We start from the raw sequence: 57671 nt of genomic DNA on the forward strand, positions 1-57671 counted from the left end.
TCGAATGATTCTAAAATCAATGCATAATCGTGATGTACTAGCATATTCTGTCCTTAATTAATCGTAATATTTACGTATATATCATATACATTATAAATATAAAAAGAGAAAAAGGGAGAGATCAAGCTTGTTTAGCAAACCTTTCAAATCCATTTATATGTTTTTGCTGGTGGTGATCGTGATATCTGGATGTTCGTCCCAGTCCTCATCGGGAGGGGACTCTAACTCCGAAGCTGTCAGCGGAAATACTACTACTCAAGAGCTCATATACGCTTCAGCGAAGGATATTGGAGATATGAATCCTCACCTGTACACCGGTTCCATGCCCGCACAGGGAATGGTATATGAATCACTCGTTGAGAACACCAAGGACGGAATCAAGCCCTTACTTGCTGAATCATGGGAGATTTCAGAGGATGGCAAAACGTATACCTTTCATTTAAGAGATGACGTTGTATTTCATGATGGGGAGCCATTCAATGCAGAGGCAGTCAAGCTTAACGTAGAAGCCGTTCAGAGAAATGCGGAGAAGCATTCCTGGATTAAGCTATCGACACAGCTCGTTAGCTGCAATGTCATTGACGAATATACCGTTGAATTTGTGCTTAGTGAGGCATATTATCCGGCCCTCATTGAATTATCGATGACCAGACCTTTCGTATTTATATCACCAAATGATTTTATGAGTGGAGAGACGAAGGACGGGGTATCTGGCTATCATGGAACAGGTCCATATGCTCTAACAGAGCACAAGAAGGAAGAGTATGCCGTATTCACTGCAAATGAAGAGTACTGGGGCGAGGTACCTCAGGTTAAGACTATCACCTCGAAAGTGCTTCCGGCAGGAGAGACCACTTATCTTGCCATGCTTAAGGGAGAAGTCAACTTCGCATTTACGGATGATCGGGGAGCCGACAGCATGGATGTTGAGGCGATGAATCAATTAGTGGATACCGGTGACTATCAGCTGGTACGCAGTGAACCGGTCAATACCAAAATGATCGTAGCGAACAGCAGTAAAACAGGAAGTCCGGCAGGCGAAACGGCCGTGCGGGAAGCCATATGGTATGCAATAGACCGGGAAACGATTGCCAGAGATATTTTTAGCGGTACGGAGTCACCTGCCAGTACCTTGTTCTCATCCAATGTGGAATATGCGGACGTAGAGCTGAAGGAACGCGGCTATGACCTGGCTAAGGCAAATGAAATTCTGGACGGCGCAGGCTGGGAACTGAACGAGAGCGATGTGAGAACGAAGAACGGAAAGCCGTTATCGATTGGTCTGTACTATGATGTGAATTCATCCACTCAAAAGATGCAGGCTGAATTCATTCAGAGCACACTCGGGGAAATCGGTATCCAGCTGGAGATTATAGGGGAAGAATCAACATCCATTGCAAGCCGAAGATCATCGGGTGATTATGAGCTGCTATTTAATCAGACCTGGGGGCTTGCCTATGATCCCCAGAGCACTGTCTCTGCCTTTACTTCCGAAGCATCGTATTTATATACAACGCAAGGCATTGCACAAGCAGATGAGCTCTATTCCAAAATTAATGAAGTCATGATTACAACGGACGAAGAAGCACGCAAATCATTGTACGCGGATATCCTGACCGTCGTTCATGATGAAGCGGTGTTCATACCGATTACTAATGGCAGTGTAACAGTAGTCGCTCCGTCTGAATTAACAGGAATTTCATTTAAACAGTCTCAGTTTGAGCTGCCTTTCGATCAGATGCAATTCGAATAAGGAAGGAGATTGCAAGTGGGAAGTTATGTCGTTAAGAGGTTGTTAATATCTGTACCGCTTCTGCTCATTATTTCATTTGTTACATTTATATTCATTAACTTGTCTCCTGTAGGACCGGCTGAGGCCGTCCTCCAGGCACAAGGCGTTCCCGTCATTACAGAGGAATTAATCCTTCAGACTGAACAAGAGCTTGGCATGGATCAGCCGCTGTTCATCCAATTCTTCCATTGGTTAACTGCCGTCCTCCAGCTGGATTTCGGGCATTCCTTTGTTGACGGGGAACCAGTAAGCGCCTTAATCGGCCCTGCATTTATGAATACACTGAAGCTGACGCTTGTCTCGTCTGTTGCTATCATCATATTGTCGATTCTGCTCGGGATTATATGTGCGCTCAATGAAGGGAAGCTGCTAGACCAATCTATTAGAGGGGTCTCATTCGTGCTGACTTCGTTGCCCTCTTACTGGCTGGCCGCGCTTCTCATTTTTTATTTCTCGGTAGAACTGGATCTCTTGCCGACCAGCGGGATGGGCAGTTATCAGCATTATATTCTGCCTGTACTCGTGATCTCGGTAACCTATGCAGGGATTTATTTTCGAAATGTCCGAAGCTCCATGCTCAACAATCTTCATGAGGATTATATACTGTATGCGCGTGCCAGCGGCATTAGGGAGAGAAAGGTTATTATGCATTTACTGAGAAATTCGCTCCAGGTCGCTGTATCCATATTTTGTTTGGCTGTTCCCGTCATTCTAGGCAGTACAGTCGTCATCGAAAATGTATTCGCTTGGCCAGGACTGGGTTCGCTAAGCGTCAAATCGATTCTCAGCCGGGACTTTCCCGTCATTCAAGCCTTTGTCCTTATACTGGCGGTATCCTTCGTGTTGTTCAATACGATCGCTGACATTGTTAATGCAATGCTTAATCCAAAGCTAAGGAATGATCTGTAAATGAGAGTTTGGAGAAATCTGAGAAGAGACAAGCTGGCCTTTACAAGTATCCTTATCTTGGTTTCAACCATATTGATCGGTATTTTCGCGCCTTGGTTTGCTCCACATGATCCGCTCAAAGTGAATATGGCGCTTCGTTACAATACACCTTCATGGGAATATCTCTTAGGGAATGATCATCTCGGAAGATGCATTCTTTCCCGGTTAATATATGGGATTCGTCCAAGCGTGCTATGGGTGATTGCCGCACTCGCAGTATCTCTGATTTTTGGTGGAGCGATGGGCTTCCTGGCAGGTTATTTTAGAGGGAAAGTAGATGGTCTCATCATGAGGTTATGTGATGTCCTGCTCTCGTTCCCCGGATATGTAATGACCCTGGCGATCATTGGGGTGTTTGGTGTGGGACTGGAGAACATTCTCATTGCATTTATCGTGATGAAGTGGGCTTGGTTTGCCAGGATGATCAGAACGGCTGTCATGCAATACACAGAATCCAATTATATCCGGTTCTCAAAAGCAGCAGGTACGAGCAGTTCACGTATCATATTCAAGCATTTGCTGCCTCTGACTCTATCGGATATTGCCGTGCTTGCGAGCAGCTCATTAGGTTCGATGATTCTGCAAATCTCGGGTTTCTCCTTCTTGGGCCTCGGTATTCAAGCTCCGAGTCCTGAATGGGGCATGATGCTGAACGAAGCGAGAGAAGTGATGTTTACGAGACCCGAGCTTATGCTGGCCCCAGGTATCGCTATTATACTGGTAGTTACAAGCTTCAATTTCTTGTCGGATGCCCTTCAGAAAGCGATGGATCCTAAGCTGGCAGGAATGAAATTCAAGCATCCAAAGGCTCGCAGAAATATCTTCATGAAATTCAAAGGTGAAGAGGCGGTGAGGTAAATGGGGATTGTCCTTGAAGTAGAAGATTTGAACATATGGAACACCCAGACCGGACAAAAAATCGTTCACGATGTATCTTTTCAGCTAAGAAACGGCAGCTGTCTTGCAGTCGTTGGCGAAAGCGGAAGCGGCAAAACGCTCACCTGCAGATCGATTATGAGGCTAAATAAGGGCTGGCTTGGTCAAGAGGGAACGATCATTTTCAAGGGTAAGCACCTGAACAAATTATCCGAGAAGGAAATGAGAAAAAAAAGAGGGAAAGAGCTGTGCATGATTCTGCAAAATGGAATGAGCGCGTTCGATCCTTCCAGTGTGATCGGTGTTCATCTGCAAGAGACGCTGTCAGAGCATTATGGCTGGAATAAGAAAGAGATCGTCAGGCGCATGTCTGCGGCGATGGAGCAAGTGATGCTCAAGAATCCAACAGACGTAATGAATAAATATCCGCACCAGCTGTCAGGTGGCATGCTGCAGCGAGTGATGATTGCACTCGCCTTGGTTCTGGAGCCGGATCTTATTATTGCGGATGAACCTACGACAGCGCTCGACAGTATCGCGCAATATGAAGTCCTCGAGCAATTTGCGAGACTCAGGGCGCAGCTCGGCTGCTCCATGCTGTTTATTTCACACGATCTGGCTGCAGTGAAGAAGCTGGCTGATGAGGTGATGGTCATGAAGGATGGAAGGGTGGTCGAGCGAGGCTCTGTTCAGAAGATCTTTTACGGGCCTGAGCATGATTATACAAAATATCTGGTATCCAGCAGAATGACACTAAGCAATCATTTTAAAAGATTGATGGGGGCGAACACCATTGCTGAAGGTGGATCGAGTTGAGAAATCATATAAAAAAGGTGGATTATTCTCTGCGAGAAAGCAGCAGATCTTAAAGAATGTAAGCTTTGACTGTGCGGATGGAGAATGCCTTGGTATTATCGGTGAGAGTGGAAGCGGAAAGTCCACCTTGGGACGTCTAATATTAGGAATTGAGAAGCCTGACAGCGGAACCGTGACATGGAATGGGCAAAATGTGCTGGACCGAAAAGTACGCGCCGGCAGCATCAGTGCGGTATTTCAGGATTACACCTCCTCGATCAACCCTTTTTTCACGGTAGAAGAGGCCATTAGAGAACCATTAAGAGGTACGGGTGTACAGGATGAGGATGCGCTTATTGAGCAGCTGTTAACTCAAGTTGGACTAAATGCTTCCTTCCGAAAGATGTATCCCCATGAGTTATCTGGCGGTCAGGCTCAGAGGGTATGTATCGCAAGAGCATTATCTACATTTCCAAAATGTATCGTGCTGGATGAAGCCATCAGCTCACTAGATGTATCGATTCAGGTACAGATCCTGGAGCTCCTGCAGCAATTAAAGTCGATCTATCATATGAGCTATGTATTCATCACACATGACATTCAGGCAGCCGCTTATCTATGTGACCGAGTGATCATCTTCAAGGATGGGCAAGTCGAGGAAATGGTAACGGTGGATCAGCTGAAGGAAGTGCGTACACCGTACGCCAGAACGTTATTGCGATCATTAATTACGCTATAAGTTCGTTCAATAGTTGCAGTAGTATACAAGCAAGGAGGAGCATTCAGAACATGAAGGGAGCACTGTCTTGGCCTTTTCTTCGATTATATATTCTGGTACTGCTATATTTTAGTGCCAACGCCATACTTAATGTCATCATACCGCTGCAGGGAGACGAGCTTGGAGCCAGCAACACGACTATCGGGCTAGTGATGGGTGCCTACTTGTTTACGACGATGCTTTTCCGTCCGTGGGCCGGTTCGATGATTGCGAGGTTTGGTCCTATTAAGATCCTAAGAGTTATTTTGGTTACAAATGGGATCGCACTCATACTGTATGCCGTGACTGATTTTAACGGATATGTCGTAGCCCGTATACTGCAGGGGATATCCACGGCCTTTTTCTCAATGGCGCTGCAGATCGGTATTATTGACTCACTCCCTGAAAAGGAACGTTCTCAAGGAATCTCTCTTTATTCGTTGTTCTCTTATATTCCCGGGATTGTGGGCCCTCTGTTCGCACTGATGCTGTGGCAGACAGGTGACAGTCGATACTTTGGAGCGGTGATGATATCTATTGCCATTCTGACGGCTGTTGTCGGTTATACGGCTCGAATGACACAGCAGGATACGGCTACAGCTACAGCGAAGCCTCAAGTGAAGGAGCCAGGAGCTCGTATGCTCGGGTCTTTTCATCATTTATTTACAAACCCGCATTTATTTAAATGCAGTGTCCTGATGCTGGTCGCTTCCGTCGTATTCGGATCCTTTGCAACCTTCATTCCGCTCTATTCAGCTCAAATTACATATGGAAATGCTGCTGTATTTCTCATGATCCAAGCGGCTACCGTGGTCGTATCTCGACTCGTGCTGAGAAAGAAGATTCCATCCGACGGAAAGTGGCATCCGATGTTTGTCGCAGGCACCCTCTTGCTGCTGACGTTAGCTGCATTATTCGTGAGTCTGTCGGCAACAACCGGTCCTGTGTTGTTCTATATAAGTGCATTATTTATCGGAATCGCTCAGGCCATTCTATATCCGACACTGACGACCTATTTGACCTTCGTACTGCCTGAAGCGCATCGGAACATGTTGATCGGATTGTTCATCGCGACTGCCGATCTGGGTGTCTCGCTTGGCGGGGTGCTGATGGGACCTGTTGTGGATATGTCCTCCTATTCACTCATGTATTTGATATGTGCCGTATTAGGAGCAGGCTTGATCGTTATTGCATCGACACGAAGATTACGGACTGCATAGTCAAGACGAAGAAGAAGTCGCCATTCGGCGGCTTTTTTGTATATGATAAGAATGTCAAAATTCAGTCTAAAGAAGGAGGGGATCTGCAAATGAAGTTCGAGATCGTAAGATTTAAGGAATCGGATCTAGAGGAGATCGTTAATTTATTTTACGATACGGTTCATTCTGTTAATTCAAAAGATTACTCGGAGGAGCAATTACATGCTTGGGCGCCAATAGATGAGAAGGACTCCAAGTTGTTGTCATGGAAAGAATCGATGAGCAGAAATATAACCCTTGTTGCCAAAATGCATGATCAAGTGGTTGGTTTTTGTGATTTGACGATTGACGGGCACTTAGATCGATTGTTTGTTCATAAAGAGTATCAGGGGATGGGAATCGCCTCCTCTTTAATTAAAAGACTAGAAGTAGAGGCGATGAAGCTGAACCTTTCGGCAATAGATACTGACGCTAGTATTACGGCAAAGCCATTTTTCGAACGTCAAGGCTATGTAGTCGTCAGTGAACAAACCGTGGAACGTAAGGGCGTGCAATTAACAAACTTTAAAATGATTAAACAATTAAGGTAAAATGATCGGAGCATTTCGGCTTGAAGTCGGAACATGTATCTGCTTTTTCAATTCTTCCCCGATTATCATTGACCTCTTGATGTTCAAAATATTAGAGCCGTGCAGGCTTCTTGAGTCCTCATTGTAATTCTGAGTCAGGTTAAATGTGCACGAGAAGTAAGAGTAATATAAATTTAATGTTGAGTCCATATTCTAGAGCCTTGATCAATTCATAATTATTAAAGCTGCATCCCTTTCAAAGTAAAAACGAAAAACCAAAAAAGGAAGTACAAAATTCCGAATATGTATCCCATAATAAATTACCTCCAAATATCACGATTTCTATCTCATGAATATTTTGGACCAAATGAATTCATAATATCCTTGGTTTGAACAATGCTTCGATCCAAATAATCACGAGATACACTCGACAATATGAGGAGGATATGAAAATGCAATTCCAACCCAATCACCAGAATATGCAGACAGGTGCAGTACCGCCGCAAATGAACCATGGTGGCCATGAGATGTTCGATGTTCATGAAGTATTAGGAGGAGCTGTCACTGCGCTAAATACTTATACGTTGCTTAGTCAGCATGTTCAGGACCCGGAACTGAAGGACATTATGCAGCGCCAAAAGCAGTTTATGGCAGATGAGTACAACACCACGTTAGAGTGCTTCAAGTCAGGACAAGATCCGTCCAAACCGACGCAAAGCTACAAAATGCATCAAGGGAATGATTTTACTTACGGAGTACAACCGGGTCAACCGAACAAGCCAATTCAATCTGCTGCAGAGATCAATGATGAAGTCATTTCATGTAGCATGTTAAATGTAGTGAAATCCGGTGCAACGGCGAAAACGATGGCCGCATTAGAATCAACAAATCCGGTGGTGCGCCGTGTACTCGCGGACTCTCTTCCTAACTGTATTGAGATGGCTTATGAAATTTCGCTATATCAAAATAAGCATGGCTACTACCAAGTACCACAGCTTACACAGCAGGATATGACACATATGCAAAATGGATATGCTCCAGCACAAATCCAGCCACCAATGGGTGGAACAACTTCAATTCATTAATACAAGGAAGCATCGGTTCTTAGTTGAATCGATGCTTTTTACTTAAGTCATATCATAAATTCTTTGAATAGGATGAATGTCTAGCGCACACCTCAATCAAACTTGGAAGGCGGCACGTAATAATACTTCTTAAATGCCTTAGAGAAGCTGTATGGGTCTGGATACCCGAGCAAGCCAGCAATTTGCTGGATCGTATACTGCTTGCTGTACAGCAGCTCACGGGCACGATTCATTTTTAGCTGATAGATATAGAGCCCCGGCGTTATTCCCAATGCCTGTTTAAAATAGGAAATGAAGTACTTCTCCGACATGCCAGCCATCACCGCAAGTTCACGTGCACGGAGCGGCTGATGCAAGTGTCCTTGAATGTAATCAAGCACAGGCTGAATGGATTGTAGACTCATGTTTCTTTTGCGATCCGAAGCATGGTCAGCGAATTGGCCTACATATTCTCCTCTTTCATAACATTTCATGATCTTAGCGATTAAGATCGTAAGACATCCTTTTAAATGAATTCCTGACATCGAAGAGCCAAGCAGATGTTCTTCATATGCCTTCAAGAATAAGCTGATTTCCTCTGTGACAAGGGAGCTTGTCATAACACCTGCCAGTGGAAACTGGTCTAAGATCCGAAGCTGATCCCCCAAACCGAAGTCAAAATGTGTATATAGAAACCTGCAATCGTCTTTAAGATTCGAAGCGGTATAAGCTACCTTTGGATCAAACAGAATGAGATCTCCTGCTGAGGCCATATGCAGTTGATCGTTCGTGCGGATTTCAATCTGCCCCTCATGGAGGTACCATAAGTCATAATCGTGATGCTGCTTGGTCTCGATCCAACCACTCAAATGATGAACTTCTCTGCAGGAATTAATTCGAAGCACGACATGCTCTGATAGATCTCTGAATATATTCAAGCTATTCATTTCAAGAGTCTCCCATACTTTTAGACATACCATCTTCCTCTCAATATATCATACGCGGACAACGGATTTAATGATCATACTAAATGACATGTTTAGCATACTCTGAGGCATTCAGAAATCTAATTCTCCATCCTACAATATAGATAATGAATGGAGGAGATGATCATTAGTATTCAACATCCAAAAGTCGTTGTGCTCGGAGCAGGAAGCTTGTTTTTTGGAAGGCAGGCCATCTGGCAAATGGTTCATTCTGAACATCTGAACAAAGGTACACTAGCCTTGGTTGATACGAATGAGGAACGCTTGAACAAGCTGGTTCAGCTCGCCAAAATGGTTGTCCAGGCAAATAAGGCAGATCTGAAAATTGAGGGCTCCATTGACCGGAGGCAGGTGCTTAAGGACGCAGACTTCGTCGTGCTCAGCTTTGCAGAAGATACCGTAAAATACCGGGGCCTGGACTGCGCGATCTCCGAGAAATATGGGATACGGATGTGCTCAGGAGACACCATAGGACCGGGCGGTATATTCCGGGCCATGCGTGAGCTGCCTGTCATTATGGAATGTGCGAGAGACATTGAAGAGCTCTGCCCAGAAGCATGGGTGATCAATTACATTAATCCTTCTACCGTCCATGGCATTGCGTTAACAAGGTATGCGCCAAAGCTTAAGAGCTTTGCTCTATGCGATTCGCATCATATGCCTCACAAGAAGATCATTTATGCCGAGAGAGCAGGCATTATTAACAATAGAAGCGAGTATACAGCAGAGATCGACAATAAATTCGATCTGCGCATAGCTGGTGTAAACCACTTTACATGGCTGCTAAAGGCAGAATATGAAGGACGAAATGTACTGCCTGCTATTGCGGAATCATTGAAGCGATCGGCAGAGACAGAGACCGTTGGAGGAGACACAGGTGCCAAGGCGCTGTTTAATGACGCAATTAGTTACCAATTATACGATATTTTTGGATATGTTCCGACCTGTACCGCCCACACGAAGGAATATGTCCCTTACTATCAAGGTCTCGGAAAATTGAAGGATGCCATACCTCCACTATCCATTTGGGAAACAGAAGACCGCTACAAGCGACATGAGGAAATGTGGGAGCAGGTAGACCACTTCATAAGCGGTAAAATACCGATTGAGCAGTATATGACTTCATTTGGTCCTGACCATGCAACTGATATTATTGAAAATATGGTTGGTGGATTAGGAAAGCCATTCTACATTAACACACTCAACATGGGTGCGGTAACGAATATGAATGATGATGCTTTTCTAGAATTGTTGTGTGAAGTCGATATGAATGGAGTAAAGCCCCTTCCGGTAGGTGAGATGCCTCGAGGCATTCGCGGCATGCAGGAGCTCGTCCTGGATACCCATGAATTGACCGCTGAAGCTGTCATTGAAGGCAGCAGGGAGAAGCTTAGAAGAGCCATGCTTACGGATCCTTTGGTGAATTCGATTGCTGATGCTGACCAGATCATTATTGAACTGCTTGAGCTTGAAAAAGAGATGATTCCAGAGCATTGGTATACCCAAAGTTATGTATAATCTATCTTATGAAAATATGGGAACTAGCCGCTGAACACAGCGGCTTTTTTCTTTGTTAAACCATTTAGCTTACGAAAGAAAATGAGCACATAATGTACATGACTTCAGTCCATGTATCCGCAGGAAGGTTTGATTAAAATATCCACCAATTTAGGTTTGTATGCGCTATAATGACCTAGTGATCATTCTCTCAATTCATTACTTACATACTTGGAGGGCACCATGGATTCAAATTCAATTCGCCAATTGACTGGCAACGCGAAGGGCTGTCTCATCTATGAACCGCTGTTTCTGATTCCGTACAGCATGTTTGTGACGTATAGCTCGATCTTCATGTACGAGCTGGGGGTAACGGAGGCAGGAATCGGCTGGATTACTTCCATTGGACTGCTCGTCCAGGTACTCTCTTCCTTCCTTAGCGGATACCTTACAGACCGGATGGGACGTAAGCGTGCCTTGCTCTATTTTGATGTGCTCAGCTGGAGTGTCGCAACACTGCTGTGGGCGGTTTCCCAAAACTTCTGGTTTTTCGTTATCGCTGCAATCGTGAATGGTTTTCAAAAGGTTCCTCATACCGCTTTTTACTGTCTGCTAGTAGAGGATACAGCTCCTAAACAAAGAACGTACGTATTTACTCTGCTGCAGCTAATTAGTGTGGTGGGGGGATTGTTCGCTCCGATAGGAGGATTGCTGGTCTATCATTTCTCGCTGGTGCCGGGGGTTCGGATCATGTTCGTTCTGGCCTTCATCATGATGACCATTCAGTTTATCGGACGCCATTATGCGACGAAAGAGACAGAGATCGGCTACCGTAAAATGAAGGAATCGAAGTCGATGAGCATCAGAGAAGGAATGTCTGACTACTTGTCCGTGATGAAAATAATGCTTCGCAGCCCTATGCTGCTGCTTATATTTGGCGTCTACATTCTATTTAACTTTCAAACGACAGTAAAGACGACCTATGTTTCTATCTTCATGGTTGAATATTTGCAGCTAGGGAGCGGCCTGATCTCTATCTTCCCTGCGTTCTCCTCAATCATCATGCTCATGTTCATGCGGTGGATCATGCCAAGCATCAACGAATCTCAGGTGAATCGCATCATGGTATGGGGATTTGTGATTTCTGTATTATCCAATGTCATCCTCGTTGTCGCACCAAAAGGGGACCTTATTATACTCAGTATTAGCACCATCGTTGCGGCGATTGGCACGATGATGACTTATCCATATTTGGAGACCGCTGTGGCGAATGCAATTGATGATGATAACCGTGCCAAAATATTTGCTCTGCTCCAGGTGCTCATCCTGATCGTCATATCACCTTCCGGGGTCATTGGCGGCTGGACATACGGAATTGATCCGCGAATCCCATTCCTGCTAGTGGCCGGAGCGTTCGTAATCAGTATCCCGCTGATGATGGTTTATACGAAGAAACAACATCAGGTTCAGCTTGCTTCAGGCTCAAATTCAATGACGAATGACAGCTTTTAGCTCATCTTCAAGAGTAACTATTTGCAACATCGGCCGCTACCAAGCGGCCTTTTTTAGGTTCATTTATTGACATGCCTGCTGCAGCAAAGAGATCGCAACGCCTGAATTGATTGGCAATTTCTAGAGAGCCGTTCGCCCTGAGCAGCAGGAAGCAATGAAGGTAATGTTAGTCAACACACCACTAGGGAGAGAAGGGGATTCCAGCGAGATTGCATCTGCGGTTAGTTTCTTATGCAGCAGCGACGCATCCTACATTACCGGCACAGATTTGCTTGTAGATGGAGGAACGACAGCGAATATGAGCAGAATCGAAAGAGGATCGATGTTTGTATCTTTCTCGACTTAATTACCTATTATTTACATATTTGCGTGGTAAAATAAGGGAGTATGAATGAGATCCGTTATTAGGGAGGAACAAGAATGCGTGTAATAGAGTTTGATTATCCAGTGAAACAAGTTACCTGCAAAACAGTTGGAGAACGTAAACTGAGCCTGTACATATTTGAGCCTGAACATTCCAATGCTTCAGCTAAGAACAGAACGGTCATCCTGTTTTTTAATGGGGGAAGCTTCAAAAAGGGACCTTTGTCCCCGGCTCAATTTCAGAATCAAGCAAGGTATTTGGCTTCTCAAGGAGTCGTATCCGTCTGTGTTGATTATCGAAATGGTCATGATGAAGGTTTTACTCCGATCCAAGCGATCAGCGATGCAAAGACCGCAGTAGGATGGGTCAGAAGCAATGCAACGAAACTCGGCATAGATCCAAATCGGGTCGTCATGTGCGGCGCTTCCGCAGGTGGATATACTGCTGTATCATCCATTATGTTTGATGAGTTCAATGATGATAACAGTACGAATTATATCCCGAACGCACTGATTGTGTTCGCTGCCGGCATGGATGGAGTGGATATTATGGACCGATTATTTCCTCACTTGGCGGAGAGAGCGACTGATATGTCTCCCGTTCATCATATTAAGAAATGCCTGCCGCTTACCCTCTGGATGTGTGGAACTTCGGATGAACTTTACGAGCAAAATCTAATCTTCGTCGAGCAAATGAATAAGGCTGGAAATAACATTACTTTTCTTACCTATGAAGGCATGGGGCATGGATTCTTTAATTATGGATGGCATGACAACAATCCCTACAACGATACGACATTAAAAATACAGCAGTTCTTGGCATCTTTGTAACCGACTCTTGAGGCTCATAAACCTTAATGGTTGCTTCACTAAACGTTCATGCTAATTTAATCAAATGCCTGATTAGCGAAAATTTTCAATGTTTATACATTAAGGAGGGTAGATTCATCTTCCAATAAGTTATGAAATTGATTCTAGATGTGAAGGAATTGTGCCCTGTGCAGAGAATTTAAAAAATGGAAGAAATATTCCATTGCAAGCCGCGAAAAGTACAAATTTTTGAAGGAGGTTTTCATTTTGGCAGAGAACAAAGACAAGCATGCATCAAACGAGCAAGATGTACAGCGTGAGACACTAACGACAAGACAAGGTCATCCAGTAAGGGATAATCAGAACATTCGTACAATCGGTAATCGTGGACCAGCCACACTTGAAAACTATCATTTCATTGAAAAAATTTCTCATTTTGACCGGGAAGAGGTACCTGAGCGTGTCGTGCATGCCAGAGGAACCGGAGCATTTGGATATTTCGAAACATACGGAAAAGTGGGAGATGAGCCAGTAGAGAAATACACTCGTGCCAAAGTATTCTCAGGCGCGGGTAAGAAAACGCCTCTGATGGTTAGATTCTCCACGGTCGCAGGGGCGAAGGACTCTCCAGAGACCGCGCGCGATCCCCGCGGATTTGCAGTTAAAATGTACACGGAAGACGGCAACTGGGATCTCGTGGGCAACAATCTAAAAATCTTCTTTATCCGGGATGCCATGAAATTCCCTGATATGATTCACGCTTTTAAGGCGGACCCTGCTTCTAACGTATCTCATCCTCAGCGGATGTTTGACTTTGTATCACGCTCGCCTGAAGCGACGCATATGATTACATTCCTGTTCTCTCCATGGGGTATACCGGCTACATATCGCCATATGCAAGGCTCAGGGGTTAATACTTATAAGTGGGTCAATGAGAAAGGCGAGGCCGTGCTTGTAAAATATCACTGGGAGCCGAAACAAGGTATTCGTAACCTCACCCAGGAGGAAGCAGACTCTATACAAGCGAAGAACGTCGGACATGCGACTCAGGATTTGTATGAAGCCATTGAACGAGGCGATTATCCAGAATGGGAGCTGTTCGTACAGATTATGGAGGATGACTATCATCCTGAGCTGGATTTTGATCCGTTGGATGATACGAAGCTGTGGCCAGAAGATAAATTCCCATGGCTTCCGGTAGGTCGTATGGTGCTGGATCGTAATCCGGTTGATTTTCACGCGGAGATTGAACAAGCGGCATTCGGTACCGGTGTGCTGGTGGACGGAATGGATTTCTCAGACGATAAAATGCTGCAAGGCCGCACATTCTCCTACTCGGATACGCAGCGGTATCGCGTAGGGGCGAACTATCTTAAGCTTCCGGTAAACGCACCGAAAACGGAGGTTCGCACGAACCAGCATCGGGGTCAGATGGATATTCGAGATCCGAAGGAATCCGGAGACAACCCGCATATCAACTACGAGCCGTCCATGATTGGCGGGTATCAGGAAGCAAGCAGGGAAGGTCATCCTCAACACCGACCTACCTATAATGCAGCAGCCATGAGCGAACCCATTGACCGCCCTAATAACTATGGTCAGGCAGGGGATACCTATCGCAGCTTTGAGGATTGGGAACGTGATGAATTGATCAAGAACCTGTCTGATGCTCTTGCTGTATGTGACCCTAGAATTCAAACGGCGATGATTGAACATTTCACACAGGCGGATGAAGACTATGGCCGCCGCGTGAGCGAAGGAATTGAGAAGAAGGTAGAAGAACTGCGTAAGATGGAACAGGAAGGCAAGCTTCCTGGCCGTGAATCGGGTTCTTCTAAATATGGCCAGGGCTCTCTGGCAGCGAACAAAGCAACCGAGGATGCCGTGAAGAAGAGCCATGAGGCGGATCCATATTGATCTGCAATGGAATGTACTGTTGACTAATTTTTGACATGAATAATTAAGCAATGGTTTTAGAAACGTCATTTCCCTAGAAGGATTTAGGGAGGTGACGTTTTTATTTGTGATTCCTTCTTGTATTAAACCATAATTAGAGTTATTATAGACATATGATATCTATAATAAAATGACGCAAACAGACAGATAATAAAAAGCAGAAATAGCAATTTGCAACATCGAAGTAGTAACAGCAATACAAACTGTAACATAATATCATCTCTCGCGTGTCAAAATTCGTAAGTTTGAAAGGGGATTAAATATATGACTTATGATTGCATTATCGTTGGTGGTGGCCCTGCAGGTTTAAATGCGGCACTTGTGTTAGGCCGAGCAAGAAAGAGCGTCTTGGTCATTGATGCAGAAGAGCCTCGTAACAGAGTCACCCGTCACTCTCATGGATTTCTTACCCGGGATGGAATCACCCCACATGAGTTCCGGCGTGTTGCCAAGGAGCAGATCGAGGCGTATCCAAATGTTACGTTTACCACAGATACAGCGATTTCTGCGGGTGGCGCAGATGGGGATTTTACGATCACCACTGAAAAAGGAACCACGTATCATTCTAAAAAGCTGCTACTGGCTATTGGAAAGAGAGATCTCAAACTTCCAATCGATGGATTGGCCGAGGTGTATGGGAAGAGTGCTTTTGTCTGTCCTTACTGCGATGGCTGGGAACTCAGAGACCAGAAGCTTGTCGTTATCGTTAGTCATGATAAGGCTCTTCATATGGCAAAGACTTTATCCGGCTGGAGTCGAGATTTCACGATCTGTACGAATGGAGATGAGAAGCTGACGGAACAGGACAGGGAAGAGCTGAATAATCATAATATTTCAGTATTTGACACTCGTATCTCTGAGATTAAGTCGATTGGCGGGATGGTTGAGAGTGTTCATTTGGAGGATGGAACGATGATTCCATGTACCGGGATTTTCTTTGCCCCAGAACTCGGGATCGGCTCTGACCTTCCTCAGCTTCTGGACTGTGAATCATCCGAGGATGGAACGATTGTTGTAGATAAGTTTGGGAAGACGAGTGTGCCCGGAGTTTACAGTGCGGGAGATTCGGCAACTCAGATGTATCAGCTTATTATGGCTGCTTCGATGGGTTCCTTAGCAGCTGTAGGAATCAACTCAGAACTGCTGGCAGAAGCTTGGGAGCAGTCTTGGTGAATTCTTGACGCTGTCTTTCAATAAAAGGTATTATGGTCTCATAAAATCTTTTATTGAGGCGATGATAAGCATATGAAATACTCCAAGGCAACGAATTACGCTTTGCATACCATGCTGTTTCTTGCAGCAGCAACTCCGGATAAGCCTGTAGGTGTACAGCAGCTGGCTGAGCGGCAGAATGTCTCTCCTACGTATTTGTCCAAGATCTTGACGAAGCTGGTCAAGGCCGGGATGATTGAATCAGTGTCAGGTGCGAATGGCGGATATAGTTTAAGACGCGGCTGGGAGGAAATCTCCTTCCTCGATATCATTCATGCGATAGAAGGAACAACATCCTTGTTCGAATGCAATTTGAATCATGGTTCCGAATGTATGATTCAGCAGGTCGTGCTTGAAGCTGAGGACAGAATGGAACAACATCTGAGAAGACAGACCATATCCAGTCTTGCGAAGAAGTTGCAGGCAAAATGATGACCGAAGTTCATTACTATATACAAAAAGGATATGGAACAAAGTACGGTGAACATTGTACATGCTTTATAAGGTAGTCGGCACATGCAAGGCTTACTACCTTTGCAACATCATATATACTCTTACATCACGCTTCATTATAGACATCATCTATCTATAAACACTTTAAATAAAGGAGAAGAATCAATGAGTAATGAATCTTCTGCGTGTCAAGTTCATGCAGGACCATATTATAAAGATATTGTCTCTTTCCTGCAGCCTGCAGAAGGAGAACGAATACTGGATGTAGGCTGCGGCAATGGGAATTTAACCGCCAGAATTGCGGCTGCTGGTGCGATTCCGACGGGAATTGATGCTTCGGAGGAAATAGTAACGAAGGCTAGGCTAAAATATCCTGAACTGCAGCTATCGGTTGAAGATGCTCGGTATTACGCAACTGAAATTCCATATGACGCTGTATTTTCCCATGCAGTTCTGCACTGGATCAAGGACGCACCTGCAGTCACTAGCTCCATCTGGTCCGCACTTCGGCAGGGCGGCAGATTTGTAGCGGAATTTGCGGCAAGTGGCAATATCGCTATTATACTTACTGCGATCAGAGCAGAGCTTGAGCAGTTAGGATACGAGTGGGAGGGAAGAAATCCTTGGTATCATCCCACTATCGGAGAATATTCTAGCCTGCTGGAGCAGACGGGATTCAAGGTCATTTTTGCTCAGCACACGGACAGCAAATCTCCACTGAAAGGGGATAACGGCATTCGAAACTGGATGGATAACTTCTCTTCCTATTTATTTCAGGGGGTCTTGGCTGAACACCAAGCACTAATCTATGATGCCGTAGAGGATAGAGTACGGCGTGACCTATACAAGGATGGCAACTGGATGATTGACATCAGCAGACTGCGGATTGCAGCCATCAAGCAATAGATAATTATGTGAGAATTTCGCATAAATCCTTTATGTATGAAAGTCGCGGTTTCGCGGCTTTTTTCGTGCAAGAAATTTCTGAGAAGATGCTAATCCATGCATGAGGTCTTATTGAGCGAGGGCTTCTTTGGTGATTTGCTTGATATCGTAAGGGGAGGTCATGCACTCGTCGATAATATCGGGGAGGATCTGCTTCAGGAAGTAACGAACACAATGAAGGTCAATGTTCTTAATCTTGACAATCGCATTGCGATACATCGCAACAAATTCCTTCTCTGTATTGCCTCGCTGCAGTTCTACAAATGCTTCATAAACCTGATCCAGCTTGTCTGCCACCTCTAGAATAAGTCCTTCTACGGAATTGTCTTTGCCTTCACGAAGCTGTCTACGGAAGATAGATTTCAATTCCTCCGGAATATTCTCCTCGATAAAGTGCTGAACCATTCCTTCTTCTACTTGCTGCAGCATGGCGCGGAGCTCAAGAGAATAGTGTTTGACGGGTGTCTTAATATCTCCGATAAAGATCTCGCCATAGTCATGGCTGCTTGTAATTTCGTACAGCTTTTTCCAGTCAACCTGTACTCCGTGCTGTTCCTCAATGTCGGCTAAGGTCTTGGCATATTGTACTACCTTCCAGGAGTGCGCAGACACGCTGTGCTCTTCAAATTTAAACTTGCCGGGTGTCCGTATAATGCGCTCAAGATCGTTGAGTGTACGGAAGTAAGTGTGAATTCCCATGTGTCAAATCATCCTTTGTGTTATCAATGTGTGTACGTACAACCCAACAGTAACATCCATATGTCATCGCAGGATTATGCAGGGACTAGATTAATATTAAGTTAAGAGGACTTCGTGCCTTATTGTAAATATAGGATCAACTGCTGAGCGATGTCCATCTTGTTTAATTTCATCTTGATATCGGCCATCGTAATCGGTTTCGCGTGAAGCATGAGCTCATATATCCGATAAGTTCATTCGATTCAATCGTAGCTCTACCTGCTACATGCAGAAATATTACACCAACAATAACCAGGAGTAGAGACTTCCATATCCAATCCATATACACACCTGCTTTCTATCTGCAAACCATATTATTTGTTAATGATGCTAACTTATTCAGCTGCGGGTATTTAAGAATTTTATAACAAGAGAGCATCACAAGGCTCCAATATTCTGGACTTTTTCTTCGGTTGATGCATTCGATTATTATGGAAAGCCCGGCACGCAGGCCGATCTGTTAACCACTTTTTAATTCAATATAATTACACAAGTGAATCCTTCAAGAACAGCAGATTATTATTCCCTGCCAAAAATTTACATAAAACTGAATTTCGGAGAACATATTCAGAACATAGTTTAACTAGATAGCTATGATCCATAGCTTCAGGTGTACGGTCCGATCGATATCACTGGACGAGCTATCTTCACATTAAAAGGAGGTGTACTATGTTCGAGTCGAAAGCGTATAAGAAGACCGAGGGACGAATGAAATTATGGGTATCTCTTGTTATTGCCTACATGATGTTCAGTATGGCAGTATTACCTGCACATGCTGCATCACCTCAGAAGACAGTCAATGCATCAGCCAAGCTAGCGTACAATCTTAAGGGACTGAAGCACAACGTCGTTGTACAAAAAGCTTATATTGCTGACAAGTACCTGTATGTAACTCAGCGTTCAAAAGGCACTTGTTATCTATCCAGATTGCTAATCGATGGCACAAACGCGAATTACGTGGACGAAATGACGGTTACGAACACCGGCCATTGCCAAACATTAGACATGTATACTTACAATGGGGAGAATTACTTCTATTTCAGCTCAAAAGCGGATTCCTCTACGTCCTACTATTGGTCACTGCAAGTCGCCAGACTCCAGTATTCTGCGGGAACCACTGTGGATTATACGGATCTGCGCCGGTTTACTTACATGAATTATGCAAATAAAACCGGTTCTAGACTAGGTGACACTTATCGTGTTGACGGCGGCGGCAACAGTACGCATACGTTCTTCCGTGTCCAGACCGCTGAAGGTACGGTGACATGGTCGATCTATGACACTGCCAAATTGAACCAGCTTCTAGACAGTAATGAGCAGGTGCGGATGGATAGTGCTGCAGCGGTGGGTGCATGTGTCAGCAGCTTTACTCAATCGGGCAGCGGTATTATTCGGCCCAATGGATCTTTTCAGGGAGCGGATATGCTGGGCAGTACGGAGATTTATACATCGGGTGGAGCTGAGGGAGATACACCTCAAATTGCCATGATATCGAGCACAGGCTCTTTCAAAACACTCGTAAACATAACAAACGTAGGAAACCACGAGATTGAAGGGGTCCAGACGAAGAACGGTAATGTCTATTTTACGATTGTTCCCGATCCGGTTAACAAGACAAATACACAAAAAGTGTATTACGTTCCAGACACCGTGTTTAACTGACAAACGCAAATAGTACAGACCATTCAATAGGATTTATATTAGGGGTCAGTATTATTATGGGCTTTTCTAATTCCTCATATGATTTTGCTTTTAATGCCTTGGATTCACGCCGCCGGGTTGTTATGTAATGAGCATAATTAAAAATCATATTTCTTTTTTTGAGAAAGGTCTTGAATTAGTTTATCACATCTGTTATTGTAGTCCTTGCGTGAAATGGAAAGCTAATTATCGTAACGGATCTTTCCAGCAGATAATTTTGACCACTCCTACGAATGGTAGGACGTTAAGGCCACACGGACAGCCGGGTCAAATGCCGATCGGCAACTTTCGTTGCCTTATTGATTGAGTTAAAAGCTCAAATTTTATAAGTTGGTTACTTTACAACCTGTGCATTGCACATCAACTTGTGAAACGGTCAATAAGAGTGGAAAAAGTAATTATTTGCTGACAGACTCTGATCCATTATTGATATACTCATAAATATGAATGAGCCTTCTCATTTTCATGTGACCATCCCGGATGGTTATGGAGTAATTATGCTTATTTAATATTTACGATATATCTTAAGCAAGTGTGATGCGCAATTATGCGATTTTTACACTTGCTTTTTTGTTTTGAGAAGCTATGATTACCATACTTTTCTTGCAGATTTCGCAAGTGGCATATATTCAGCTGATTTGGTTGTACTGAATACGGCTTGAAAATTTAATTTGTTAGGAGATATGAAAATGGGAAAAGCACTTATTATTGGCGCCGGCGGCGTAGCATCAGTAGCAGTTCACAAATGTGTTCAAAACAGTGAAGTATTCGAAGAAATTTGCATTGCGAGCCGTACAAAATCGAAATGCGATGAGCTCAAAGCAAAACTGGATGGCGTAAAAACAAAAATCACGACAGCTCAAGTCGATGCGAACAACGTAGATGAACTCATTGCACTAATTAACGAAGTTAAACCGGATATCGTAATGAACCTGGCTTTGCCATATCAAGACCTAACGATTATGGATGCATGTCTTGCAACGAAAACGAATTACATGGATACAGCAAACTACGAGCCGGAAGATACGGCGAAATTTGAATACAAATGGCAGTGGGATTACAAAGAGCGCTTTGAGCAAGCAGGAATTACTGCACTTCTCGGAAGCGGCTTTGATCCAGGCGTAACTGGCGTATTCTCTGCGTATGCCCTTAAGCATTACTTTGATGAAATTGAATATATCGATATTCTGGATTGCAACGGCGGCGACCATGGCTACCCATTCGCAACGAATTTCAACCCAGAGATCAATATCCGTGAAGTGTCTGCTAACGGAAGATATTGGGAAAATGGCGAGTGGATCGAGACTAAGCCTATGGAAATCAAGCGCGTATACGACTTTGCTGAAGTGGGTGAGAAGGACATGTACCTTCTGTACCATGAAGAGCTTGAGTCCTTGGCGAAGAACATTCCTGGCTTGAAGCGCATTCGTTTCTTCATGACATTTGGTCAAAGCTACCTTACGCATCTGAAGGCTCTTGAGAATGTAGGCATGACTTCCATCGAACCGATCGAATTTGAAGGTCAGCAAATCATTCCGTTGCAGTTCCTGAAGGCTGTATTGCCAGACCCAGCTTCCCTTGGACCACGCACCGTGGGCAAGACGAACATCGGTTGTATCTTCAAAGGGAAAAAAGACGGCAAAGACAAGACTTACTATGTCTACAACATCTGTGATCACCAAGAATGCTACAAAGAAGTAGGCTCCCAAGCGATTTCTTACACAACGGGTGTTCCTGCCATGATCGGAGCAGCGATGGTGATGACAGGCAAATGGAATAAACCAGGCGTATACAATGTAGAAGAATTTAATCCAGATCCATTCATGGAAGAGTTGAACAAATGGGGACTTCCGTGGGTAGAAGACTTCAATCCGGTGCTTGTAGATGAATTGCCGGAAGAGACTAAGAAATCGGAGCTAGTTCGCTAAGATGAAGTTCGAGGAACTGCCTACACCTTGCTTTGTAGTCGATGAGGCACTCATCGAGCATAATTTGAAGATCCTGAATGGCGTAATGCAGCGCACAGGAGCCAAAGTTATACTTGCACAAAAAGCATTTTCCATGACTGCAATGTATCCCCTGATCGGAAAATATTTGAACGGTGCAACAGCCAGTGGTTTATATGAAGCACGTCTAGGCTATGAAGAAATGGGCAAAGAGAATCATGTCTTTGCTCCAGCCTACCGTGAGGATGAGATCGATGAAATTTTAGCGATTTGCGATCATATCATTTTCAACTCCTTCTCCCAGCTGGAGAAGTTCAAGGATAGAGCTTTGAAGGCCGGCCGACAGGTTGGACTTCGCATCAATCCGGAATGCTCTACACAGGAAGGTCACGAAATCTATGATCCATGCTCACCAGGTTCGAGATTCGGCGCGAAGCAGGAGGATTTCCGTGCAGAGCTGCTCGAAGGCGTGTCCGGTCTGCACTTCCATACACTATGTCAGCAGAACTCCGACGATTTGGAGACAACACTGAATGCAGTGGAAGAAAAGTTTGGACAGTGGCTGCCACAGATGAAATGGATTAATTTTGGCGGCGGACATCATATTACGAGAGAAGACTATGATATTCCAAGACTAGAGGCTTGCATTAAGAGAATGCAGGACAAATATGGCCTTGAGGTATATCTGGAGCCGGGAGAAGCGGTAGCCTTAAACGCGGGCTACTTGGTGACCTCGGTGCTTGATCTTCACAAGAATGGGATAGAAATTGCCATTCTTGACACATCGGCGACCTGTCATATGCCGGACGTACTCGAAATGCCTTACCGACCGCCACTGTATGGTTCCGGTGAACCGGCTGAGAAGCCATTCACCTATCGTCTTGGCGGGCAAACCTGCCTGTCAGGTGATGTCATTGGTGATTACTCCTTCGATCATCCGCTGAAGAGTGGTGACCGCTTAGTATTTGGTGATATGGCGATCTACTCCATGGTCAAGACCAATACGTTTAATGGTATGCCATTGCCGGCTATTGCAGTTAAACGCAAAGACGGTGATTGTGAGGTCGTTCGCGAATTCGGCTATCAGGATTTCAAGACGAGACTTGCTTAAATCACTTATAAATTTATATGAAATTTTCTACAAAACAAAAAGCATTAACCCCATTAAATCATGAGGTTAATGTTTTTTGTTTTGTTTCTGTTATAAAAATAATCAGGAACTATCCCAGATAGATCCTGATCAATTGAGGAATAGTCAACTTAATTAAGAATAAAATCTTCTATGCTTGTTATGATGTTTGTTATGACGACGGTGTTTACATACGACAAGTGCTTTTTCACCAGGCTTCAGAACGACAACTTTTACTTTTTTTCTTTTAAGAAATTCTTTAGTCATTTCATTCATATTTTTCACCTCCTCCTTAGGTTAACAGAAGGATTCAAAATTACATTTTCAAATTAAGACCATTTGAAAGCTCTAACAATAATTACAAGCAGAATAAACAATACGAGAATGACAGCGAGGGTTTTGGAAGAACCATTATCATAAGAAGTTCCTTGAAATTATTATTAATCACGCACCTCCCATCCTGTATCATATTTGCAATATATGCATTATTCTGCTGCTTTGATTAAACTATTATCTACTTTTAATAGAATTATACAGATTCACTAGACCTTACAGAAAATCAAACAACATTTTTAAGGGCTTCATAGCGATATTGCACCGGTGTCATATAGCCTAAAGTTCCATGACCGATCCATATTCAAAAAGCAGACGGCAGAGTCGTTACCAATCTTCAGGACAGCATCCACATCACGATGAATGATTTCGATTCCGATGGTGAGTATTATGGAGACGAATCTGACGATTATGAAAAGTAGAATCGAGGGGCCTTCAGGAGGAGGGCTCTTCTTTTTTTGATGTGAAATAACTTGCAGATATTCAATAATTAGACGCTTTTCCGTGACCTATAATCTATTTACGCCATAGTATGTAGAATAGAGTTTGAGATTCTTACGTGAAGTGGAGAGGAGGGGAAGTATGGACAAGCAAGCTATTCGTTTGCTTATGATTATTGACAAATTTGAGGTAGGTGGAACTGAAACCTATGTCTCAGCTGTCGTTGAAGAAATGTTAAAGCGTAATCTTACCGTCTTTGTCGCAGGGAAAAAAGGAAGTTTACTGTCTAAATTTCAATCGATTGGCTGTACTACGTATACAAATATGAGAAACCCGTCAAGATTCGAGAGCTGGATCAGGAAACATAAGATCAATATTATCAATGCTCACCATGAAACGACAGGAGTACTCGGCAGCCGTCTCAGCAAGAAGCTAAAGATCCCCTTTGTCTTCACTATTCATGGAACCTATTATCCACGTTCCTTGATTAGCAGGGTAATGAAGGGATGTGATGAGCGCAGCGCTGTGGTTAGTGTCAGTCTACCCGTGAAAAAGTGGCTGGAAGAGAAAAATATATCCTCCATCGTTATACCGAACGGCATAAATACCACTCAATTCACATACCGAAAAAACAAGGAGCTGCTCAATAAACTGAATATTCCACAGAGATCAAAAGTACTGTTGTATGTGAGCCGATTGGAAGACGAGAAAGGGGACATCTGTAAATTGTTTGTTCGCGCGGCGCAGCGATACATGGATACAAGGGATAACGTACATGTTATTGTCGTTGGCGGAGGTCCGGATCTGAATTCAGTCAGGAAACAGGCGGCAAGAAAGCATGATCAGCGAATCCATGTTCTCGGAGAACGTCTTGATACTGCATCCTTATTTTCTATAAGTGATGTTGTTGTCGGTACTGGACGTGTAGCCCTTGAAGCGATGTCGTGTAAACGCCCGGTAATCGCAATTGGCAGCAAGGGGATCTTTGGCATTTTAAGACCGGAAAATTTCAAAGAGGCATGGAAATATTATTTCGGAGATCACAGAGCAAAACAAACCGTGCACAGCCGGAGAATCGAGCTTCTTATTGCAAACGCACTGCGCTCAAGTAAATCATCTGCTCAATTGGGAAAAGAAGGACGTGAGTTTGTTATTGCCAAGTTTAATATATCAGCTATTGTCGATAAACTGATGACTTTGTACAACTCAATTTTGTAATCACTGGAGGGGGAGAAATGATAGATAAGCTTATGATTGTCGCCCATCCGGATGATGAAATCATATTCGGAGGAGCTGCCCTGATCGCGGAAAAAGGCTGGAAAGTGATATGTGTAACAAACGGTCAACATCAAGTCCGCTCCCGGGAGTTTAAGCAGGTCATGAAAGATATCGGAGCTGAGTTTGAAATGTGGGACTATAGAGATAGATGGGGAGGCGGTTTTGACCGCAAAGCACTAAAGAAAGACATCCTAAAAGTAATTAGGGCCAATCCTCAAATAAATATGATTGTTACTCATAACAAAAGGGGGGAATACGGCCACACACAGCATCAAGCTCTGCATGAAGTTGTAAAAGACATTGCACAGGAGAAGCTATATATTTTTAAGCGTTCTGAACAAAAGCTCGATAAAGAAGTGTTAAAGAAGAAATACAAACTGTTAAAACGATATAAGAGTCAGGACATTGGCTGGTTGAAAAAATATATTGAATATGAAAGTGTTCGAAAACATCGATAACAAATGCCTTGCCTATCCTTTTTAGATATCTTATGTATCGAGGCTGCTTATCGAATGATGAATGATATGCAGCCTGACACGTGCACATTCTATTGTTAATTTGATTCTATGACCACTTTAATCTAGTTCTTGGTTTCATACTGTTCGTCTCAAGTCTGGTTCCGTCATCAGAGAAATAAACGGTTGTTGGCTGTATGAAATCTTCGGTATAAACAATCAATTTACATTGTTTCATATAATCTTCCGTCTCTTTTTTTTGGGTGTGGGATTGGATATCCGTTCTGCGGATACAAACATAATTTTCTTTTGAAACGCAGTAAACTCTGTACCCGGCTTCATAGCACGCCTTCAACCATTTGGCATCAGATCCTCCGATTGTATTCTCTGGAAACTTTATATCTTTCCAGACCTTTTTACGAAAGAATAAAGTCCCTCCTTTAACCCTTGACCCTTCTACATTTTCTTTCCCTGGGCGATATTCCATGAGTGCTTTTTTCTCTTCAAAATATAGATAAGTGGTATGCTTGCCAACAATCGGCGCTTTTTTGGCCTTTAGGGCAAGGATTGATTCTTTCATATAATGGGCGCCATAATAGTCATCGTCATCGAATTTGGCTATAAAGGAACCCTTGGCCCGTGCAATAGCCCAGTTAAGGCATTTACCCAATGTGTATTTTTCCGGCAGCTTGTAGACTCTCACATTTTCATAATTTTTGGCTTTCTCTCTCCATTTTTTGAGGCTCATTTTGTTGTTATTCAGGATAATAATCATTTCCTTGTTCGGCCATTCCTGCCTTTCATAATTCGAGAAAATGTTGTCCATACACTCAGGTCTCATCGTACATGCAATGATGGAAGCCATATTAAGTTACTCAACTCCTTTATCCAGGCTGTTCCTTCTCGTATTCCATGTTGAGTTCTTCTTAATTTTGTACTCCTTATTTGTTAGAACTTTTCTGTACAGCTTTAAAAAATTGGTCGCCATCACTTTATCTGAATAACGCTTAATAACATATTGACGGCAAGTTCTTGGTGTAGGAAATTTTCTTGCGCGGACTTTCCGGGACATTTCATTTACATCATTACATAATAACTGTGGCAAGCCTCTTAGAACCTCAGGAACCGCTCCTGCTTTAAAACCGAGCACTGGAGTACCGCAGGCCAAAGCTTCGATAAGAACCAGACCAAAGGGTTCATTCCAAGTAGATGTGAATAATACACAGCTAGCCTCGGATAACAATTTCATCTTCTCTGTGCCGCCTACAGGTCCTACATATCTGATTTTGTCATTTAAGTGAGGCTTGATTTTCTCGTTGAAATATTGCTCATACTTTGGTTTATTGTTAAATGTTCCAGCAATAATAAGCTCTTTTCCTGTTTTTTGTGCGACTTCTACAGCTAGGTGAACTCCTTTTTCGCTCATGATTCTTCCTAGAAAAAGCAGATAACCCTTTTTCTTTTGCTTATAAGGGTAGTCGCTGACACGTATCCCGTTATGCACGAAGTATCCTTTTTTGTTTTTGTCCCTTATCTTTTTGCTGACGAATACGGGGATCTGGGTTCCTTTTGCTTTCTTAGAATGAGAATTTCGAATGGTGGGGATCGGAGGATTGGCTCTTGCTACAATTCCGTAATGATCATGGATAATATCAACATCGGAAGGAATATTTTGGATTATAAAATCCAATTGTTCATCCTTATCATCCGTAGGATACTCGAATGTCTTCGTTGCACGGCACTTCGATCCTTTTTTGGCAAACAGAATGACTTCATGGCCCCTTCGAATTAACTCTTCTGTAAGGTAATGAATATCTCGCTGTGTACCGCCGTAATCTTCGGGGGGGACGGGCAGGGAATTTGTTGATACTTGAACGATCTTCAAAGTATGAAGTTACCTCCTCAAATAACTCAAAATTTTCTTTTCACTATCTTATGCGGCTAAATTAGGGATGGAATGGGCCCCTTATGAGGCCATTTTTAATGCGATTATTATGTGCAAGTGGTAGATAGTAATCCAATCCAAATCTACTGTATTTACATAGAGTATAAAGAGAAAGTAATAGAGAGGAGAGAAACCATATTGAAGGGATTAATATTATGTGCAGGAAAAGGCTCGCGATTGTATCCCTTCACGATATCTTATCCGAAAACCTTGATTCCCGTAGCAAACGTGCCATTGCTTCATGGATGCATCGATAAATTAACGGAGCAAAATATATCTGAAATCGGAATCGTGATTCATCCTTCCCAGGAGTCTATCATCAAAGAGAGTTTACAAAAAATAAGTCACGAGAATATTAACATTACGTATATCTACCAGCATAAGCCGGAGGGAATTGCAAACGCACTGCTGCAGGCAAAGGATTTCATCGGTCAGGATTCATTCATTTTGCTGCTGGGAGACAATCTGATCTCCATTTCGTTATCGAAATTAAAAGAGCAGGTCGAACTGCAAGGTAATCACGCTGCACTGTTATTAGCAGAAGTAGATAACCCTCAGGATTATGGCATTGCTGAGGTGGTCGGTAAGAAGATCACTATGCTGGAGGAAAAACCAAAGAAGCCAAGATCCAATCTAGCTGTGCTCGGGGCTTATGTATTCTCTCCTTCTATTTTTATAGCGTCTGAAATGGTCAAGCCTTCGGCCAGAGGTGAATATGAGATTACGGACGCTATTCAGTGGTTGATTCAAAATGACTATCCGGTGTCCTTCTATAAAGCAGAGATTTCAAATATTGATGTCGGAACAATGGACCGTTGGATCGGGGCCAATCGAAAAATGCTAAAAGAGATGCCATCTGAAAATTATATTCATCCTTCCGTTATTCTAAAAAACACGAAAATCATTTCACCTGTCTCGATTGATCAAGGCAGTATCCTTGAAGATTCAGTCATTGGACCTTATGTCTCCATCGGAGAGGGATCTACAGTTAAGGACTGTGTAATTGAAGACAGTATTCTCCTTAGCCATGTTCATCTGAATAAACTTTCTCAGCCCATTTTGAAAATGGTGGTTGGGTCCGGCTCTGCAATTGTTGGAACGGAAGAAAAGGGAGGAGGAGAGGAGTGAAGATACTTGTTATAGGCACCGGGTATGTCGGTACGACGACAGCTCTGGTGTTTGCTGAGATGGGCTGGAAGGTTACGGGATTGGATACGGACAGCCGTAAACTCAATCAATTGAAGCAAGGAATCCTTTATTTCCATGAACCCGGACTGACAGAACTACTTCAAAAGCATAATCAACTTGGAAATATCAACTTCACCTCTGACAAGAAGGAAGCTATAGAGAATAACGATGTTATTTTTATATGTGTAGGCACTCCTTCTCGGGCGGATGGAAGTGCAGATTTGACTTATGTGAAGCAGGTCGCTCAAGATATTGGTCAACATATGAACGGGTATAAACTCATTGTGAACAAGAGTACGGTTCCCGTTGGAACACAGGAGAAAGTTACGGAGTGGATCACTGAGACTCAACAAGGCTATCCCTTTGATGTTGCTTCCAATCCTGAGTTCTTACGCGAGGGTAAGGCACTAGAAGATTCATTAAATCCCGATCGTATTGTAATAGGTACGACAAATGATGCAGCAGCTAAGCAGCTACGAACACTTTATTCTTCTATGAAATGTGAACCCATTGAAACAACTCCCCGGACTGCTGAACTTATAAAATATGCTTCAAATGCGTTCCTCGCAACGAAAATTTCCTTTATGAATGAACTTTCCAGATTAAGTGACAAGCTGGGCGTTAATATCAAGGATGTCGCTGAAGGAATGGGGTACGATACAAGAATTGGAGCCAAGTTCTTGCAGGCAGGGATCGGTTATGGTGGTTCATGCTTTCCGAAAGATGTAGCGGCATTGGTTCATAAGGCAGAAGAAGAAGGCATGGAGCTGCAGATACTCAAACAGGTGATGAGCGTAAATGAAACACAATATTTATATTTGCTGGACAAGGCTAAGGCTCAGCTTGGAGACTTTACGGGCAAAAAGGTGGCAGTATTGGGCTTGGCGTTTAAGCCAGATACAGATGACATTCGGGAAGCACCTTCTCTGCGGTTAATTCAGCAATTGATGGATCATCATGCTACAGTCCATTTGTTTGATCCGATCGCAAAGCTGCCTGCTGAATCGAAATATGACAAGGTTAATATTGCACAAGCACCGGAGGACGTCTTTAACGATGCAGATGCTGTATTCATATGTACTGAATGGCCGATATTTAAAGGCATTGATTGGATGATGCTACACTCGCACATGAAGCAGCCTAATATTTTTGATGGTAGAAATATGCTTGATGCACAAATGATGAAATCATTAGGATATTATTATCAAGGTATTGGCTATAAGTAACACTAGTGATTGATTATGACACAAAATATGATATAAAAGCTTAGGAGCAAGAGCCGCCTTTACATAAAAGGCGGCTTTTTTCCGTTGTTCTCCTACAAGTTAATTTCATTGGTATTTGCAGCTGAATTGCGTGAACTCCGCAGTAGATCCTTTACCACAAGCATACAAGCCAATGACTACACCTGTAAAACCTCCAGCGACCTCAGAGGATAGGTATTTTGTTTGAGCTGTTCCGAGTGGAGTCTGCTGGTGTCCGAGCTGAAGGAAGAAACTATAGCGTTCATGGTCAGCTTGAACCATAAGTGTAGCGCGATTGCTGTCTTCTAAAGGTATCGTCGTTTGAATCGCTTTGATATCCCCGATGTTAAGACGCTCAATGACCTCATAGCCTTGTTCACTTTGGCGAATTGCGAGGTCGTAACGATGATTCTCATCCATATAAAGTGTGATTCCCGCTTCACCGCTTGTAAGGCTAACATCACAAGAAATGGCTGCATTAAAATCTCTTTGTCTTAAGCCTACAAAGGTTGGAGATTCTGCTTGATCTAGTGTAACTTCCGTCCCTTTAAGTGTCAGTTTGTCCTTCTCCAGGTTATAATTCTCGAAGTGAGGATGACGAAGATAGGACCAGTCCAGGCTCCATTCTGTATTCTCAAAGGTATACTCTTTCTTCTCATCCTGTACAACATGCTCTGGGATACGGTCAGTTTCAAAGCTTGTTAGTGTCGTGCCGTTATGACCTGCTGTAAACCAGCCATCCTCGCCAAAAGTAACTGGAGTCAGGAATACTTCGCGTCCCAGATGATGATATGGAATCCACTTGCCAATCTGGCGGAAACCAAGGTGGAAGAGCCACCAGCTGCCCTCCTGATCTTGAATCAGATCACCGTGCCCAACGGCTTGAACTTCGTAACCACCCAGATTGCGGTTCGTTAGTACCGGATTATGAGCATACGGTTCAAAAGGTCCGTGAAGAGAAGAGGAGCGAGCATAGGTCTCCATATGACCAAATTCAGTTCCACCTTCAGCGGCTAATAAATAATACCAGTCATTAATTTTGTACATATGCGGGCTTTCAAGAAAGCGACCACCCGTACCTTTCCATATAGGGAGACTAGGAGATAATTTGCGGCCAGTTTCGATATCAATCTCACATTGAAGAATAACACCCGTACCGTCGTCGTCGCTTCCGTTGCTCATGAAGTAGGCCTTGCCATCCTCAAAGTACAGATCGGGGTCGATACCTCCTTGATCAATGTAGATCGGATCAGACCACTCACCATAAATATCATCTGTCCAGACATAGAAATTCTGATGGGTCGTATCATTTGTGGTGGTCATATAGAAGCGCCCATTGTTATGCCGTATTGTAGGTGCAAAAACGCCGCCTGAGCTGTTTACCTTATCCAGCATAATTTGGCTCTTTCTCGTTAATACATGTCCGATTTGCTTCCAATTAATCAAGTCCATACTCTCAAAGAGTGGGACACCCGGGAAAAACTGAAACGAACTGCATACAAGATAGTAGGTATCATCTACTTTACAGACACTCGGGTCGGGATAAAAGCCTTTGATAATCGGGTTGTTATATTTCACAAGTCACCTCTGGTATGTAATTGTATTAGGTTAAGAAAGCGCTATCGAAACCGTTTTAGTAATCCGGGTTCATTATATCATCCATTGTTTGTTTGGAGCAATCCAAAATCTTAGCAGGGTTTGAGTTGGTTCGATAGAAGTATTGAAACGGAGCACCATTCGTTACATCAAGATCTGATTATTTGTTATCGAAAGGCCGGGCGGCATTTCTGATCGCCGTATGTCACAGGCATTAGGCATGGAAAATGCAGCTTTACGTATTCCTCTTAGCAAAACTCCGGAAGAGGCCGTTGGACAACTCCGAAATCGTAGTTTGTCTTACAATGTGATCCATCAAGAACTCACGGGAAAAGGAATGCTTCTCTTCATGACAAGGCCAAGTCAACGAGGAAACAATAAAAATCTTCAGGTTGAATACGTCCGAAAAACGATGCTTGGGTGGAAATGGGTATGGGGTGGAAATTTCTCAAACAGTGAAGCTTCTAGTAAGCCGTCTGCTGTCCATTATATGAGCTTGCCTGAACTGCAAGGTGTTATCACTCCTTTTCCAGTGGTTTTTGGATACATATTAAACCCAGCCATCACGAGAATAACTGTTGAAACAATGGACGGTGATGCATATGAGGCTAAACTAACTGAAGTAGGTATTGATGAGCAATTGTGGTTTGTGTTGCTACCTTCATCAGTTGACGTGCCATATAAAATCAACGCATATGATGAAGCTTGAGAAGTCATAGCGAGCAAGAGTATAGATGACTCTAACGATAGTGGTTTCTTCGATATTGAGAAAACGACATCATCTAATTAACTAAATGAAAAGAGGTACTTATAAATGACAACTCTCAATCAGATACCAAGTGTCAAAGCAGCTATGTTGATTAGAAGCTCAATAGATAAGGTCTTCGAAGCTTTTATCAATCCGGACGTTACGACAAAATTCTGGTTCACCCAGAGTAGTGGAAGATTGGAACAGGGAAGTCATGTCCGTTGGGATTGGGAAATGTATGGCGTCTCAGATGAAATTCATGTCAAAGAAATGCATGAAAATAAACGGATTCTACTCGAATGGTCAGATCAGACGGAGACGGAATGGCTATTTACTTCCTCAGCAGATAACACGACCTATGTCACAATCACAAGCTCGGGATATACAGGTAGCGGGGATGAAATCGTGCAACGAGCCATTGATGATATGGGCGGCTATACGATAGTACTTTGTGGACTAAAGGCTTACCTCGAGCATAACATCGTCTTGAATCTAGTAGCTGACAAGGCTCCTGATGCGAATGTGTAGAAGAGTTAATAGACGAATTATCTAACTCGCTTTGCACACTAAAATAGAAATTATAGGATTATTTTATTAGTGAATGGAACTTTTTGCCGCTTAAAGCGTTTAATCGTCAGGTAGCACGATTATGTACTATTTGGGAGGGCGAAGGATGATTAGCTCTAAAAAGAATCACAGTAATCATAAATACAAAGAAAAGCGAATCAGGCGAATATTAGCGATCATAGCTGCTGGTGTACTGACTGTTCATGGCGCACACATTCTTCCATCTTCATACGTTAGTGCGGAACAGGCAGATGTATCTGTACGTTCCTGGTATTCCGGATCTGCAATCAAAGTGCCTGAATTAACGCCTGGTTGGACAATTCAGGTCGATAACTATTTGGAGCAGGATCAGGTTGGATCAGAACTTCAGGCTGTTGCTGAAGAAGGGAAAGTGTTTGCATTTTCGGGTAACAAGCTGATTGCTGTTGACGCACAGACAGGGAATCGGTTATGGAGTCACGGTAACGGTAAAAATTTGGACCCCATCATCACTTATGACGAAGGGATCATCTATGGTATGACGACAGGTAAGAAGCCTTATGCTGTTAACGCAAAGACGGGAAAGTTAAAATGGCAGGCTCAATCATCCACCTACGTTGATGCACGGGAATATACGGAAGCATTAATACCAACGTCAGACACGTTATATGCGATTAATGGCAGTTCTACCTTTGCTTATGATAAATCGACAGGCAAGCTTAAGTGGAAGGCGGGTGAAGGAAAGGCCGAAGGGAATGGCACGACTTATCTTGAAGAAGCCGATGACGTTGTTCTTAGAACCTTTTTCGTTCAAGGAGCGCTCACTTCTATTCAGCTAAATGCCTACGACAAGAAGACGGGGAAGCTGTTATGGGAGGATTTTGGCCAAGGTGATGCACTCAAAATACAAGATGGACTCGTGTACTCGATAGACCATTACTCGCCGATGCTGACTGATTATCAATCTCTGCCCGAACGCAAGTTGATCATAAACGCGTTTAATCTGAGAACAGGTGTAAAGAAGGGGAGCCGGGAATACGTTTGGAAGCTGACTGGTGAACCACCCTATAGCTACTATTCAGGCGGGGCATACCTGACAGGGGACAAGCTGTTCATTGAGCAAGGGGATAAGGTAGCAGAATATAAATTTAACAGCTATAAAGCCGGAGAGCCCCCGCTTCGCAGCTTTCAACGACCTTATGGTGACAGCTGGGAAATGCTCGGAATTGTGAAGGAACGTCTTATGTTCAAGGATAAATCGGGAAATTTAGCCGGAGTCAAGCTGGTGAATGGTCAACAGATCGGATGGCAAGGGGACGCGCCCATAGCTCATATCGATGTGTATGGGAATGCCATGTTCATGGCGCAGCGTAACGGAACCGTGCTCGGTATCCATATGATGACAACGCAGCCGGTCTTCCGAGTCAAGACGGATGCTGATCTGCATGCAGCAACCCTTATGACAAACGGAATGATGATTATACAGGCAGAAGGCAGGCTGATCGGAGTGAAGGTACCCGCGTCATTGCGATAATTGACTTGAATTTGCTTATATTGGGGAAATCCATCTTAATTACTAAAAATAGGATGAACAGGGCACTGCCGCATATGCGGTGGTGTTTTTTTCTTTATTTTGCATACTTCGATTTTTATTTAGTTGAGAAAGTCGCTTGATTGCTCGTTCTGGGATCTATACAACATCCTTATATCGTCAAAAATCAGTTCATTTGTGGAGACTCAAGAGGTTTTTCCACCATTTTATGGAATATAGTGCTCAACTGCAGGCTTTAAACTTTCTGGAAACAGCCACGTAGAGGGTTGTTCAATCATGGCCAAAGGGAGGAGTCATTGCTATGCCTACTTATTTAATGCAGCTCCTGCGCTTCAGTTTGTTTCTGGGGCTGATTCCCGTCCTGACAATGGGCTTCTTATCTTATTATATTGCCGCGGGTGATGTAGAACAGAAGGTATTAGCCAGCAACACGCAGCTGCTTCGGCAAAATGAACAGCAGATCGAGGATATGCTGAAAGGTCTGGAGCGTTCCACACTTCAGCTGGCAAACTCACTTCTTATGAAACAAGCATTACAAGAGAAATGGACACCGGCTCATTTTCAGGAAATTAGAGAGATGTCATCGGCATTGTCCAATTTGCAAACCCCTGTCATGACCTCTGAAGCTTATTTTATCCATCTCAATTATGGTACTGTCACAGGATTAGATCGATTTCAGAGTCTTAGTCAATTTAAGGATAAAGATCTGATCATGAACTATGCATCACATGCCAGCAGCCTGTTCATTGATACATCGAGTAGTGAATTATACACCACCTTGGTACAAAAAATCCCCTTGTTCCCGATGCGCACCGGTGCTAAAGGCCTCATCGTCGTAAAGATGCCAATCAAGCATATTGCTGAACGATTGTCGAAAGCTTCTGAACTAGGAACACAATACATTATTGATGACAAAGGTAAGGTGATCTTTGGCTCCATTCCGGCCCCATGGCAGGATGAGCTGAATTCAACTGTCAACACGGAGGTGCTCACTAGAATAAAAAATACTGGAATGAAACCGCAATTTGAAGCCTCTTCATTTCGAACAGAAATGGATGGCGGTAAATATAACGTAACCTATCTTCAATCAGCTTCCTATGGATGGACTCATGTCTCTGTTGCTTCTGTTGAAGCCATGACCCAACAAACGCAGCATATAGCGTGGATCACAGCAATGGTAAGCGGCATCGTTTTGATCGTCATTATTGTTAGCGCTTACATTTGGAGCCGACGCATGTACAAGCCGATTCATCGCTTGGTCGAATACTCCCGCCAGACGGATATTGAGCTCGATGAGAATGCTCGGCCTTCTAGTTCAAATGAACTCCACTATATAGAACAAAGCATACGCAGGCTCTCTTCCTCATGGTCAGATCTTCAAGCACAGCTGTCTACGCATACGGAGCATATGAGCGAATCGCTGATACTCATGCTGTTATCTAATCGAATACAGGCGGATGAATTTGTAAAGCGATCCTCCAGATGCGGTTTTCCACAATCCTGGCATGCCTTGTCGGTTATGAAAATACAAATCGATACCTTCCATCTAAGCAAGTATGACGAGCACAATTTGGAGCTGCTGCTATATGCCATTAATAATATGGTGGCAGAATTAATTAGTCCCCCACACAGATTCGCTCCTGTTATCCTGGATCATGCTCAAGTCACCCTGCTTATAGAGCCGTCGAATACAGATGAGGCCGCTACAGGGGATGATCTATTTTACCAAATGGCGGTACGAATTAAGGATCAAATAGAGAGTTACTTGCAGCTGCAAATCAGCATCGGACTAAGCCAATCCTTCTTGGACCTGTCTGCTGCTCCTGAAGCATATAAGGAATCTACCTCTGCGCTAAGGCAACGGATGGTACCTAGTGCAGGCTGTATTATTCGTTACGCTCCTCATCCAACAGATCATATAGACAGCAGAACTCCATACTCCAAGCTTCGGGAGATTGAAGAACATATTCTGTATGCTTTAAGAAAAAGAGAGAAAGACCAGCTCACGATGGCAATGGAGCTCTATCTGAAACAAATCACAGAGAATCGTGCTTATCAGCAGGAGCTCAATCTTCTGCTCATTAAACTGGCCATGAGAATCATTGAAACAGCTCAGTCACAGGAGCTGGATATTAATCTGGGCGACTCCCATAGCGGGGAGAAGCTGCTCACCAAGCTGACCAAGCTGAATACGAAAGAAGATATTCGTTATTGGTTCGAACAGCAGCTGTTTATACCTGTTATTCATGCGATGGAACAGCAGGCGGAGGAGCAGCAGGTAAGGATTGCAAGCCGGATGCTGGATATGATTCATTCCAGTTATGATCAGGACATAACGCTTGAGTCGTGTGCAGCTGAGTTAAACTACCATCCATTTTATCTAAGCAGAGTGTTTAAAAAAGATGTCGGTATGCCATTTAGTGAATATTTGGCTTCCTATCGGATGAACCGGGCGAAGATGCTGCTTGAGAACACCAGTATGCTCGTGTCCGATATTGGACGCAAACTGAAGTATGCCAATACGAGTGCCTTTATACGGACGTTTCGAAAATGGGTGGGAATGACGCCAGGACAATATCGGGATCAGTATGAACACAGCAGAGAGCGGCCGGAGCTGGAGCCTGGGTCAGAGCTTTAATGAAGAGCTGAATGAAGTCAGTAGTCCAATAGATTATATACGGCATACTGAAGGTTATGGAGAGATTACTGGACGCGATCAGGATGTACTCAATCAACAAATGAACGAAAGGTTATGAAATGATCATTTCCTGTCATCCCGTTGATAGGCATAATTATCCCTAATCTAATGCAGAAGGGGGAGGAAGATCATCAAGTACCGGTCAGAATCAGCGGATGCCAAGCCGGGTGCGGTCATGATGAGCATGCGAAAAGAGGGATCATTGTCCACAGCAGCTTTGTTACGAGATAAATGGCTGTATGTCATGCTTATACCGGGTATTCTGTATTTTCTTATTTTTAAATACGTTCCGATGTATGGCCTAATCATGGCTTTTCAGGATTTCAAGCCGCATCTTGGATTTTTCGGCAGTCCATGGGTTGGAGTGAAGCATTTTGAGCGATTGTTCAGTGATCCGCAGTTTCTCATCTTGTTCCGCAACACGTTTCTGCTCGCTTTTTACAATTTGGTATTCTTTTTTCCGGCGCCGATCATTCTTGCTTTGATGCTGAATGAGATTCGGCGGGAAGGCTTTAAACGATTTATACAAACCCTCATCTATATTCCGCATTTTGTATCGTGGGTCGTTGTGGTAGGGATTTGCTATATTTTGCTGACAACAGAGAACGGAATTCTCAATGAGCTGATATTTCAGCTAACCGGCCAAAAGATCGCCTTCCTGCTGGATGCCGAATGGTTCAGAACTGTCATTGTTTCTCAGCAGATATGGAAGGAAGTGGGCTGGGGAACGATTATCTTCCTTGCAGCACTAACGGCTGTCGATATGCAGCTATATGAGGCTGCACGGATGGATGGAGCAGGGAGATGGCGTCAGATATGGCATATTACACTGCCTGCGATTCGGAGCACAATCATTATTCTGTTGATTCTTCGGCTTGGCAGCTTTTTGGATACCGGGTTTGAACAGATCTTCCTCATGCTGGCCCCGACCAACCGGGATGTCGGAGAAGTGTTCGATACGTTTGTCTATACAAAAGGGCTGCTCCAAGGTCAGTACAGCTATAGCGCAGCAGTGGGCATGTTCAAGTCCGTGGTGGCTCTCGTGTTGGTCGTATCAGCCAACTGGCTGGCCAAAAGATTTGGAGAAGAAGGTGTTTATTAAAGGAGGGAATATAAGAGAAGGGGGTGTTCTCAAATGGTTCAGGATAAAACGGCAGCGAGTCGTATTTTTGATGTGATTAATTATATTTTGCTCACTATGGCCGCTCTAGCAGCTGTGCTTCCATTTGTTTATGTCATCGCTGTATCGTTTACAGCACCGCAGGAAGTGGCTAAAGGCGGACTGATCCTATTTCCTAAGGAGTGGTCGCTGTCTGCATACCAGTATATCTTCTCAACCAATACGCTGATTCGCAGTTTAAGTGTCACGATCTATGTCACGATTGTCGGTACTTTGTTTAATCTCGTGTTCACTTGCCTCATGGCCTACCCGCTCTCCAGACCCCGTCTTCAAGGACGAAGATATATTATGCTTGGCGTGCTGTTTACGATGCTGTTCAGTGGAGGGATGATTCCGACTTACTTTGTTGTGCAGAACCTGCATTTAACGAACTCGCTATGGTCGCTTATTATTCCAAGTGCAATCAGTGCATTCAACCTGATCGTACTCAAAAATTTCTTTCAGCAGATTCCAAGCGAGCTGGAGGACTGTTCCAAAATAGATGGTTGCACCGATATCGGCGTCTTCTTTCGGATTGTGTTGCCGCTCTCGGGTCCTGCGATTGCTACATTTGCCCTATTCTATGCTGTGGATCATTGGAACACATTTTTCAGTGCGGTTCTCTATATCAACGATAATACCAAATGGCCCATTCAGGTGTACTTGCGTGAGATCGTCATCCTTGCTCAGAGCAGTGTCGGGGATTCTACCGCATTCGAGGATCTGGATATTCAGCCGCTGACGATTCGAATGGCCGTCGTCGTGTTCGCTACACTGCCAATTCTGCTCGTTTATCCATTTTTACAGAAGCATTTTGTAAAAGGGGTCATGCTCGGTTCGGTTAAAGGCTGAGATGGATAGGCGTAGAATCGCCTCAATGAACATGTATCTTAAAATGAATCGTAAGGGGAGATTACTTTGAAAAAGGTTAAGCGCTTACTTTCGGGAGCTTGTATCCTGTCGCTGTCCACCACCTTATTACTTGCGGGATGCGGTACTTCAGATCATGGCAGTGCAGCTGTTGATGGAGACGGTCCATTTCCAATCAGTATGGCGATTGTCCAGGTGGGGGAAATTCCAGAGAGCGGCGATGTGGAGAAGGCCATCGAGGAATATACGAATACAGACCTAAGTATTCAATGGGTTCCGTCCTCTGCCTATGATGAGAAGGTCAGTGTCATGATCGCTTCAAATGAAATGCCCATGATCATGAAGCTGAATTACGTGCCAATCGTGATTAGTGCTCTGCAATCCAGCCTGTTTTGGGAGCTGGGACCTTACATTGATGATTACCCGAATTTGAAGGCACAAGATCCGAATCATTACAATAACATCTCCGTAGAAGGAAAAATATATGGCATTCCACTATTCCGTGACATGGGACGTGCTTCTTACAATTACCGGAGTGATTGGCTCGAGACCTTGGGCATGGAGCTGCCGGACAATTTGGAAGAATGGTATGAGCTGCAGAAGGCGATGGTAGAGAAGGACCCGGACGGCAATGGCAAGGACGATACCTATGGATTTGTACTGGACAAAGGATATAATACTGGTCATTCTGCTGTAACTACACGCCTTGCCGTTAGTATCGGGGGAGTAAATAAATGGGGGCTTGTCGACGATAAAATTACACCAGAGTTCATGACTTCTCAGTATGTGGATGTGCTTGATATGTTCAGACGGATGTATGCCGAAGGCCTGATTAATCAAGATTTTGCGGTGATGGACGGTACGGAAACTGGAAAGCTGTTCGATTCAGGCCGTGCCGGCCTTGGAAATGCGGTCGCTCAAGCCCTGAAGAGTCAATATGAGCGGCTCACTGCAACCGATCCCAGCTATGTTGTGGATAATGCGGCCTGGACAGGACCCGAAGGCATAAGACTTGCTGGTGAGCCAGGGCATAATGGATTCTTGGCCATTCCGAAGCAAGCGGTGAAGTCAGAGGAAGAACTGAAGCGAGTGCTTGAATTTATGAATGCTCTGCTGGATGAATCGTCTTCGACACTGCTGATGAGAGGCGTCAAGGATGTGCATTACAAAGAAACAGAGGACGGCCGGACGGAGTTCATCGATTTCGCTCTCTTCCAGCAGCAAGTGAAGCCATACCGGGACAATCTACTCAATATCGAGGGCTATCATGTTAAGCCGCTAAAGGATACGCCTCAAGGTGAAAAAGGGACCGCGATGGCGAAGGAGAACGCCAAATATGTGGTACCGAACATCAGTCTGACTCTGACATCCGCAACCTATATGGAAAGAGGCAATGAGCTTGATCTGCTGATCAGTGACGCACAAACAAAATATATTATGGGACAGATTGATGAAGCCGGCTGGCAGGCAGAAGTAGATAAATGGCTAAAAGCAGGCGGATCACAGGTTATCGAGGAATTCCAAGCATCTTATGATGCGAAATAGGAAGAAATAACGAACGAGAAGGGATTGCGATGGTACAGCAATCTCTTCTTTTTTCGTGCCCGGGGTGCTTATCTTTAACAAAGCAGGTTGCTTATTTCTAACGATAACGATACTTTTTCTGCTAAAGCGCGTTTATAATAGAAAAGCAAATTGGTATATAGGGAGGGGGAGATTTGATTGCCTGATCTAGAACAATTGAAATGGACCGTTGAGAAGATGAACGAATCCGAGCTCAGGACCCTGATGCTTCATTTCATGATTCAAATGCAGTTGACACAAGAGCATGACTCCATGAAGGAAGAATTGTATGGTCGGATGATGAACATTTATGATGCCGTATTGAATACTCGAAATGAGCAGCTAACGCGCAAGCAAAGCTGGTTGCCAGACGAGAACACGAAAAATATACATATCGTATTCGGCGCATCAGCTGCAGGAAGTGTGAAACAAATGATTCAAGAGTATGCCTCCCGGGAAATGGATCGGATTCTACTGTTTGATGAAGTGTTCTCTATTGGGCCGTTATGGCGGCTGCACGAAGAACAAGGGAGGGAACATCGAAGAGCCTGGTTCCGGCAGCATCTAGATCCAAAATTTGATGATGCAGGGGACAGGCAGCATCCTGCCATTGAGATCATACCTGAAGACGCGGTGATTTATATATGGTGCAGTAATAATGCTCACGAGCAGACCGGACTGCGTTATGTGAGCTGGCTACTAAAAGATTACTCTAATTTACTGTATATACTCGATGCTCCAACCGCTAATGAACAGAAGGAGGATCAGCCGGGTGTATTACAATTCTATTCCCATACTGGAGAGATCTCATCAGAGGATTTATCGAGAGTGTATCAAGATGCATCTAAGCATGTTCTGGTGACTACTGAGCAAAGGCGCTCCTACGAGCAAGAATGGCTGTCTCTCTCTGAGAGCTCTAATTTGCTTCGAATATGGGCGTTCGGTGAGCTGATCTCAGCAGAAGTTACCTATTTTGATGATTATATACTCGAGAAGGTTCGTCTACTTGAAAAAGGTATACCAAATGGGGAGTTCCTGAAGGCGGCTAGAGTCATTGGCGAAGTAATCGGACATTCCGGGCAGTATACAGGGGACGCGTTCATTGAATACCGACTAAGAGAGCTGATCTATGGCGGCAAGCTGAAGATCCAAGGTGTACCGAGAGCCATGAGATATTACAGTGTTCGAAGTAAGAGAACATAAACAAATGACATCAAGAGGAATGACAGCAGATGAAACTAATAGAGCTTTATACTTCCGAAGTGAATGTAGATACGACCGTATTCTCCATTTTTTTTATAGTCTTTGCAATGGGAAACGCAGTCGTCGTATCCAGACTGATTAAGTTATCCGAGCAATATGTATCCAGGCTCCGGTATATTACCGGGCTTATCCTATTGTATGCTGGGGGAGCGGCAGGCTTCGAACTCGTCATGAAATACTTACCTTTGCTAGGACAAGAGGTCCCTGGACCAGGAGCAGGGATGCTTCTGATCGGTATCGGGGGAGCCGCGATCCTTACAGCCATATTTATCGTTGTAGAAAAGTATGTCTACCGCTTTAATAAGCTGCTGAATCCGACGATGTTGTTTATTGCAGCACAGCCTGTACTATTTCTTCTGTATTTTGCAATCATTATCGTGTTAGAGAAACTGAATCTACTCCTTATTTGAATCATCGGGCATGGCTTGAACTTTTGAACTTATGAGTGAATCTATTTCATAATTTATCATAGAGAAAATAGGTGAACGTATGAAGAAGGTCGTTCTTGCAGGAGGGACTGGGTTTATCGGTCAATATTTCCAACATGGTTTCGAGCAGCAGGGATATCTTGTATTCATCATCTCAAGACAGCAAGGTCATATTTCTTGGCAAGATCACAAAGGTATAGCAGAGGCACTGAATGGTGCAGATTTGTTAGTGAATCTGGCTGGTAAATCGGTAAACTGCAGATACAATGAATCGAACAAGAAAGAGATTATAGAGTCGCGTACGCGTACAACTCGGATTCTTGGAGATGCTGTACTCCAATGCAGCAAGCCCCCGGCTCTGTGGATTAATGCAAGTACAGCAACGATCTATCGTCATGCTGAAGACAAACCGATGACTGAACAATCAGGCGAGCTTGGCACAGGATTCTCTGTGGAGGTGGCAAAGGCATGGGAGGAAGCCTACTTCTCCTACGAACTGCCTCATACAAGGCAGGCTGCTCTTCGTATTGCCATTGTGCTCGGACCGGGCGGAGGCGTAATGACACCTTATATATATTTGACGCGATTTGGGCTAGGGGGCAAGCAGGGGCCAGGCAATCAAAAATTCAGCTTCATCCATGTCGAAGATCTGTTTCGTATGGTGCAGTATATTCAGAGCCGTCAGGAACTCTCGGGTGTATTTAATGCGTCTGCCCCAAACCCGGTGACCAATCAAGACCTGATGCATGAGATGAGGAAGGTCATGCGTGTGCCTGTTGGCATTCCGACCCCCAAATGGCTGCTGGAGATGGGCGCAATCGTCATTCGAACAGAGACAGAATTGATATTGAAGAGCAGATGGGTTATACCAGAGCGGTTACTGGAAGAAGGCTTTGAATTTAAATATCCGACGATACAATCGACCTTGAAGGCAGTACTGGACATCAAATAATTTAGCATAAAGTGATAGGAATTATTGAATAATGAACGAACTTTTTATGGATTTTCTAACGATATTGCTTCCCACTTATTTTTTCTTATATATGGCCATCACCTTAATTCATCGTAACAAAAGGAGTATGTTGAACCGAATAGCAGCATTTCTTATGCTTGCGTTTTTATTTTATTTTCTGGGGGAGTATATCAAGACCTCCTTGCTCCCAGAGTATCAGATGCAGATTGTTCTATACGGAAATGCCCCGATGCTTCTGTTTGTCATCTGCTTCTTAGTACACCTGTGTATTCTGATGGGGGACTCCACAACGGAGTATTTAAAGCGGCGATTACCGATTATCTATGCTGCCCCTTTTACATTGTGGCTTATTTTTCTTGTGACCATGGAGCATACGCAATTATATAACGTTGAAGTAACCGATGGCCGCAGTCCCCTGGATCCGTTATTTTTGCTGCTGACTCTCCTATTTGTAGCCGGATATATTCTCCTGTCTGCGGTGATCCTGTCTATGATCTGGTATAGAACGAAGGAAAAGAGAGTAAGAAAGGCATCCCGTTCATTACTTCTCGGCTTGTTCTCACTGTTTGCTTGGTTTGTAATGGTTACTTTGCTGCTGCAATCCATGTTAATAACCACCCGATACTCCATGATTCTATATTTTGTCGGTTATCTGATGTGGGCAGTTATATTGAGGCATCAGATAGGGAAGTACAATATCATGCCGGATTATCGCAAATTGTTTCATATTCTTTTTAAATCTGCTCCAACAGCCATCATGCTGCTTGATCGAAAGGGGACGGTAAGAGAGCTGAATCCTAAAGCTAAGCATTGGTTCGAAGGAATTCCAATTCAGGAGATTCCACAATCTATAGAGTTCAATAATGGGATAAGCCTCCACGATGTTCTGGCTTCCTTAGAAGAGCGGCGAGAAGGAGCATCCCACTGGGAGATAAGAGTGGATCGTGATCGAATGAAGCATGTTGATCTCATCATGAACCTGGAGTTGGTGGAAGGTGCGAATGAAGAGCTATTCGTTATGCATTTGACGGACGTGACCTCTCTAAAGAATACAGAGCGAAGACTGTTAGAATCCGAACAAGAATATAAGCATCTCGCACTTCACGATTCATTAACTAATTTAAGTAACAGAGCAGCAATGGAGGAATATCTTGAGCAAAAAATAGCGCAACAGGAAAGGTTTGCTCTCGTATTAATTGATCTGGATAATTTTAAGCCGGTTAACGATAGTTACGGTCATCTCGTCGGAGATCTGTATCTCAAGCATATCGCTCGTATCTTTAAGAATACCGCCGGACCAAGTGATCTGGCAGCCCGAATCGGGGGCGATGAGTTTGTGCTTATCGTAAGCTGTGCTGATAAAACGGACACAGAGGTTATAGAAATGATTCATGACCGTCTATCTTCGTTATCTATGCATTCGTTTAGATACGAGAATACGGAAATTGCAATTTCATATTCCTCAGGGGTTAGCATATATCCAAGAGATGCATCCAATGTGACTCAATTACTGAAGATTGCAGATGAAGCGATGTATAAGGAAAAACGTACGGGAAGAGCTCTGTTCACTGCTAAGCTATAAATCATTTGTAGATAAGATAGACCTTGAAAATAAGTTGACAAAAATTAAATTTCGCATTATATTATTGTCGTTTCAATTTGTAATTATTATTATTACATATATTAGGGAGGCATACAAAATGACCCAGGATATACAAGCAGATTTCTTCAATTTGATTCGTGAACGTCAGTCTATTCGCAGCTACGATCCGAGGGTTACCATCTCAGAGAAGGAATTGAGAGCCATTCTTGAAGACGCGGTGCTTGCACCTTCTTCTTCCAACTTGCAACCATGGCGCTTTATCGTCGTTAACGATCCAGCCGTCAAAGAAAAACTCATGCCGATTGCAAATAATCAGCAACAAGTCGTGGATTCCGCAGCAACAATTATTGTACTAGGTGACAAAGAAGCCTATAAACGCGCAGATGAGATTTATGATCGTTCTGTAGAGCTCGGCATGCCTCAGGCATCCCGCGATGCTTACGTGCCACGGATGTTAGAATATTACCGTACGATGTCAGAGGAAACTGCACGCAGTACGGCTCAGATTGATGGAGGTCTGGTATCCATGCAGCTGATGCTGGCTGCGAAGGCAAGAGGTTATGACAGCGTACCGATGGGTGGTTTCTCACATGAAAGACTGATTGAAGAGTTTAAGATTCCATCTCATTTAATTCCGGTCATGCTCATATCAATCGGTAAAGCGGCGAAGCCTGGCTTGCCTAAATCTCGTCTTCCGCTGGATCGCGTAACGTATTGGAATTCGTTAACACAAGAATAAATAGAAGGATTATCCTGGCATGAGAGATATGCCTATTCAACAGCAGTGACGATTTTGTTGCTGCTGTTTTTTGTTGGTAGAGAAATCACCGGATTTTGATCTCCAGCTTGCAGAGCTGCGCCATCCTAGCGCTAATCATCAGGGGTTTATTCTTGCAAGATCTCAGTCATTTTAATACTAAGCGCTCTTGTCCTGTCTTCCACCTTGGTTTTGCCATCATCGAAATCGGAATACAGAATGATATCCCCGTCTGATTAGATCATCCGCTCTAACTGCTCTTGATTCATTGTTAATTCAATGTGCTCCTCAAGCCACTCACCCTTTTTCAGTATAGAGGGGATACCTATGCTTTCGGAGGAACTAGGGGGAAGAATAGATTCGCCGTCTATTTGCAGATCAATTCGGTGTATATCAAAGCTATGCATGATCTCTATCTTAGATTTGCTGCCTACATATCGGAGACCAGCTTGAAATTGCAACAATGGAGCTGAGTGATGATCTAATATGTCTGTTGTAAGCCTCAATTGATAATCACCGATTCTCTTGATTGCGGTAAGCGATTCCTCCGTCTTGACCATTTCATCTGGTGTATAGTCAGCAGCGGAAGAACAGGCAGACAGTAACACTATAAAGATTATTATCGTAATTCCAGTAACCAATACTCGCATTAGCGACCCTCCAAAAGGTTGTTATAAAACAACTGACGCAGGAGAATGGAGTGTCGTTCCATATATCTCAATAATCAAAGGCATCTTCATGCTTTTTAAAAAATTCATAGTATGTGCGAACATTTTCTAATTCTGTCCAGTGTCTTACCTTCACAGGATTTTCATCCAGGTTATAGATCTTTGCCTCCTTCATGGACAGCAGGAATGGAGAATGTGTGGAAATGATAAACTGGCAGCCAAAAAAACGGGCAGAATCTTCAATGAATTTCATCAAATCCTGCTGACGTTTTGGAGAGAGACTATTCTCTGGCTCATCCAAAATATAAAGTCCATTCTCTCCAATTTTTTCAGTAAAATAGAGGAAGGCACTTTCACCATTTGAATATTCCCTTACGTTATCCATTAGGTTATTTCTCACATACCGGGACTGTGTTTTACTTCTCGCTGTATTCATTTTCTTTAACTGCTCGTAATCTTCCATAGATCTCATCTGAAATTGCGAATATTTCGCATCCAAATATTCATCGAACAATTCTTCCCTTTTGTGGTCGATTCCCTCATTAAGATTCCGGATATTCAACATGTAGTCAAATACATCATCACTAGTAATGATCCTACTATTTTCTGGAATGTCTAATCTGGTATGCATCTCGCACATATTCACATAATCAGGATAGAAATTCGATTTATTATAAATCGAATCACGCTGGAGTCCTGTTTTCTCTGCGATTACGTTTAATGCAGTGGATTTTCCTGATCCATTTCCGCCATACAAAATGGTCACTGGCTCAAAATCAATGGTTTGTAAGCTGTTTTTTGATAAGATTTTAAATGGATAAAATGAGTCATAGCACGTTCTTTTTATCTCCATGAAAAAATCAAACTCCATATCTTCATTCGGAAATGAAAAAGTATGTAAATAAATCATGGTACTCCTCCTTAATCAGTATCTATTTTAAACTACTAGTTCCAGTGAAGAATGTCTAGGATCTATTAGACTTGGCTGCAAGAGAAATAATTCCCCATTCTGAAATGTGTATTCTTGATTCATGGGGCCACCTCATATGGATTGGGAAGCATGCAACTGAGTATGATGATGCTTTAATCTCTTTCTTATCACGTTCGTCTATTAGCTAATGGAGAAGCGGTAATGTTGATAAGCATTATAGAGACGCAATGGAGAGGGGGAGGTCCGTCAAGATATTCAACAATACAATTAACAACTTGACATAATTTATGTCAATTTATATAATCATGACATAAATTATGTCTTGGAGGGTATGAATTGAAAAGTCATATTGCCAAAACGGTCTTAGAATATTTGGTCATGATTAACGAACAATCCTATTCGGGAATAGGACGCGAGCTTAACATTACACCGCAGCAATTTTCAGATTGGATTAAGAAACGTCGCCCCATTCCGAAGGAGCGGTTACAGGTTCTTGCCAATTATTTTGGTGTTAAGGAAACAGTACTTGTAGATGAGCAATATTATGTAAACCCACTTAGCTCCATTGCGAAGATCGAATTACATTTACTTCTAGTGGATCAGAAAGTGGCTGAGCTTGAGGCGCAAGGAAGGGAAGATGAGGACATCGAGCCTTACTTAACCAAAAAAAAGGAGCTGGAGCGAGAGAAAAAGAATCAGATCCGTCTTAATAGGATGGCTGCTATTTTAGAACAAGATGATGAGCGGGTTGGAGACATCGTTGATTTAATTATGGATGAGTTAGATTCGGGAAGAATTAATGAATTAACCAACAAATTAATGAAATAGGGTGATTTTATGAGTACGGCACTATTTTTGAATCAAGATGGTGTTAACTTGCTAGGTAAAAATCAGGACGTACCTTACGACGGTGCCTACATGTTCTCCAATAAAAGAGATAGGTACAAAACGGCACTGATCATGCCGCCAGACCGCCCCATGAAGTGGATATCTAAGTACAATAGCGTAACCCTATCACAAGTAGGTAAGGAAATGCCAAATGGAGGAATGAACGAAGTCGGCTTAGTCGTGGAGCAGACGACTCTCTGGCAATCTAGTTATCCTAATAAGGACGGCAATCCTGTTATTGGTGAGCTGCAATGGATACAACTCATGCTTGATACTTGTGCAACAGTTGAAGAGGTAAAAGAGACAGCAGAATCTCTCCGAATCGTTAACCCATTCTCTCGTCTTCATTACATGATCTGCGATCGTACAGGAGCGTGTGCTATTTTTGAGTATTTGAATGGAGAATTAGCTATATATTCAGGCACCACTCTGCCAGTGCAAGTTATGGTTAATACCCCTTATTTAGAAACAATGAAGAGATTGAATGAATCAAACAAAGAATGGTCAGTTGTATTAAGCGATTATGATCTGGATTCGATCAAACGGTTCGATCGAGTAATAGAATATTTGGATAATGCAGTAGCAGAAGTAGATTGCTTATACGATATTCTTCGGTCGATCCAGAGAGCAGATACTGCATTTAGCATAATTTACGACATAAATGCTCTAGAGATTTATTTTTCATCCAATCGATTCCCTTATCGGAAAAAGCTTCGTTTCCAGGACATTGATTTTGTTCGTGATTCAGAAATTGCTGTGAACATTCAGCAGGATAAGGAAGTTTGTTTTGACCTTTATAGCGCTTATTTAAATCAAAAATTAGTAGAAGCTTTTTTTCGGAATCCCAATTTGACTGCTGCCTTTGGATCTACGATAAGTGATAAGATGATTACGTTCATGGCCAATTTTCCAGACTCCTTTCGGTCACAATAACCTTCACACCAAAGGAAGAAATCCTAATGGTTAATAACAGAGAATGATTCGTGGTATTCGTGTAGACCAGTACTCGACTCCAATTGCGCAATTGATAACAGAATACGACTATGATTGTAATCTCAGAATCAAATCAAAATATAAACAACGAATCTCCTCAATTAATGACAGAATCACAGCATATCGCTGCTTAATTGCACGTATACCCCACATAGGCTATAATTGACAGAAATAATTTTATTGATTAGTCACTAATTAAAAAGAGGGGTTTAATGTATGGCAAAATCTGAAAAAAACAGCGTGAACCGTAGAACCGAAATCATCTCTGCAGCAATTGAGGTTTTTGCTGAAACCGGCTATTATCGTGCTACGACGGCACAGGTTGCAGAACGTGCAAATATCTCCCAGCCGTATGTATTTCGTTTTTTTGCAACGAAGGAAACTTTATTGATTAGCGCACTGGAGCTTTCGTGGGAAAGGATCCAGCAATCCTTTCGGCAGGTCGTGGAAAGCGCAGCTACTCCGGAGGAATTAGAGAGTGATCTGATTGAAGCTTATAAGGATATCCTAGCTGACTATATAAATGAAACCTATCTGCAAATGCAAGCCCAGACGATGCGAGAGGAGCCAGTTCGGGAAGTAATGCGCAATGGGTTTCGGGAAGTGCAACGGATTGTGCTGAGTGCTTTTCAGCAGAAAGGGCTAGAGAAGCCGAGGGAACGAACCTTTATGTTTCTGGCTAGGGGGATGCTGTGCAATATTTCGTGGGCGCTCGATATGCCGGAGCTTATCGAAAGAGAGGTATAATATGGCGGAAGCCATATAGTGTATTTAGTTATTGACCAATCACTAACAAGATGGTATAGTTTGGATATAAATTAGTGATTGATCAATTACAAACTAATGGGAGATGACGAAAAATGAAGAAAGCGATTGTAATCGGTGCGACAGGCGGTACGGGTGCTGTTATTGTTTCTGAACTTGTGAGTCGTGAAGTGCCGACGATTGCCTTCGGGCGGTCTAAGTTAAAGCTGGAGGAGCTTGCTATCAAGCTAGGTAATCCTGCTCATCTCTCGCTGGCCATCGGAGATGCATGCCAGCCGGATGATATTACCGCTGCAGTACAAGGTGCAGATGTCTTGTTCCATAGCGCAAACGTACCGTATAACGAAATGGTAAGCAAGCTTATTCCTTTAGGAGAATCTGTTATGGAGGCTGCCGACCGACTGAGCCTAAAAGTTGTAGTTATTGATGGAATCTACCCATATGGAAGAAGCCAGATGGATCAAGTAACAGAAGAGCATCCAAAACAGCCTCACACGAAAAAGGGAAGAATTAGGCTTGCCTTTGAGCAAATGGTATTTAACAGCAGATGGGAGAACGCTCGACCGATGATTGTGCGTTTACCAGATTATTATGGACCGACTGCCAATCAGGCTTCATATCTAGGAGGAACGCTAGAAGCAATCGCAAGTGGAAAGTTGGCATTTTTCATCGGTAATATGAGGATTCCTCGTGAATATATATATCTTCCCGACGCAGCAAATATGATTGTTGAACTTGCGGGGCGCGAGCAAGCTTATGGGGAGAATTGGAATTTACCCGGCTCGGACATCATCTCCGGCCATGAGATTGTCCGCATTGCACAACAGGCAAGCAGCACGAAAAAGCCCGTTATTGCTCTGGGTAAAATGGGGTTGTCACTGCTTGGATTATTCGTACCTGTTATGAAGGAGGTTGTGGAAATGTTGTACTTAACGGAAGAGCCGCTGCGTTTAAGCGGTGAAAAGTATAAGCGCCTTATTGGGGAAATCCCAACAACTAAGCCAGAGGTTGGGATTGCAGCAACCATTCGCGAACTACAGAGAAAGAAAAATAACTAGTTTTATGTAATTGATCAATCAATAACAATTGTGTCCCGATAAGGATTTTTCTATTCACCATATGTAGGTTGGCAAGAAGATTAGTGCTTAAAAGTCGCGTAGCTGCGGCTTTTTTGTTTTAACGAAGCGGAATGTGTTCAGGATGAACAGATCATTTTCGTATCAACTTTCTCCGACTACTTTTATACTCATTAACTATCTCCCACCTTTTAATTCCAACATGGCTGCCACGGGGGCTTTTATCGGTGTTGAATTGTGCGTCGTTTTTTTCTCGCCAAGTATATAAAAGCCGGTAGAAATGAAGCAGAGCTGAAGAAGCTGTATATCGAGGAGAACGACGAGCGGAATGCAGTGATACTCCAGAGTGCCAGCTCACTCAGTATGGTCATGATTTTTGTAGGTCTTGGAATTGCCTCCATGATCGCCGGTTTCTTTAATGCAGTGATATTTTACACCTTGCTAGCTGCTTTACTATTCTCTTAAAATAACGTGAATGAAAAATTTAATATATAAGATTCCAACCTCCTATTTGAAGCAAACTAAATTTATAGTTTTATAGGAGGTTTTTTCATATTTATCTTTTGACGGAGCGGTTTGATCCCGATCAATGGAAGCAAGAAACTAATTGCGACTAACAACTGAAATTCGAGATTATTGTACGCTTTATTTCCACAGAAAAACTGCGTATAATATAAATTATACGTAGTTTTAAATTTGATCGGTTTTTATTTCTGCACTCGATCACTTGGTCAGTTTAATTGCAGCTAAGAAAGTGGTGAAGATGAGCATGATGACAGATTACATACAAGAAACTTATACTGAGGAGCTCGAGGCTTTTGACATCTGGCTGAAGGATGCGGGCTATACAGGCTATACCGTGAAATCTTACAAGAGTGATGTATTTGAATTTCTAAAAACGCTGGAAGGAAAACCGATCGAACGGGTAAAACGGCTGCAGGTGCTGTCATTCTTATCCAAGGCTCGTGACCGAGGCATCAGCGATGCGACAAGGAATCGGAAGCATGCTGCAGTGAACTGCTTTTTCAAAGCATTGATTGAGCTTGAACTCCTTACCGTTAATCCAGCAGCTGGAATCAAGAAGTCCAAGACGGAGAAGAATAGAGTCCCTGTATTTATGGATGAGCAGCATCTATCACGATTTATGGGATCAGTCGATGGGAAATATCGGGAACGGAACCTGGCGATCTTTTTGTTAATGGGATACATGGGACTGCGAGTGGGTGAGGTTCATTTGCTCAACTTAGGTGATTACAACTCAGAGAGAAAAACGCTGAGTGTATTCGGTAAAGGTCGTAAGTGGAGGCTGCTGCCTGTACCTGATGCCGTTGGTGAAGTGCTACAGGCGGTCATGAATAAACGGATTGAACCTCGAAAGTCGAGGGAGGATGCGTTATTCGTATCCCAGCAGGGAAGAAGGCTTTCGATTAGAACCATTCAACTGATTGCTTCCGAAGCCTTTGAGAGATTTCAACAAAATGTGTCTCCAGCCCAGAAGGTATCATACTCAAGCCACAAGCTCAGGCACTCTTTTGCTACGATGATGCTTCGTAAGGGAGCTGATCTAAGAACCGTGCAGGAGCTGCTTGGGCATTCTTCCATTCAAACGACGACCGTTTACACCCACGTAACCAATCGTGAGAAGGAGCAGGCGATGGCGATGCTGGATATTGTTGTTCCTGCTTATAGCCGTGCTGGAGAAAACAAATAATAAATATACCGTAATATATATTATGTTAACTATTATTTAAATCAACTAAATTTCTAACATTAAAAAAATGAGCCATGCCTTATTGCTTGATTGATATCCCATAATGAATCAGATAAAATATAGAAATTGATTATGATGACTAACATCTTGAAAAGTAAAGCATTTAAATCATATTTGACCGCGTAGGATAAGGGGACGACAGTAAGAATGCAGGAAAAGGCCGGATATAAATCCATTTCTCTTGATATTGCCCAAAGAATTGTGAGCGGAGAATTCCCTCGTCATAGCAAGATTTCCGGACGCTCTCTGTTAGCTGGACAATATCATGTTTCGCCAGAAACCATCCGTAAAGCGATTGGCTTGCTCAAGGAAGAAAATATCGTGTCTGTATCGCAGGGCAAGGAGATCATCGTTTTGTCAGAACAACTGGCGCACGAGTATATCACAAAACACAATTATTTGAAATCGGCATATTCACTTAAGCAGGACCTGGAGTCGCTTCTTGAAGAGAAGAAGGCAATTGACGAACGCTTTGAGGAGCTGTTAAACGAAATTATTAAGGCATCTGATCGTATGCAGAATTTGAAGCCTTACCGTCCTGTGGAAATTACGATCAAGACCAATTCTCATGTAATAGGCAACACGATTGGCAACTTGTTTTTCTGGCAAAATACAGGTGCGACAATTATTGCGTTGCGCAGAGGAACGGAAGTCACCATCTCGCCAGGACCTCACGTTGTATTAAGAGAAGAGGATGTCATCGTGGCGGTGGGGGATGAGAACATGTACGATCGAACGGCTCGTTTTATTAATCAAAAAGGACTCCAAGAGCAATAAATTCTATATCTAGATATTGAAAGTAGAAGACACATTAATGCAGACCTGTTCACTCATAACGAGAGAATAGGTCTGTTTTTTTTGAACCATTCCATGATCTGCAAACGAACAGAAGCTATATCGACTAGAGCTTCAACTTGGTACATGCTTCTTTGGTATATAGTATTCGTAATGAATATTACGTAAACCAATTATCATCTCAAAACACCCGAATAGACCATTAGGTCCATACGGGTGTTTTTTGTTAAATTAGTGAATTAGCGAGCGAAATCAACATTTTCCACAAAAATACATACAACTTATATATAATATAAAGGTTGTTAGTAAAATATATATCTGTTATAGTAAGGTCTAGTCCAAAAGCTTTCTTTTCTATATCTACTCACAAAGTGGAGCAGAGGAAGAAAAGCAGGCTTTTGGTTAAATGATTGTAGCAGGAGGTTAGAGAACGTATTTATGCTTAAATTTGATCAGGTTAGCAAGAAATATCCGAATGGTCTTGAAGCCGTCAAGAATATCACCTTTGAGGTCGGCGCCGGTGAAATTCTGGCATTAATCGGACCAAGTGGCTGTGGTAAAACGACGACCATGAAAATGATCAACCGGTTGATTCCGCATACGTCCGGTCACATCTATATCAATGGAAAGGATATTACAACAGAAGACCCTGTAACTCTACGCAAAAATATGGGCTACGTCATTCAGCAAGCTGGTTTATTCCCCCATTATACGATTGAAGATAATGTTGGCTTGATTCCTCAATTAAAGAAGTGGAACCCAGAGAAGAAGAAACAAAGGGTTAATGAAATGCTGAAGCTGGTTGGTCTGGATCCTGCAATATTTGCGAAGCGTTATCCTAAACAACTATCGGGTGGTCAGCAGCAGCGGGTCGGTGTTGCTAGAGCACTTGCCGCTGATCCTGAAATTATACTGATGGATGAGCCTTTTGGTGCACTTGATCCCATAACTCGGGAGCAACTCCAGGACGAACTGCTAAAGCTGCAGCTGAATCTGAAGAAGACCATTGTGTTTGTCACGCATGATATGGAGGAAGCGTTAAAGTTGGGCGACAAGATCGCCATTTTGAAAGATGGAGAACTGGTGCAAATTGATACCCCGGATCAGATTCTCAGCCAGCCGGCTAATGAATTTGTCGAAGGCTTTATCGGAAAAAATCGGATCTATCAGAATCCGGAATACATTCCAGTAACGAATGTCATGCGGGATAATCCGTCTACAGCTCTGCCGGAGCGGACACCTGCCAAAGCAATCACGATGATGAGACAGCGGAAGACAGATACACTGCTTGTCGGCGACAAGGAAGGGAAGCTACTCGGCATTGTGTCAGCTTATGACTTATCGAATCATATGGATGCGACTACCATCAGTGAGGTCATGCATCCGGCGGCCGTTGTACTTGAAGACTCAGGGACAGCAAGAGATGCGTTGGCCATGATCAATGAAGCTCCGTACGGGATTATACCTATTGTTGACTCGAACGGGGTCATTGTAGGGATCGTTACTCGAAGCAGCCTGCTTACTGCCTTTGCTTCTCAATGGGTTGGAGAAAAGGAGGTGCTGGCATGAGAGATCAATCGTTATTTTCACAGCTGATGTACCAGCTAGAGGCAAGAAGTGAGGACGTACTGAGCGGACTGCTCGTTCATATACAGCTTGTCGTGATTTCGATGCTAATTGCTGCGGTGATCGGGATTACCCTCGGAATTATCATTACACGTGTGAAGTTTCTAAAAGGGGTCACTCTCGGTACAGCAGGGATTCTGCAGACGATTCCGAGCTTAGCTATGCTGGGCTTTATGATCCCGTTCTTTGGTATCGGCATGAATACTGCTATTGTTGCTCTATTTCTATATTCTTTGCTGCCGATCATTCGAAACACATACACAGGAATTACAGATGTCGATCCTGCTGTCATTGAAGCTGCAAGAGGAATGGGAATGACGGATATGCAAATTCTGTTCAGAGTCCAGCTTCCACTTGCACTCAGTGTCATGATGGCCGGTATAAGAACAGCCACAGTTATAAATGTAGGTACAGCTACTCTTGCGGCCTTCATCGGAGCAGGGGGACTTGGGGAGTTCATCTTCCTTGGCATTCAGCGCAACATTGATGCATTGACACTGCTTGGCGCTATACCGGCAGCTTTGCTCGCACTCATCATTGATTATCTATTGGGTCTGGTTGAGAAGGGTACAACGCCGAAAGGTCTGAAGGTTTAACGGAATTTATACATCGCATATGGGACAGGAGAGAGAAGCAAAATGAAGAAATTCAAATTTGGTACAGGGATAGCAATGCTGCTTGCCACAACCTTAATCTTGGGTGCATGCAGCAATGGATCGGGAGAGTCCGGAGGATCAGGGGAGTCTGCAGGAGAAATTACGATTGGCTCGAAAAATTTCACGGAAAATGTAGTCCTTGCACATATCGTTGCATTGTTAATTGAAGATCGAACAGATATTACAGTTAATCGTCAATTAAATTTGGGCGGCTCCAATGTCGTCTGGACTGCACTTGAGAATAACGAAATTCAGCTGTATCCGGAATATACAGGCACCATTGTAGCCAGTTATTATCAGGAAGAGACTGGAACCGCGGAAGAGACGCTGAATAAAACACGCGAGCTGGTTGAAGCAGACGGGCTAAAGTTTTTGGAGCCTTATGGCATAAATAATACGTATACACTTGCGGTAACACAAGAAACGGCAAAAGAACATAATCTGAAAACATTCAGTGATTTGGCAAAAGTGTCCGAAGATATGGTACTTGGAGTAGAGTTCGAATTCCTGGACCGTGATGACGGGTATCCTGGAATCCAGGAGCTGTATGGCATGAACTTCAAGGAAGCTAAAGGGATGGACCACGGTATTATGTATCGCTCTATTGAAGCGGGTGAGACGGATGTAACGAATGCCTATGCGACGGATGCGCAGATCAAGGTGCATGACCTTGTAATTTTGGAGGATGACAAAGAATTCTTCCCTCCATATGATGCATCTACATTGATTAGACAAGATACGCTTGAACAGTATCCTGAGCTAGAGGGAATACTGAATGAGCTCGAAGGCTTCCTGACGGAGGAGGAAATGCAGGACCTCAATGCTCAAGTGGATGTAGATGCCATGCTTGAGGAAGATGTGGCTCGTGATTTTCTGATCGAGAAAGGTTTAATTGAAGAGTAATATGAAACAATAGAGGGATTCGCTTATATGGCGGATCTCTTATTTTGTTTTAAAAAAATTAGTATCTACATATTAATTATTATGTAAACTATATCGCGATTTATATAAATATCTATATTCTAAATCATGTAGATATTGCGCTGAATTAGTACCATCGGACAAAATATCTTATAATACTTGGAAGGTGCGTTAACAACTCAGCATCTTTATTATTATAAGTTCAACTGAAGGAGGAGTGTGCAATGCACGTCAGTATACTGGATCAGACACCGTTGAAAGTTAAAGGCACTCCTGAATTGGCTTTTAATGAAACGATCGAGCTGGCGAGGTTCGCGGATCAGCTGGGATATACACGCTACTGGGTAGCAGAGCACCATAGCACCGATGCGATGGGCGGCTCTTCGCCTGAAGTACTTCTCGGTTATATCGCTGCGATTACATCACATATGCGGATTGGTTCGGGCGGTGTGATGCTGCAAAATTACAGTCCGTACAAGGTCGCTGAGAATTTCAAAGTCCTGTCTGCGCTTGCGCCGAATCGGGTGGATTTGGGGGTAGGCAGATCCCCTGGCGGTTTGCCGAACTCGACCAAGGCGTTACAGGACTTGCAGCTTCGAGACCCGGATACTTTTACAGAACAGCTGCGTCAGCTGCAAGAATATCTGGGGCGCACATTGCCTGCGTCTCATCCTTTAAGAGGACTAATGACCA

Annotated in this window: 53 protein-coding genes and 1 pseudogene (1 of these 54 only partly in view); 46 read left to right on the top strand and 8 right to left on the bottom strand. The window is 43.4% G+C overall.

The features are described 5' to 3' along the window. The first annotated feature begins 157 nt into the window (after positions 1-157). The 8 genes from nikA (at position 158) to BM415_RS06925 (ending at position 8021) form a co-directional block, all read left to right on the top strand. Positions 158-1753, top strand: a complete 1596-nt coding sequence (gene nikA / locus BM415_RS06890; protein ID WP_091159111.1) for a staphylopine-dependent metal ABC transporter substrate-binding lipoprotein — start codon at positions 158-160, stop codon at positions 1751-1753. Between the two features lie 15 nt (positions 1754-1768). Continuing rightward, positions 1769-2701, top strand: coding sequence for a nickel/cobalt ABC transporter permease (gene opp1B, locus BM415_RS06895; protein ID WP_091156047.1), 933 nt, complete (start codon positions 1769-1771; stop codon positions 2699-2701). Further along, positions 2702-3598: a staphylopine uptake ABC transporter permease subunit CntC gene (gene opp1C / locus BM415_RS06900; protein ID WP_091156049.1), complete on the top strand. Its 897-nt coding sequence runs from the start codon at positions 2702-2704 to the stop codon at positions 3596-3598. Next, positions 3599-4432, top strand: coding sequence for a staphylopine uptake ABC transporter ATP-binding protein CntF (locus BM415_RS06905; protein WP_091156052.1), 834 nt, complete (start codon positions 3599-3601; stop codon positions 4430-4432). Continuing rightward, positions 4410-5150, top strand: coding sequence for an ABC transporter ATP-binding protein (locus BM415_RS06910; protein ID WP_091156055.1), 741 nt, complete (start codon positions 4410-4412; stop codon positions 5148-5150). The genes BM415_RS06905 and BM415_RS06910 overlap by 23 nt, the downstream gene beginning before the upstream one ends. Before the next feature lie 50 nt (positions 5151-5200). Continuing rightward, positions 5201-6388: a staphylopine family metallophore export MFS transporter CntE gene (locus tag BM415_RS06915; protein WP_091156058.1), complete on the top strand. Its 1188-nt coding sequence runs from the start codon at positions 5201-5203 to the stop codon at positions 6386-6388. An 89-nt stretch (positions 6389-6477) separates the two neighbouring features. Further along, entirely contained in the window at positions 6478-6957 is a 480-nt protein-coding gene (locus BM415_RS06920) for a GNAT family N-acetyltransferase (protein WP_091156060.1), read from the top strand. A gap of 431 nt (positions 6958-7388) precedes the next feature. Continuing rightward, complete coding sequence (locus BM415_RS06925; protein ID WP_170862385.1) at positions 7389-8021, top strand: spore coat protein; 633 nt, start codon at positions 7389-7391, stop codon at positions 8019-8021. Between the two features lie 92 nt (positions 8022-8113). On the opposite strand, the gene BM415_RS06930 is transcribed toward BM415_RS06925, so the two are convergent. After that, complete coding sequence (locus BM415_RS06930) at positions 8114-8947, bottom strand: AraC family transcriptional regulator (protein ID WP_091156065.1); 834 nt, start codon at positions 8945-8947, stop codon at positions 8114-8116. A gap of 159 nt (positions 8948-9106) precedes the next feature. Here BM415_RS06930 and BM415_RS06935 point away from each other — a divergent pair, with 159 nt between their 5' ends. From BM415_RS06935 to BM415_RS06970, 8 genes and pseudogenes are all read left to right on the top strand, one after another. Beyond that, on the top strand, positions 9107-10504 hold the full coding sequence (locus tag BM415_RS06935) for a family 4 glycosyl hydrolase (RefSeq protein ID WP_091156066.1): 1398 nt from the start codon (positions 9107-9109) through the stop codon (positions 10502-10504). 222 nt (positions 10505-10726) lie between these two features. Beyond that, positions 10727-11995, top strand: a complete 1269-nt coding sequence (locus BM415_RS06940; protein WP_091156070.1) for an MFS transporter — start codon at positions 10727-10729, stop codon at positions 11993-11995. 151 nt (positions 11996-12146) lie between these two features. Then, positions 12147-12341, top strand: a pseudogene (locus BM415_RS06945) (SDR family oxidoreductase); the annotation flags it as partial. Positions 12342-12415: 74 nt separating this feature from the next. Beyond that, positions 12416-13189 carry an alpha/beta hydrolase gene (locus BM415_RS06950; RefSeq protein ID WP_091156076.1) on the top strand — a complete coding sequence of 258 codons (774 nt, stop codon included), beginning with the start codon at positions 12416-12418 and terminating at the stop codon, positions 13187-13189. A gap of 246 nt (positions 13190-13435) precedes the next feature. Further along, positions 13436-15085 carry a catalase gene (locus BM415_RS06955; protein ID WP_091156078.1) on the top strand — a complete coding sequence of 550 codons (1650 nt, stop codon included), beginning with the start codon at positions 13436-13438 and terminating at the stop codon, positions 15083-15085. A gap of 303 nt (positions 15086-15388) precedes the next feature. Beyond that, positions 15389-16297, top strand: a complete 909-nt coding sequence (locus BM415_RS06960; protein ID WP_091156081.1) for an NAD(P)/FAD-dependent oxidoreductase — start codon at positions 15389-15391, stop codon at positions 16295-16297. A gap of 72 nt (positions 16298-16369) precedes the next feature. Beyond that, positions 16370-16768 (top strand): Rrf2 family transcriptional regulator, encoded by a 399-nt coding sequence (locus BM415_RS06965; protein WP_091156083.1) that lies wholly within the window; start codon positions 16370-16372, stop codon positions 16766-16768. Positions 16769-16954: 186 nt separating this feature from the next. Continuing rightward, the gene (locus tag BM415_RS06970; protein WP_091156084.1) at positions 16955-17695 is read left to right on the top strand and encodes a class I SAM-dependent methyltransferase; all 741 of its coding nucleotides are present in this window, start codon (positions 16955-16957) and stop codon (positions 17693-17695) included. A 108-nt stretch (positions 17696-17803) separates the two neighbouring features. Here BM415_RS06970 and BM415_RS06975 read toward each other — a convergent pair whose 3' ends face one another. Further along, positions 17804-18433 (bottom strand): YfbR-like 5'-deoxynucleotidase, encoded by a 630-nt coding sequence (locus BM415_RS06975; RefSeq protein ID WP_091156087.1) that lies wholly within the window; start codon positions 18431-18433, stop codon positions 17804-17806. A gap of 708 nt (positions 18434-19141) precedes the next feature. On the opposite strand from BM415_RS06975, the gene BM415_RS06980 reads away from it, so the two are divergent. The 3 genes from BM415_RS06980 (at position 19142) to nspC (ending at position 23230) form a co-directional block, all read left to right on the top strand. After that, positions 19142-20134 (top strand): phage baseplate protein, encoded by a 993-nt coding sequence (locus BM415_RS06980; protein ID WP_091156088.1) that lies wholly within the window; start codon positions 19142-19144, stop codon positions 20132-20134. 722 nt (positions 20135-20856) lie between these two features. Beyond that, complete coding sequence (locus BM415_RS06985) at positions 20857-22101, top strand: saccharopine dehydrogenase family protein (protein ID WP_348272307.1); 1245 nt, start codon at positions 20857-20859, stop codon at positions 22099-22101. Between the two features lies 1 nt (position 22102). After that, a complete protein-coding gene (nspC, locus tag BM415_RS06990; RefSeq protein WP_091156092.1) occupies positions 22103-23230 on the top strand; it encodes a carboxynorspermidine decarboxylase in 1128 nt (375 codons plus the stop codon). Positions 23231-23383: 153 nt separating this feature from the next. Here nspC and BM415_RS25005 read toward each other — a convergent pair whose 3' ends face one another. Continuing rightward, entirely contained in the window at positions 23384-23524 is a 141-nt protein-coding gene (locus BM415_RS25005) for a hypothetical protein (protein ID WP_170862386.1), read from the bottom strand. Positions 23525-24163: 639 nt separating this feature from the next. On the opposite strand from BM415_RS25005, the gene BM415_RS06995 reads away from it, so the two are divergent. Together BM415_RS06995 and BM415_RS07000 are read left to right on the top strand one after the other, a co-directional pair. Further along, positions 24164-25240: a glycosyltransferase gene (locus tag BM415_RS06995; RefSeq protein WP_091156095.1), complete on the top strand. Its 1077-nt coding sequence runs from the start codon at positions 24164-24166 to the stop codon at positions 25238-25240. Between the two features lie 17 nt (positions 25241-25257). Then, the gene (locus BM415_RS07000) at positions 25258-25758 is read left to right on the top strand and encodes a PIG-L family deacetylase (RefSeq protein WP_091156097.1); all 501 of its coding nucleotides are present in this window, start codon (positions 25258-25260) and stop codon (positions 25756-25758) included. Positions 25759-25864: 106 nt separating this feature from the next. On the opposite strand, the gene BM415_RS07005 is transcribed toward BM415_RS07000, so the two are convergent. Both BM415_RS07005 and BM415_RS07010 read right to left on the bottom strand, forming a co-directional pair. Beyond that, positions 25865-26620, bottom strand: a complete 756-nt coding sequence (locus tag BM415_RS07005; protein ID WP_091156099.1) for a glycosyltransferase family 2 protein — start codon at positions 26618-26620, stop codon at positions 25865-25867. Between the two features lie 6 nt (positions 26621-26626). Beyond that, positions 26627-27445: a glycosyltransferase gene (locus BM415_RS07010; protein WP_139236961.1), complete on the bottom strand. Its 819-nt coding sequence runs from the start codon at positions 27443-27445 to the stop codon at positions 26627-26629. 393 nt (positions 27446-27838) lie between these two features. On the opposite strand from BM415_RS07010, the gene BM415_RS07015 reads away from it, so the two are divergent. Then, positions 27839-28828 carry a sugar phosphate nucleotidyltransferase gene (locus tag BM415_RS07015; protein ID WP_170862387.1) on the top strand — a complete coding sequence of 330 codons (990 nt, stop codon included), beginning with the start codon at positions 27839-27841 and terminating at the stop codon, positions 28826-28828. Continuing rightward, positions 28825-30114 (top strand): UDP-glucose dehydrogenase family protein, encoded by a 1290-nt coding sequence (locus BM415_RS07020; RefSeq protein WP_091156106.1) that lies wholly within the window; start codon positions 28825-28827, stop codon positions 30112-30114. Before BM415_RS07015 ends, BM415_RS07020 begins: the two co-directional genes overlap by 4 nt. A 105-nt stretch (positions 30115-30219) precedes the next feature. Here the strand turns inward: BM415_RS07020 and BM415_RS07025 are convergent, their stop codons facing one another. Beyond that, positions 30220-31710: a glycoside hydrolase family 43 protein gene (locus BM415_RS07025; RefSeq protein WP_091156109.1), complete on the bottom strand. Its 1491-nt coding sequence runs from the start codon at positions 31708-31710 to the stop codon at positions 30220-30222. 238 nt (positions 31711-31948) lie between these two features. Here BM415_RS07025 and BM415_RS07030 point away from each other — a divergent pair, with 238 nt between their 5' ends. From BM415_RS07030 to BM415_RS07085, 12 genes are all read left to right on the top strand, one after another. Next, positions 31949-32437: a hypothetical protein gene (locus BM415_RS07030; protein ID WP_139236962.1), complete on the top strand. Its 489-nt coding sequence runs from the start codon at positions 31949-31951 to the stop codon at positions 32435-32437. A 105-nt stretch (positions 32438-32542) separates the two neighbouring features. Then, a complete protein-coding gene (locus tag BM415_RS07035; RefSeq protein ID WP_091156114.1) occupies positions 32543-33004 on the top strand; it encodes an SRPBCC family protein in 462 nt (153 codons plus the stop codon). Positions 33005-33149: 145 nt separating this feature from the next. Next, on the top strand, positions 33150-34556 hold the full coding sequence (locus BM415_RS07040) for an outer membrane protein assembly factor BamB family protein (RefSeq protein WP_091156116.1): 1407 nt from the start codon (positions 33150-33152) through the stop codon (positions 34554-34556). A 319-nt stretch (positions 34557-34875) separates the two neighbouring features. Next, entirely contained in the window at positions 34876-37212 is a 2337-nt protein-coding gene (locus tag BM415_RS07045) for a helix-turn-helix domain-containing protein (RefSeq protein ID WP_091156118.1), read from the top strand. A gap of 235 nt (positions 37213-37447) precedes the next feature. After that, positions 37448-38374: an ABC transporter permease gene (locus BM415_RS07050; protein WP_091156120.1), complete on the top strand. Its 927-nt coding sequence runs from the start codon at positions 37448-37450 to the stop codon at positions 38372-38374. 33 nt (positions 38375-38407) lie between these two features. Beyond that, positions 38408-39283, top strand: coding sequence for a carbohydrate ABC transporter permease (locus BM415_RS07055; protein WP_091156123.1), 876 nt, complete (start codon positions 38408-38410; stop codon positions 39281-39283). A gap of 66 nt (positions 39284-39349) precedes the next feature. After that, positions 39350-40846, top strand: a complete 1497-nt coding sequence (locus tag BM415_RS07060) for an extracellular solute-binding protein (protein ID WP_091156125.1) — start codon at positions 39350-39352, stop codon at positions 40844-40846. A gap of 177 nt (positions 40847-41023) precedes the next feature. After that, the gene (locus tag BM415_RS07065; protein WP_091156128.1) at positions 41024-42067 is read left to right on the top strand and encodes a DUF1835 domain-containing protein; all 1044 of its coding nucleotides are present in this window, start codon (positions 41024-41026) and stop codon (positions 42065-42067) included. A gap of 29 nt (positions 42068-42096) precedes the next feature. Then, positions 42097-42537 carry a hypothetical protein gene (locus BM415_RS07070; RefSeq protein ID WP_091156130.1) on the top strand — a complete coding sequence of 147 codons (441 nt, stop codon included), beginning with the start codon at positions 42097-42099 and terminating at the stop codon, positions 42535-42537. Between the two features lie 79 nt (positions 42538-42616). Then, positions 42617-43507: a TIGR01777 family oxidoreductase gene (locus tag BM415_RS07075; protein WP_091156133.1), complete on the top strand. Its 891-nt coding sequence runs from the start codon at positions 42617-42619 to the stop codon at positions 43505-43507. A gap of 127 nt (positions 43508-43634) precedes the next feature. Next, positions 43635-45110 (top strand): sensor domain-containing diguanylate cyclase, encoded by a 1476-nt coding sequence (locus BM415_RS07080; RefSeq protein WP_244533171.1) that lies wholly within the window; start codon positions 43635-43637, stop codon positions 45108-45110. A 118-nt stretch (positions 45111-45228) separates the two neighbouring features. Continuing rightward, entirely contained in the window at positions 45229-45870 is a 642-nt protein-coding gene (locus BM415_RS07085) for a nitroreductase family protein (RefSeq protein ID WP_091156137.1), read from the top strand. 254 nt (positions 45871-46124) lie between these two features. Here BM415_RS07085 and BM415_RS07090 read toward each other — a convergent pair whose 3' ends face one another. Next, positions 46125-46538, bottom strand: coding sequence for a hypothetical protein (locus BM415_RS07090; protein WP_091156138.1), 414 nt, complete (start codon positions 46536-46538; stop codon positions 46125-46127). A 67-nt stretch (positions 46539-46605) separates the two neighbouring features. Then, positions 46606-47466 (bottom strand): AAA family ATPase, encoded by an 861-nt coding sequence (locus BM415_RS07095; RefSeq protein ID WP_091156141.1) that lies wholly within the window; start codon positions 47464-47466, stop codon positions 46606-46608. Positions 47467-47823: 357 nt separating this feature from the next. On the opposite strand from BM415_RS07095, the gene BM415_RS07100 reads away from it, so the two are divergent. The 11 genes from BM415_RS07100 to BM415_RS07150 all read left to right on the top strand — a co-directional run. After that, positions 47824-48315 carry an XRE family transcriptional regulator gene (locus BM415_RS07100; RefSeq protein ID WP_244533172.1) on the top strand — a complete coding sequence of 164 codons (492 nt, stop codon included), beginning with the start codon at positions 47824-47826 and terminating at the stop codon, positions 48313-48315. 9 nt (positions 48316-48324) lie between these two features. After that, positions 48325-49308, top strand: a complete 984-nt coding sequence (locus BM415_RS07105; protein WP_091156143.1) for a linear amide C-N hydrolase — start codon at positions 48325-48327, stop codon at positions 49306-49308. Between the two features lie 276 nt (positions 49309-49584). Then, positions 49585-50115 carry a TetR/AcrR family transcriptional regulator gene (locus BM415_RS07110; RefSeq protein ID WP_091156144.1) on the top strand — a complete coding sequence of 177 codons (531 nt, stop codon included), beginning with the start codon at positions 49585-49587 and terminating at the stop codon, positions 50113-50115. A 113-nt stretch (positions 50116-50228) separates the two neighbouring features. Beyond that, positions 50229-51191 (top strand): NAD-dependent epimerase/dehydratase family protein, encoded by a 963-nt coding sequence (locus BM415_RS07115; protein ID WP_091156147.1) that lies wholly within the window; start codon positions 50229-50231, stop codon positions 51189-51191. A 255-nt stretch (positions 51192-51446) separates the two neighbouring features. Continuing rightward, on the top strand, positions 51447-51674 hold the full coding sequence (locus tag BM415_RS07120) for a hypothetical protein (RefSeq protein WP_091156149.1): 228 nt from the start codon (positions 51447-51449) through the stop codon (positions 51672-51674). 304 nt (positions 51675-51978) lie between these two features. Further along, positions 51979-52920 carry a tyrosine-type recombinase/integrase gene (locus tag BM415_RS07125; protein WP_091159114.1) on the top strand — a complete coding sequence of 314 codons (942 nt, stop codon included), beginning with the start codon at positions 51979-51981 and terminating at the stop codon, positions 52918-52920. Between the two features lie 207 nt (positions 52921-53127). Further along, positions 53128-53757 (top strand): TrkA C-terminal domain-containing protein, encoded by a 630-nt coding sequence (locus BM415_RS07130; RefSeq protein WP_091156152.1) that lies wholly within the window; start codon positions 53128-53130, stop codon positions 53755-53757. Between the two features lie 456 nt (positions 53758-54213). Beyond that, the gene (locus tag BM415_RS07135) at positions 54214-55344 is read left to right on the top strand and encodes an ABC transporter ATP-binding protein (RefSeq protein WP_091156154.1); all 1131 of its coding nucleotides are present in this window, start codon (positions 54214-54216) and stop codon (positions 55342-55344) included. Then, positions 55341-55997, top strand: a complete 657-nt coding sequence (locus BM415_RS07140; protein WP_091156157.1) for an ABC transporter permease — start codon at positions 55341-55343, stop codon at positions 55995-55997. The genes BM415_RS07135 and BM415_RS07140 overlap by 4 nt, the downstream gene beginning before the upstream one ends. Positions 55998-56039: 42 nt before the next feature. Beyond that, a complete protein-coding gene (locus tag BM415_RS07145) occupies positions 56040-56960 on the top strand; it encodes a glycine betaine ABC transporter substrate-binding protein (RefSeq protein WP_091156159.1) in 921 nt (306 codons plus the stop codon). A gap of 242 nt (positions 56961-57202) precedes the next feature. After that, positions 57203-57671, top strand: the start of a protein-coding gene (locus BM415_RS07150; RefSeq protein WP_091156161.1) for an LLM class flavin-dependent oxidoreductase. The gene runs 536 nt beyond the window's last position; 469 of the gene's 1005 nt are visible here — the first part of the coding sequence; its start codon is at positions 57203-57205; its stop codon lies beyond the right edge, outside the window.

Source organism: Paenibacillus sp. 453mf, from assembly GCF_900116105.1.
GTDB classification, from domain to species: domain Bacteria; phylum Bacillota; class Bacilli; order Paenibacillales; family Paenibacillaceae; genus Paenibacillus; species Paenibacillus provencensis.

What these genes read in the sequence shown, in the direction of transcription:
- nikA (WP_091159111.1), top strand. Translation starts at nt 158, where the DNA reads ATGTTTTTGCTGGTGGTGATCGTGATATCTGGATGTTCGTCCCAGTCC.
- opp1C (WP_091156049.1), top strand. Translation starts at nt 2,702, where the DNA reads ATGAGAGTTTGGAGAAATCTGAGAAGAGACAAGCTGGCCTTTACAAGT.
- BM415_RS06905 (WP_091156052.1), top strand. Translation starts at nt 3,599, where the DNA reads ATGGGGATTGTCCTTGAAGTAGAAGATTTGAACATATGGAACACCCAG.
- BM415_RS06915 (WP_091156058.1), top strand. Translation starts at nt 5,201, where the DNA reads ATGAAGGGAGCACTGTCTTGGCCTTTTCTTCGATTATATATTCTGGTA.
- BM415_RS06920 (WP_091156060.1), top strand. Translation starts at nt 6,478, where the DNA reads ATGAAGTTCGAGATCGTAAGATTTAAGGAATCGGATCTAGAGGAGATC.
- BM415_RS06925 (WP_170862385.1), top strand. Translation starts at nt 7,389, where the DNA reads ATGCAATTCCAACCCAATCACCAGAATATGCAGACAGGTGCAGTACCG.
- BM415_RS06930 (WP_091156065.1), bottom strand. Translation starts at nt 8,947, where the DNA reads ATGAATAGCTTGAATATATTCAGAGATCTATCAGAGCATGTCGTGCTT.
- BM415_RS06935 (WP_091156066.1), top strand. Translation starts at nt 9,107, where the DNA reads ATGATCATTAGTATTCAACATCCAAAAGTCGTTGTGCTCGGAGCAGGA.
- BM415_RS06940 (WP_091156070.1), top strand. Translation starts at nt 10,727, where the DNA reads ATGGATTCAAATTCAATTCGCCAATTGACTGGCAACGCGAAGGGCTGT.
- BM415_RS06950 (WP_091156076.1), top strand. Translation starts at nt 12,416, where the DNA reads ATGCGTGTAATAGAGTTTGATTATCCAGTGAAACAAGTTACCTGCAAA.
- BM415_RS06960 (WP_091156081.1), top strand. Translation starts at nt 15,389, where the DNA reads ATGACTTATGATTGCATTATCGTTGGTGGTGGCCCTGCAGGTTTAAAT.
- BM415_RS06965 (WP_091156083.1), top strand. Translation starts at nt 16,370, where the DNA reads ATGAAATACTCCAAGGCAACGAATTACGCTTTGCATACCATGCTGTTT.
- BM415_RS06970 (WP_091156084.1), top strand. Translation starts at nt 16,955, where the DNA reads ATGAGTAATGAATCTTCTGCGTGTCAAGTTCATGCAGGACCATATTAT.
- BM415_RS06975 (WP_091156087.1), bottom strand. Translation starts at nt 18,433, where the DNA reads ATGGGAATTCACACTTACTTCCGTACACTCAACGATCTTGAGCGCATT.
- BM415_RS06980 (WP_091156088.1), top strand. Translation starts at nt 19,142, where the DNA reads ATGTTCGAGTCGAAAGCGTATAAGAAGACCGAGGGACGAATGAAATTA.
- BM415_RS06985 (WP_348272307.1), top strand. Translation starts at nt 20,857, where the DNA reads ATGAAAATGGGAAAAGCACTTATTATTGGCGCCGGCGGCGTAGCATCA.
- nspC (WP_091156092.1), top strand. Translation starts at nt 22,103, where the DNA reads ATGAAGTTCGAGGAACTGCCTACACCTTGCTTTGTAGTCGATGAGGCA.
- BM415_RS25005 (WP_170862386.1), bottom strand. Translation starts at nt 23,524, where the DNA reads ATGAATGAAATGACTAAAGAATTTCTTAAAAGAAAAAAAGTAAAAGTT.
- BM415_RS06995 (WP_091156095.1), top strand. Translation starts at nt 24,164, where the DNA reads ATGGACAAGCAAGCTATTCGTTTGCTTATGATTATTGACAAATTTGAG.
- BM415_RS07000 (WP_091156097.1), top strand. Translation starts at nt 25,258, where the DNA reads ATGATAGATAAGCTTATGATTGTCGCCCATCCGGATGATGAAATCATA.
- BM415_RS07005 (WP_091156099.1), bottom strand. Translation starts at nt 26,620, where the DNA reads ATGGCTTCCATCATTGCATGTACGATGAGACCTGAGTGTATGGACAAC.
- BM415_RS07030 (WP_139236962.1), top strand. Translation starts at nt 31,949, where the DNA reads ATGGAAAATGCAGCTTTACGTATTCCTCTTAGCAAAACTCCGGAAGAG.
- BM415_RS07035 (WP_091156114.1), top strand. Translation starts at nt 32,543, where the DNA reads ATGACAACTCTCAATCAGATACCAAGTGTCAAAGCAGCTATGTTGATT.
- BM415_RS07040 (WP_091156116.1), top strand. Translation starts at nt 33,150, where the DNA reads ATGATTAGCTCTAAAAAGAATCACAGTAATCATAAATACAAAGAAAAG.
- BM415_RS07045 (WP_091156118.1), top strand. Translation starts at nt 34,876, where the DNA reads ATGCCTACTTATTTAATGCAGCTCCTGCGCTTCAGTTTGTTTCTGGGG.
- BM415_RS07050 (WP_091156120.1), top strand. Translation starts at nt 37,448, where the DNA reads ATGATGAGCATGCGAAAAGAGGGATCATTGTCCACAGCAGCTTTGTTA.
- BM415_RS07055 (WP_091156123.1), top strand. Translation starts at nt 38,408, where the DNA reads ATGGTTCAGGATAAAACGGCAGCGAGTCGTATTTTTGATGTGATTAAT.
- BM415_RS07070 (WP_091156130.1), top strand. Translation starts at nt 42,097, where the DNA reads ATGAAACTAATAGAGCTTTATACTTCCGAAGTGAATGTAGATACGACC.
- BM415_RS07075 (WP_091156133.1), top strand. Translation starts at nt 42,617, where the DNA reads ATGAAGAAGGTCGTTCTTGCAGGAGGGACTGGGTTTATCGGTCAATAT.
- BM415_RS07080 (WP_244533171.1), top strand. Translation starts at nt 43,635, where the DNA reads ATGTTGAACCGAATAGCAGCATTTCTTATGCTTGCGTTTTTATTTTAT.
- BM415_RS07085 (WP_091156137.1), top strand. Translation starts at nt 45,229, where the DNA reads ATGACCCAGGATATACAAGCAGATTTCTTCAATTTGATTCGTGAACGT.
- BM415_RS07090 (WP_091156138.1), bottom strand. Translation starts at nt 46,538, where the DNA reads ATGCGAGTATTGGTTACTGGAATTACGATAATAATCTTTATAGTGTTA.
- BM415_RS07095 (WP_091156141.1), bottom strand. Translation starts at nt 47,466, where the DNA reads ATGATTTATTTACATACTTTTTCATTTCCGAATGAAGATATGGAGTTT.
- BM415_RS07105 (WP_091156143.1), top strand. Translation starts at nt 48,325, where the DNA reads ATGAGTACGGCACTATTTTTGAATCAAGATGGTGTTAACTTGCTAGGT.
- BM415_RS07110 (WP_091156144.1), top strand. Translation starts at nt 49,585, where the DNA reads ATGGCAAAATCTGAAAAAAACAGCGTGAACCGTAGAACCGAAATCATC.
- BM415_RS07115 (WP_091156147.1), top strand. Translation starts at nt 50,229, where the DNA reads ATGAAGAAAGCGATTGTAATCGGTGCGACAGGCGGTACGGGTGCTGTT.
- BM415_RS07125 (WP_091159114.1), top strand. Translation starts at nt 51,979, where the DNA reads ATGATGACAGATTACATACAAGAAACTTATACTGAGGAGCTCGAGGCT.
- BM415_RS07130 (WP_091156152.1), top strand. Translation starts at nt 53,128, where the DNA reads ATGCAGGAAAAGGCCGGATATAAATCCATTTCTCTTGATATTGCCCAA.
- BM415_RS07135 (WP_091156154.1), top strand. Translation starts at nt 54,214, where the DNA reads ATGCTTAAATTTGATCAGGTTAGCAAGAAATATCCGAATGGTCTTGAA.
- BM415_RS07140 (WP_091156157.1), top strand. Translation starts at nt 55,341, where the DNA reads ATGAGAGATCAATCGTTATTTTCACAGCTGATGTACCAGCTAGAGGCA.
- BM415_RS07145 (WP_091156159.1), top strand. Translation starts at nt 56,040, where the DNA reads ATGAAGAAATTCAAATTTGGTACAGGGATAGCAATGCTGCTTGCCACA.